Source organism: Methanococcoides vulcani, from assembly GCF_900111645.1.
GTDB classification, from domain to species: Archaea; Halobacteriota; Methanosarcinia; order Methanosarcinales; family Methanosarcinaceae; genus Methanococcoides; species Methanococcoides vulcani.
In genome coordinates this window covers 1-57671 of the sequence record NZ_FOHQ01000004.1, presented here as the reverse complement: position 1 = coordinate 57671, position 57671 = coordinate 1, and the positions used below count along the sequence as shown (strand labels likewise).

At 43.0% G+C, this 57671-nt stretch carries 61 protein-coding genes, 1 tRNA gene and 1 rRNA gene (1 of these 63 running past the window's edge); 23 read left to right on the top strand and 40 right to left on the bottom strand.

All coding sequences use genetic code 11. From position 1 onward, the window contains the following. From BMX02_RS07040 to BMX02_RS07025, 4 genes are all read left to right on the top strand, one after another. On the top strand, positions 1 to 405 hold the final stretch of the coding sequence (locus BMX02_RS07040; RefSeq protein ID WP_091689992.1) for an FAD-dependent oxidoreductase. The gene continues 1272 nt to the left of window position 1, outside the view; the window shows 405 of its 1677 coding nt (coding positions 1273–1677); its start codon lies off the left edge, out of view; its stop codon occupies positions 403 to 405. Beyond that, positions 405 to 1172, top strand: coding sequence for a succinate dehydrogenase/fumarate reductase iron-sulfur subunit (locus tag BMX02_RS07035; protein ID WP_091689991.1), 768 nt, complete (start codon positions 405 to 407; stop codon positions 1170 to 1172). Before BMX02_RS07040 ends, BMX02_RS07035 begins: the two co-directional genes overlap by 1 nt. 248 nt (positions 1173 to 1420) lie before the next feature. After that, a complete protein-coding gene (locus BMX02_RS07030) occupies positions 1421 to 3643 on the top strand; it encodes a DNA topoisomerase I (protein ID WP_091689990.1) in 2223 nt (740 codons plus the stop codon). Between the two features lie 22 nt (positions 3644 to 3665). Beyond that, positions 3666 to 4901: an MBL fold metallo-hydrolase gene (locus tag BMX02_RS07025; protein ID WP_091689989.1), complete on the top strand. Its 1236-nt coding sequence runs from the start codon at positions 3666 to 3668 to the stop codon at positions 4899 to 4901. Between the two features lie 9 nt (positions 4902 to 4910). Here BMX02_RS07025 and BMX02_RS07020 read toward each other — a convergent pair whose 3' ends face one another. From BMX02_RS07020 to mobA, 3 genes are all read right to left on the bottom strand, one after another. After that, positions 4911 to 8168 carry a nitric oxide reductase activation protein NorD gene (locus BMX02_RS07020; RefSeq protein WP_091689988.1) on the bottom strand — a complete coding sequence of 1086 codons (3258 nt, stop codon included), beginning with the start codon at positions 8166 to 8168 and terminating at the stop codon, positions 4911 to 4913. A 6-nt stretch (positions 8169 to 8174) separates the two neighbouring features. Next, a complete protein-coding gene (locus BMX02_RS07015) occupies positions 8175 to 8999 on the bottom strand; it encodes a CbbQ/NirQ/NorQ/GpvN family protein (RefSeq protein ID WP_091689987.1) in 825 nt (274 codons plus the stop codon). 583 nt (positions 9000 to 9582) lie between these two features. Next, a complete protein-coding gene (gene mobA / locus BMX02_RS07010; RefSeq protein ID WP_091689986.1) occupies positions 9583 to 10188 on the bottom strand; it encodes a molybdenum cofactor guanylyltransferase in 606 nt (201 codons plus the stop codon). Between the two features lie 89 nt (positions 10189 to 10277). Here mobA and BMX02_RS07005 point away from each other — a divergent pair, with 89 nt between their 5' ends. Further along, positions 10278 to 10823 carry a ferredoxin domain-containing protein gene (locus BMX02_RS07005; protein WP_091690143.1) on the top strand — a complete coding sequence of 182 codons (546 nt, stop codon included), beginning with the start codon at positions 10278 to 10280 and terminating at the stop codon, positions 10821 to 10823. 66 nt (positions 10824 to 10889) lie between these two features. Here BMX02_RS07005 and BMX02_RS07000 read toward each other — a convergent pair whose 3' ends face one another. The 14 genes from BMX02_RS07000 to BMX02_RS06940 form a co-directional block, all read right to left on the bottom strand. Beyond that, positions 10890 to 12875, bottom strand: a complete 1986-nt coding sequence (locus tag BMX02_RS07000) for a DUF460 domain-containing protein (protein WP_091689985.1) — start codon at positions 12873 to 12875, stop codon at positions 10890 to 10892. A 460-nt stretch (positions 12876 to 13335) separates the two neighbouring features. Next, positions 13336 to 14289 carry a choline TMA-lyase-activating enzyme gene (cutD, locus tag BMX02_RS06995; protein ID WP_091689984.1) on the bottom strand — a complete coding sequence of 318 codons (954 nt, stop codon included), beginning with the start codon at positions 14287 to 14289 and terminating at the stop codon, positions 13336 to 13338. 50 nt (positions 14290 to 14339) lie between these two features. Beyond that, complete coding sequence (gene cutC / locus BMX02_RS06990) at positions 14340 to 16769, bottom strand: choline trimethylamine-lyase (protein ID WP_210409159.1); 2430 nt, start codon at positions 16767 to 16769, stop codon at positions 14340 to 14342. 104 nt (positions 16770 to 16873) lie between these two features. Beyond that, positions 16874 to 17032 carry a hypothetical protein gene (locus tag BMX02_RS11875; RefSeq protein ID WP_167879257.1) on the bottom strand — a complete coding sequence of 53 codons (159 nt, stop codon included), beginning with the start codon at positions 17030 to 17032 and terminating at the stop codon, positions 16874 to 16876. 12 nt (positions 17033 to 17044) lie between these two features. Next, entirely contained in the window at positions 17045 to 17341 is a 297-nt protein-coding gene (locus BMX02_RS06985) for a hypothetical protein (RefSeq protein WP_091689982.1), read from the bottom strand. A 1-nt stretch (position 17342) separates the two neighbouring features. After that, positions 17343 to 18395, bottom strand: a complete 1053-nt coding sequence (locus BMX02_RS06980) for an EamA family transporter (RefSeq protein ID WP_091689981.1) — start codon at positions 18393 to 18395, stop codon at positions 17343 to 17345. Between the two features lie 623 nt (positions 18396 to 19018). After that, the gene (locus BMX02_RS06975; protein WP_091689980.1) at positions 19019 to 20479 is read right to left on the bottom strand and encodes a trimethylamine methyltransferase family protein; all 1461 of its coding nucleotides are present in this window, start codon (positions 20477 to 20479) and stop codon (positions 19019 to 19021) included. Between the two features lie 55 nt (positions 20480 to 20534). Next, complete coding sequence (locus BMX02_RS06970; RefSeq protein WP_091689979.1) at positions 20535 to 21425, bottom strand: serine/threonine-protein kinase RIO2; 891 nt, start codon at positions 21423 to 21425, stop codon at positions 20535 to 20537. A gap of 73 nt (positions 21426 to 21498) precedes the next feature. Further along, a complete protein-coding gene (locus BMX02_RS06965; protein ID WP_091689978.1) occupies positions 21499 to 21891 on the bottom strand; it encodes a DUF2111 domain-containing protein in 393 nt (130 codons plus the stop codon). An 84-nt stretch (positions 21892 to 21975) separates the two neighbouring features. Next, a complete protein-coding gene (gene trxB, locus BMX02_RS06960; RefSeq protein ID WP_091689977.1) occupies positions 21976 to 22896 on the bottom strand; it encodes a thioredoxin-disulfide reductase in 921 nt (306 codons plus the stop codon). A 13-nt stretch (positions 22897 to 22909) separates the two neighbouring features. Beyond that, entirely contained in the window at positions 22910 to 23152 is a 243-nt protein-coding gene (locus tag BMX02_RS06955) for a glutaredoxin family protein (RefSeq protein ID WP_091689976.1), read from the bottom strand. Between the two features lie 108 nt (positions 23153 to 23260). Next, positions 23261 to 24163 (bottom strand): hypothetical protein, encoded by a 903-nt coding sequence (locus tag BMX02_RS06950; protein WP_135643966.1) that lies wholly within the window; start codon positions 24161 to 24163, stop codon positions 23261 to 23263. Positions 24164 to 24406: 243 nt separating this feature from the next. Next, positions 24407 to 25189: an archaellin/type IV pilin N-terminal domain-containing protein gene (locus BMX02_RS06945; RefSeq protein ID WP_091689974.1), complete on the bottom strand. Its 783-nt coding sequence runs from the start codon at positions 25187 to 25189 to the stop codon at positions 24407 to 24409. Positions 25190 to 25229: 40 nt separating this feature from the next. Next, positions 25230 to 25991 carry an archaellin/type IV pilin N-terminal domain-containing protein gene (locus BMX02_RS06940; protein WP_244624961.1) on the bottom strand — a complete coding sequence of 254 codons (762 nt, stop codon included), beginning with the start codon at positions 25989 to 25991 and terminating at the stop codon, positions 25230 to 25232. A gap of 266 nt (positions 25992 to 26257) precedes the next feature. On the opposite strand from BMX02_RS06940, the gene BMX02_RS06935 reads away from it, so the two are divergent. The 5 genes from BMX02_RS06935 to trpA all read left to right on the top strand — a co-directional run bounded on the left by BMX02_RS06935 (position 26258) and on the right by trpA (position 30267). Further along, positions 26258 to 27046, top strand: a complete 789-nt coding sequence (locus BMX02_RS06935) for a hypothetical protein (RefSeq protein ID WP_091689972.1) — start codon at positions 26258 to 26260, stop codon at positions 27044 to 27046. Next, the gene (locus tag BMX02_RS06930; RefSeq protein WP_091689971.1) at positions 27039 to 27401 is read left to right on the top strand and encodes a hypothetical protein; all 363 of its coding nucleotides are present in this window, start codon (positions 27039 to 27041) and stop codon (positions 27399 to 27401) included. Before BMX02_RS06935 ends, BMX02_RS06930 begins: the two co-directional genes overlap by 8 nt. Positions 27402 to 27468: 67 nt before the next feature. Further along, on the top strand, positions 27469 to 28272 hold the full coding sequence (locus BMX02_RS06925) for an indole-3-glycerol-phosphate synthase (RefSeq protein WP_091689970.1): 804 nt from the start codon (positions 27469 to 27471) through the stop codon (positions 28270 to 28272). Positions 28273 to 28301: 29 nt separating this feature from the next. After that, positions 28302 to 29486: a tryptophan synthase subunit beta gene (trpB, locus tag BMX02_RS06920; protein WP_091689969.1), complete on the top strand. Its 1185-nt coding sequence runs from the start codon at positions 28302 to 28304 to the stop codon at positions 29484 to 29486. Between the two features lies 1 nt (position 29487). Continuing rightward, positions 29488 to 30267: a tryptophan synthase subunit alpha gene (gene trpA, locus BMX02_RS06915; protein WP_091689968.1), complete on the top strand. Its 780-nt coding sequence runs from the start codon at positions 29488 to 29490 to the stop codon at positions 30265 to 30267. A 164-nt stretch (positions 30268 to 30431) separates the two neighbouring features. On the opposite strand, the gene ftsY is transcribed toward trpA, so the two are convergent. From ftsY to BMX02_RS06865, 10 genes are all read right to left on the bottom strand, one after another. Continuing rightward, on the bottom strand, positions 30432 to 31553 hold the full coding sequence (ftsY, locus tag BMX02_RS06910) for a signal recognition particle-docking protein FtsY (protein ID WP_091689967.1): 1122 nt from the start codon (positions 31551 to 31553) through the stop codon (positions 30432 to 30434). Positions 31554 to 31611: 58 nt separating this feature from the next. Then, positions 31612 to 32028: a prefoldin subunit alpha gene (gene pfdA / locus BMX02_RS06905; protein ID WP_091689966.1), complete on the bottom strand. Its 417-nt coding sequence runs from the start codon at positions 32026 to 32028 to the stop codon at positions 31612 to 31614. A 5-nt stretch (positions 32029 to 32033) separates the two neighbouring features. Then, on the bottom strand, positions 32034 to 32210 hold the full coding sequence (rpl18a, locus tag BMX02_RS06900; RefSeq protein WP_091689965.1) for a 50S ribosomal protein L18Ae: 177 nt from the start codon (positions 32208 to 32210) through the stop codon (positions 32034 to 32036). Positions 32211 to 32255: 45 nt separating this feature from the next. Then, positions 32256 to 32909: a translation initiation factor IF-6 gene (locus tag BMX02_RS06895; protein WP_091689964.1), complete on the bottom strand. Its 654-nt coding sequence runs from the start codon at positions 32907 to 32909 to the stop codon at positions 32256 to 32258. A gap of 48 nt (positions 32910 to 32957) precedes the next feature. Continuing rightward, on the bottom strand, positions 32958 to 33224 hold the full coding sequence (locus tag BMX02_RS06890) for a 50S ribosomal protein L31e (protein WP_091689963.1): 267 nt from the start codon (positions 33222 to 33224) through the stop codon (positions 32958 to 32960). 10 nt (positions 33225 to 33234) lie between these two features. After that, on the bottom strand, positions 33235 to 33390 hold the full coding sequence (locus BMX02_RS06885) for a 50S ribosomal protein L39e (protein WP_081955742.1): 156 nt from the start codon (positions 33388 to 33390) through the stop codon (positions 33235 to 33237). A 157-nt stretch (positions 33391 to 33547) separates the two neighbouring features. Then, positions 33548 to 34141 (bottom strand): DUF7411 family protein, encoded by a 594-nt coding sequence (locus tag BMX02_RS06880; protein WP_091689962.1) that lies wholly within the window; start codon positions 34139 to 34141, stop codon positions 33548 to 33550. 2 nt (positions 34142 to 34143) lie between these two features. Further along, on the bottom strand, positions 34144 to 34503 hold the full coding sequence (locus BMX02_RS06875) for a DNA-binding protein (RefSeq protein WP_091689961.1): 360 nt from the start codon (positions 34501 to 34503) through the stop codon (positions 34144 to 34146). Positions 34504 to 34624: 121 nt separating this feature from the next. Next, positions 34625 to 35074 carry a 30S ribosomal protein S19e gene (locus BMX02_RS06870; protein WP_091689960.1) on the bottom strand — a complete coding sequence of 150 codons (450 nt, stop codon included), beginning with the start codon at positions 35072 to 35074 and terminating at the stop codon, positions 34625 to 34627. 203 nt (positions 35075 to 35277) lie between these two features. Next, positions 35278 to 36549 carry an adenylosuccinate synthase gene (locus tag BMX02_RS06865; protein ID WP_091689959.1) on the bottom strand — a complete coding sequence of 424 codons (1272 nt, stop codon included), beginning with the start codon at positions 36547 to 36549 and terminating at the stop codon, positions 35278 to 35280. Between the two features lie 293 nt (positions 36550 to 36842). On the opposite strand from BMX02_RS06865, the gene BMX02_RS06860 reads away from it, so the two are divergent. The 3 genes from BMX02_RS06860 to BMX02_RS06850 are packed head-to-tail and all read left to right on the top strand — an operon-like array spanning position 36843 to position 39567. After that, positions 36843 to 37511 (top strand): acyltransferase, encoded by a 669-nt coding sequence (locus BMX02_RS06860; RefSeq protein WP_091689958.1) that lies wholly within the window; start codon positions 36843 to 36845, stop codon positions 37509 to 37511. Positions 37512 to 37553: 42 nt separating this feature from the next. After that, the gene (locus BMX02_RS06855) at positions 37554 to 38630 is read left to right on the top strand and encodes a DegT/DnrJ/EryC1/StrS family aminotransferase (protein WP_091689957.1); all 1077 of its coding nucleotides are present in this window, start codon (positions 37554 to 37556) and stop codon (positions 38628 to 38630) included. A gap of 1 nt (position 38631) precedes the next feature. Then, positions 38632 to 39567: a UDP-N-acetylglucosamine 3-dehydrogenase gene (locus BMX02_RS06850; protein WP_091689956.1), complete on the top strand. Its 936-nt coding sequence runs from the start codon at positions 38632 to 38634 to the stop codon at positions 39565 to 39567. 291 nt (positions 39568 to 39858) lie between these two features. Here the strand turns inward: BMX02_RS06850 and BMX02_RS06840 are convergent, their stop codons facing one another. The 3 genes from BMX02_RS06840 to BMX02_RS06830 all read right to left on the bottom strand — a co-directional run bounded on the left by BMX02_RS06840 (position 39859) and on the right by BMX02_RS06830 (position 42732). Next, positions 39859 to 41094, bottom strand: a complete 1236-nt coding sequence (locus tag BMX02_RS06840) for a PGF-pre-PGF domain-containing protein (RefSeq protein WP_091689955.1) — start codon at positions 41092 to 41094, stop codon at positions 39859 to 39861. Between the two features lie 300 nt (positions 41095 to 41394). After that, positions 41395 to 42090, bottom strand: a complete 696-nt coding sequence (locus tag BMX02_RS06835; protein WP_091689954.1) for a tetratricopeptide repeat protein — start codon at positions 42088 to 42090, stop codon at positions 41395 to 41397. Between the two features lie 9 nt (positions 42091 to 42099). Continuing rightward, on the bottom strand, positions 42100 to 42732 hold the full coding sequence (locus BMX02_RS06830; RefSeq protein WP_091689953.1) for a hypothetical protein: 633 nt from the start codon (positions 42730 to 42732) through the stop codon (positions 42100 to 42102). 2 nt (positions 42733 to 42734) lie between these two features. Between BMX02_RS06830 and BMX02_RS11870 the strand changes: the two genes are divergently transcribed. Then, positions 42735 to 42905: a hypothetical protein gene (locus BMX02_RS11870; RefSeq protein WP_167879267.1), complete on the top strand. Its 171-nt coding sequence runs from the start codon at positions 42735 to 42737 to the stop codon at positions 42903 to 42905. Here BMX02_RS11870 and BMX02_RS06825 read toward each other — a convergent pair. Further along, positions 42892 to 43302: a threonyl-tRNA synthetase editing domain-containing protein gene (locus tag BMX02_RS06825; protein ID WP_091689952.1), complete on the bottom strand. Its 411-nt coding sequence runs from the start codon at positions 43300 to 43302 to the stop codon at positions 42892 to 42894. The genes BMX02_RS11870 and BMX02_RS06825 overlap by 14 nt on opposite strands. A 238-nt stretch (positions 43303 to 43540) precedes the next feature. On the opposite strand from BMX02_RS06825, the gene BMX02_RS06820 reads away from it, so the two are divergent. Next, entirely contained in the window at positions 43541 to 43777 is a 237-nt protein-coding gene (locus BMX02_RS06820; protein WP_091689951.1) for a sulfurtransferase TusA family protein, read from the top strand. Between the two features lie 22 nt (positions 43778 to 43799). Here BMX02_RS06820 and moeB read toward each other — a convergent pair whose 3' ends face one another. Next, complete coding sequence (gene moeB, locus BMX02_RS06815) at positions 43800 to 44618, bottom strand: molybdopterin-synthase adenylyltransferase MoeB (protein ID WP_091689950.1); 819 nt, start codon at positions 44616 to 44618, stop codon at positions 43800 to 43802. Between the two features lie 304 nt (positions 44619 to 44922). Between moeB and thrC the strand changes: the two genes are divergently transcribed. From thrC to BMX02_RS06800, 3 genes are all read left to right on the top strand, one after another. Next, the gene (gene thrC / locus BMX02_RS06810; RefSeq protein WP_091689949.1) at positions 44923 to 46170 is read left to right on the top strand and encodes a threonine synthase; all 1248 of its coding nucleotides are present in this window, start codon (positions 44923 to 44925) and stop codon (positions 46168 to 46170) included. A 21-nt stretch (positions 46171 to 46191) separates the two neighbouring features. After that, on the top strand, positions 46192 to 46467 hold the full coding sequence (locus BMX02_RS06805) for a ubiquitin-like small modifier protein 1 (RefSeq protein WP_091689948.1): 276 nt from the start codon (positions 46192 to 46194) through the stop codon (positions 46465 to 46467). 80 nt (positions 46468 to 46547) lie between these two features. Further along, a complete protein-coding gene (locus tag BMX02_RS06800) occupies positions 46548 to 47456 on the top strand; it encodes an ABC transporter substrate-binding protein (RefSeq protein ID WP_091689947.1) in 909 nt (302 codons plus the stop codon). A gap of 226 nt (positions 47457 to 47682) precedes the next feature. On the opposite strand, the gene cysN is transcribed toward BMX02_RS06800, so the two are convergent. The 4 genes from cysN to BMX02_RS06780 all read right to left on the bottom strand — a co-directional run bounded on the left by cysN (position 47683) and on the right by BMX02_RS06780 (position 51891). Continuing rightward, positions 47683 to 49227 (bottom strand): sulfate adenylyltransferase subunit CysN, encoded by a 1545-nt coding sequence (cysN, locus tag BMX02_RS06795; RefSeq protein ID WP_210409160.1) that lies wholly within the window; start codon positions 49225 to 49227, stop codon positions 47683 to 47685. Beyond that, positions 49224 to 50132 (bottom strand): sulfate adenylyltransferase subunit CysD, encoded by a 909-nt coding sequence (cysD, locus tag BMX02_RS06790; RefSeq protein WP_091689945.1) that lies wholly within the window; start codon positions 50130 to 50132, stop codon positions 49224 to 49226. Before cysD ends, cysN begins: the two co-directional genes overlap by 4 nt. A 42-nt stretch (positions 50133 to 50174) precedes the next feature. Continuing rightward, a complete protein-coding gene (locus BMX02_RS06785) occupies positions 50175 to 50918 on the bottom strand; it encodes a phosphoadenylyl-sulfate reductase (protein WP_091689944.1) in 744 nt (247 codons plus the stop codon). A gap of 112 nt (positions 50919 to 51030) precedes the next feature. Further along, complete coding sequence (locus tag BMX02_RS06780) at positions 51031 to 51891, bottom strand: 4Fe-4S binding protein (RefSeq protein ID WP_091689943.1); 861 nt, start codon at positions 51889 to 51891, stop codon at positions 51031 to 51033. Between the two features lie 220 nt (positions 51892 to 52111). On the opposite strand from BMX02_RS06780, the gene BMX02_RS06775 reads away from it, so the two are divergent. Further along, on the top strand, positions 52112 to 53071 hold the full coding sequence (locus BMX02_RS06775; protein WP_091689942.1) for an inorganic phosphate transporter: 960 nt from the start codon (positions 52112 to 52114) through the stop codon (positions 53069 to 53071). A 56-nt stretch (positions 53072 to 53127) separates the two neighbouring features. On the opposite strand, the gene BMX02_RS06770 is transcribed toward BMX02_RS06775, so the two are convergent. Then, entirely contained in the window at positions 53128 to 53355 is a 228-nt protein-coding gene (locus tag BMX02_RS06770) for a hypothetical protein (RefSeq protein WP_091689941.1), read from the bottom strand. 35 nt (positions 53356 to 53390) lie between these two features. On the opposite strand from BMX02_RS06770, the gene BMX02_RS11865 reads away from it, so the two are divergent. From BMX02_RS11865 to BMX02_RS06755, 3 genes are read left to right on the top strand one after another with little or no spacing between them, the layout of a single operon-like run. Further along, the gene (locus BMX02_RS11865) at positions 53391 to 53702 is read left to right on the top strand and encodes a glutaredoxin family protein (RefSeq protein ID WP_218138495.1); all 312 of its coding nucleotides are present in this window, start codon (positions 53391 to 53393) and stop codon (positions 53700 to 53702) included. 47 nt (positions 53703 to 53749) lie between these two features. Further along, the gene (gene pscS / locus BMX02_RS06760) at positions 53750 to 54943 is read left to right on the top strand and encodes an O-phospho-L-seryl-tRNA:Cys-tRNA synthase (protein WP_091689939.1); all 1194 of its coding nucleotides are present in this window, start codon (positions 53750 to 53752) and stop codon (positions 54941 to 54943) included. Continuing rightward, positions 54940 to 55947 (top strand): DUF169 domain-containing protein, encoded by a 1008-nt coding sequence (locus BMX02_RS06755; RefSeq protein ID WP_091689938.1) that lies wholly within the window; start codon positions 54940 to 54942, stop codon positions 55945 to 55947. The genes pscS and BMX02_RS06755 overlap by 4 nt, the downstream gene beginning before the upstream one ends. A gap of 98 nt (positions 55948 to 56045) precedes the next feature. Here BMX02_RS06755 and BMX02_RS06750 read toward each other — a convergent pair whose 3' ends face one another. Continuing rightward, positions 56046 to 56279, bottom strand: coding sequence for a sulfurtransferase TusA family protein (locus tag BMX02_RS06750; protein WP_091690142.1), 234 nt, complete (start codon positions 56277 to 56279; stop codon positions 56046 to 56048). A gap of 381 nt (positions 56280 to 56660) precedes the next feature. Between BMX02_RS06750 and BMX02_RS06745 the strand changes: the two genes are divergently transcribed. Further along, positions 56661 to 56957, top strand: a complete 297-nt coding sequence (locus BMX02_RS06745) for a winged helix-turn-helix domain-containing protein (protein WP_177165257.1) — start codon at positions 56661 to 56663, stop codon at positions 56955 to 56957. A 495-nt stretch (positions 56958 to 57452) separates the two neighbouring features. On the opposite strand, the gene rrf is transcribed toward BMX02_RS06745, so the two are convergent. Then, positions 57453 to 57574, bottom strand: a 5S ribosomal RNA gene (gene rrf / locus BMX02_RS06740). A 24-nt stretch (positions 57575 to 57598) separates the two neighbouring features. Beyond that, positions 57599 to 57670 (bottom strand) — tRNA-Cys (locus BMX02_RS06735). Position 57671: the final 1 nt, after the last annotated feature.

Here is a 57671-nt window from a genome sequence, read left to right as displayed (position 1 = left end):
GATGGTGAAAGCTATTCCAGCATCAGCGAGGAACTTAAAAGGACCATGCAGGAGAATGTGGGAGTATTCAGAGAGAAAAAGGAACTTGAAAAGGCAGTCGAAGATGTCAAAAAGCTGGAAGCGCGAGCAAGGTCACTGAAGGTCAGAACAGAAGCCAGGGAGTTCAATCTGGAACTGCTCAATGCGATCGAACTTAAGGGTATGCTGGACCTGGCACATGTGATCGCATTAGGGGCATTGGTACGTGAGGAAAGCAGGGGAGCACATTACAGGACTGATTTCCTTGAAAGGGACGACAAGAACTGGTTAAAGCACACACTTGCCTATCTTACACCGGAAGGACCCCGGCTGGAATACAAGGATGTTAACATAACGATCTTCCAGCCACAGAGGAGGACGTACTGATGATAAAGCTAAAGATCAGGAGACAGGATGGTGAAAATGTCTGGTACGATCTCTTTGAGGTTGAGGACAGACCGGGAATGAATTTGCTGGAAGCATTGTTCTATGTCCAGGAAAAGCTTGATGGAAGCCTGACATTCCGATACTCGTGCAGAGGTGCTGTCTGTGGAAGTTGCGGAATGCTTATCAACAGGGTGCCAAGGCTCGCCTGCAAGACCCAGGTGTCTGACCTGAGGAAGGAACCTACGAATGAGGGGAACCCGGAGGTCCTGATAACCAACAAGAAGACAGAAACAGATAATGATGAAATATTGATAGAACCATTACCGAACCTGGATGTCATACGTGATCTTGTGGTAGATATGGATCCATTCTATTCCCTGCTGGAAAGTGTAAGACCCTGGCTTGAGATGAAGAATGATATTCCTGAAAAGGAAAACATTATGGATCAGGAAACGCAGGTCAAGCTTGAACAATATACTAACTGCATCCTATGTGCGATATGCCACGGATCATGTCCTGTTGCAGAAAGGGACAGGAAATACTACGGGCCGGCAGCTCTCGCAAAAGCATGGCGTTTTGACCTTGACCCAAGGGAAAATGAAGAAAATAGAAAAGAAAGGCTTGAGATCGTGGACTCCGAATCCGGTGTCTGGGGATGCGACACTGTGTACAAGTGTGTTGCAGTCTGTCCTAAAAAGGTGGCACCGACGTTGGGGATCAATGAGCTTCGCAACAGGATAGATACAAATAAGAAAAAAGAAGAGTAAAATAGGTATTACTTTTCTTTGAACATTATTGTATAATATGGATCGAAACGGACAGAATAGGATATAATACAGTATATTATATTATTTCAACAGGAACAGATGATCGGGAACGAGTATGCGAGAATATTAGTGTGATACAAAAGTTTTTATCATATAAAGATTTTTCAACATCTGGCATACCCATTATAGTTTCACTGGTAACGGCAAGACGTTCCATATATTTATAAATCATAATACCGGAGTTTTCGATGCATCTTATCATAGCAGAAAAACACATTGCGGCCAAAAGGATAGCAAGTATCCTTGCCCCGAAGAAGCCAAAGCAGGTACGTGTCAGCGGAATGGATACCTACGAGTTCAAGGACGAGGACAGGACCGTTGTTATGGGGCTTAGTGGACATATAGTCCAGCTGGACTTCCCTAAAGCATATAACAACTGGCAGAAAGTAGAGTCAAGAGAGCTCATCGATGCGGAGGTCATTACTACACCTACACATGTGAAGATCGTGAGTGCCCTTAAAAAACTGGGAAAGGAAGCAACCCACGTCACCATTGCTACTGACTACGACAGGGAAGGAGAGCTTATTGGTGTCGAAGCACTGGAGATCATCAAGAAAGTGAACCCGGAAGTGGACTTTGACCGTGTGTTCTACAGCGCGATCACAAAGAAGGAGATCGATGATGCTTTTGCAAATCCTGCAGCCATTGACTTCGATCTTGCTGATGCAGGTCATTCCAGACAGGTCATCGACCTCGTGTGGGGTGCATCGCTCACAAGATACCTTTCCATTTCAGCAGGCAGGTTAGGTAAGCTTTTCCTATCTGTAGGACGGGTACAGTCACCGACCCTTGCATTGATAGTCGACAAGGAGAAAGAAAGACAGGCTTTCGTCTCAAAACCATACTGGGAAATATTTGCCACCCTCAAGGGTAAGAGTGGTGAACTCTTCGATGTTCAGCACAAGACCCCGAAGTTCTGGGACAAGACCGAAGCTGAAAAGATAATGGACATCATAGGTGACAATGCAACGGTTTCCTCAGTTGTCAAATCAAAGAAGAAGGACAAGCCACCTACTCCATTCAATACCACCGAATTCATAGGCGCTGCAAGTTCCATCGGTTATAGTGCTGCCAATGCCATGAGGATCGCAGAATCACTCTATACAAGCGGTTTCATTTCATACCCGAGGACTGATAACACGGTCTATCCGGCATCTATCGACCTGAGAGAACAGATCGAGGTATTCAAGAAAGGCACTTTCAAGGAATATGCTGAAAAACTGCTCGCGAAGGAAAAACTTGTTCCGACCCGTGGTAAGAAAGAGACCACAGATCATCCTCCTATCTATCCTGCATCACTTGCAAAGAAGAGCGAGCTCAATGACCAGGAATGGAAGCTTTACGAACTGGTGGTCAGGAGATTCTTTGCGACCTTTGCTGAAGAGGCCGAGTGGGAGACCCTGAAGGTAAAGTTCGACATTGAAAGCGAAGAATTCAAAGCAAACGGAGCCAGACTGCTTCACGCGGGATGGAGATGGTACTACCCATACAATGCACCACAGGACAGGCTGCTTCCTGCCCTTGAAGAAGGTGATGTGCTCAGTATAAAGAGCAAGGAGATGACATCCAAGGAGACCCAGCCACCCGGAAGGTATGGACAGGGAAGACTTATCAAGCTCATGGAAGAGCTTGGGCTTGGCACAAAAGCAACACGCCATGAGATCATCAGCAAGCTCTATTCACGGGCATACGTCCACGGAAATCCGCTCCAGCCTACAAAAACATCCTTTGCGGTAGTAGAGGCCCTTGAGGAATATGCCCCTACGATCACAAGGCATGACATGACAAGCAAGCTGGAAGAGAATATGGACCGTATTGCAGAAGGCAAGGTCAATGAAGAGGATGTCCTGAGCGAATCAAGGAAGATGCTTGATGATGTATTTGCCGAACTTGAAGTCAATAAGGAGAAAATATCAGAATCATTACGTGCCGGTCTTCGCGAAGACAAGGTCATCGGCATCTGTAAAGAATGTGGCTCAAAGCTTATAGTCAGACGCTCAAAACGAGGTTCGAGGTTCATCGGCTGTGACGGTTATCCTGACTGTAATTTCTCTCTCCCACTTCCAAAGAGCGGACAGGTCATTGTTACCGATAAGATATGCGAGGAACACGGCATCTACCATATTAAGATAATAAATGCCGGAAAACGACCATGGGACCTTGGCTGCCCGCAATGTAATTTCATCGAATGGAAGAAGACACAGGAAGAAGAGAAAAAGAAGCTTCCTGAAGTTCCAAGACCTGAGAAGATACTGGATGTACCCGGTATCGGAAAGGTTACAGCCGAAAAGCTCAAGGATGCAGGCGTTTCAACTGTAGATGAGCTTGGTGAAGTAAACGCAATAGAACTTTCAAAAAGCACCAGCATACCTGTCGGGAAGATCATGAAGTGGCAGGAAGCTGTTGCATAAATAAACAAAAGAAGGGATACAAATGAAACTGGGATTCAAAGGCGGTTGTAAGGAAGTTGGACGTTCTGCACTCTTGGTCAACGATGAGATACTGGTCGACTATGGGATCAAACCGGGAGAGACACCACTCTATCCTGTGGGCGAAGTCCATCCTAAAGCAGTCTTTGTTTCACACGGTCATCTGGACCACTGTGGCGCTGTTGCAAACCTCATGGACATGAAACCTGATGTATTCATGACCCCACCAACAGCAGATCTTGCACATGTACTCGCAAGGGATACACTTGCAATAGCAGAAAGAGAAGGGAGGTCCGTGCCTTATACCAGCTGGGAACTCCAGCAGATGACAATGAATACCAACAAGGTGGACACCGGTATAGAATTCCATGCTCACGGTTACACCGCACAGTTCTATAATGCAGGTCACATACCCGGCTCTGCAGCAGTATATCTTGAAAAGGATGGAAAAAGCATTGTCTATACAGGCGATATCAACACCCTTGACACAAGACTTGTACCTGTGGCAGATGAACTTCCAAAAGCAGATGCCCTCATAACAGAAAGCACATATTTTAACGAAGACCACCCTTCCAGAAAGGAAACGGAAAGGGAATTCATCGATTCATTAAAGGATACGCTGGACATGGGAGGCAACGTCCTGATCCCTGCTTTCGCCATCGGAAGAACACAGGAAATACTCATGGTCCTCAGTGACCATGGTATCCCCTGCTATGTGGATGGAATGGGAGTCGGGATCTACAAACTTCTAATGAACCATCCTGATTACCTGAAGAACCCGGCACACCTGAAACATGCATTTGATAATGCAACATTTGTCAAAGGCAGAAAAAGGTCAAAAGTTCCACTTCATGGCTCCGTGATCGTGACAACTGCAGGCATGCTTAACGGTGGCCCTGTGCTTTATTACATCAACCAGCTCTACAAAGACGCAAAATCCAAGATCATGCTTACAGGCTACCAGGTAGAAGGCACCAATGGAAGGATGATGCTCGACACCGGGATCATTGATAACGATGGAATCATCCAGCAGGTCCGCATGAAGGTCGAAAAGTATGATTTCTCATCCCACTGTGGTGACCGTGAGTTAAAACAGCTTGTGAAAAAGTTCTGTGACAAAGGCGGAGAGAAGGTCTTCACCATGCATGGAGAGAACGCTGAAGATTTCGCTACATGGGTAAATGAAGAAATCGGTGCAGAAGGATATGCTCCTGCCAACGGCGAAGACGTTATGATCTGAGTTTACATATCAGGTAGTTATCCTGTTGTAAAGCATCGGAAGCCTTTCCGGCAGTGAAGCCGCATTATCGATTATAGTGTACCCCACATCCGAGAAGATGGTATCCAGATACTCCCCTGCTTCACTGTCAACGGTAATACAGAAGAAGTGCATCCCAAGGGCATTGCCTTCCTGTATTGCAACCCTTGTGTCCTCAATGGCCATCTGCCCTTCGTATTTGCCTTCAGCAAAACCAAGATCGTAAGGGTCACCATCTGAAAGCAGGACAAGAAGCTTTACCCTAGCATCGATGTCCTTAAGCTTTGAAATAGAATGACGGATCGCAGCACCTAGCCTTGTGTTCATTGCAGGTTCCAAGGCGCTTATCTTGCATTCCGCATCCTCTGAGAAGTGCTCGTTGAAATCCTTTATCGTATAGAATTCAACATCGGACCTGGTATTACCGGAAAAGGCTGCAATTGCATACTTATCTCCTATGCTCTCAAGGGCCTGGGTCATGATGATAAGGGAATCTTTTTCCACATCAAGTATCCGACGACCATTTTCCAGTTTCTTCCTTGTTGATGCACTCATGTCCAGAAGGAAAAGAGTGGAAACATCCCTCTCACGCTTATCCCTTCTGATGTACAACCTATCAGTCGGATTGATACCGCACTTCCGGTCAGTAAAAGCCTCGATCAAAGCATCAAGATCAAAATCATCCCCATCCAGTTGCCTGCGTAATTTGCGGAATGATTCCGGTTTCATCATCTTGAAGATACGATTGATCAGAGTGATCTCACGTGCATAATGCTCTCTGGCCTCAAGGTAGAATTCATTGTCACTTCCTGAAGGGGATACTTCATAGACAGTGCACCAGTCGTTCTTATAATCCTGCATCCGGGAATCCCATTCATCATAACTATAGCTGCCAAGCACTTCCCAGTTCTTCGAATTTGCATATTCCGGCCCTTTGCCCGGTCTGCCCTCTATGAACTCTTCGTCATCCGGAAGGACTGTCTGCGGGATAAAAGATTCCATTACCTGCTCCGAAAACTCTTCACTACGAGATTGAGTGAGAGAGGACGCACCAACACCCATTCCACGATAATCAAAATTCCTTATAGGTTCATATTCCAGTAATTCCAGAGGACCAAAACGATCAGTAAGCATTTCATAGATATCGATAGTCACTTCAAGTGAATCAAGGGTGGATGAATCAGGTTTGAAAACGTTATTTACAAGTATTTCATGAGAAAAATCCACAATTTCCTTAAGATCTGCCTCAATTCCAAACGATGGTTCGATACCAACAGAGTAAAGCAAAAGAGATTCCGTGAACTTTCCAATACCGAACGTATCTGGAGCTCTGTTCTGTGACATCTGCATCCTTACTTTTTCAAACTCCCGGCGCAATCCCCTGTAAAGGGATGTTGTCATGTACTCCACCCTTGCATCTTCTATAATTCCCATTATGTCAGCAGCAATGAATGGAGCCGAAAGCTTTCCGATAACGGATGCAACTGCATTGGACTTACCAGCAGGATCAACTCCCACATCCCCAGGAAGATCCAAAATATCCATGCCGATCTTTTCGACCAGTGGCAAAAAAGCCTCTAACTCAAAGACCGAAGTTCCAAACTGGATGTGTCCCACTTCATGCATTACAGCCAACTTATAGATCGTGAAGTTCTCCTCGAAATCACCATAACCTTTTACCGTGGGCTCCAGATAGATCGTCCTGCCGGAAACTATCGGATTAGGATACTTGCTGAATTCACCTGACAGGAAGTTCTTTGAACGTATTGTGAAATTTATTCCCGATATGCCCACTGAGTAATACTTAAGGATCCTTGACACACGTTTAAGTGCCACACCACTCATCAGTTTTTCAGCAAATTCAGTTGCACTTTTTGACATAAGCGAGAAATAGGACCTGCCTCCACCACGATCTCTTTCAAAAATGGAAAGACCTTTTTTGGCCCACTCATCGAGCTCTGTAACATCAAGGTCCTTTAACAATGCAGGGGAATTCCTGAAAAAACTGAATGCCATTTCTCTGTCAATTCCAAAGACATCAAGACCTGTATGCACCCATCTTTCGATCTCCCTGGGATGTATATTGAGCAGTACATCTGACAGGATAGAGAAATAGATACCTGCAAGCATTCCGTTATTTTCTGCCAGAAGCTTTGCATTGTTGAATAATGTCGGATAGTATTTCCGATCGGTGTTCTTCAATACAGAAAGAGAACTATGGAAATAATCCGAGCCATAAAATGTCGAACTCTGTGAAATGCCCTTCCCGATAGAGACCCACTCATCAAACTCCTCTTCATCCAGATGATTTCGCATCTCAGGTGCGTTCTCAAAAAAGCTCTCAACACACCTCCAGCAGATGTTAGTTAATTGCACACCAATATCGATGAGATGTCTTGTCCCTTCCCTGTCAGACCTGTGAAGACCATTTCCCAATCCCCTGAAAACAGCCTCATAGAAAGTTCTCGCAGCTTCTGGTTCGTCATATGAAAAGAGTTCTTTGCCCATTTCCACATATTCCGCAAGATCTTCAATGTCGATCCTGCCAATGAACTTTGGAGTTATCTTCAGGAATAAGGTGGCAACCTCACGGTTCTCAAAAGCAAGTTCTCCTCCGAGATATGTCCATTTATCGAACTCGCTTTTACTGAGTGCAGCTAATGCAAGAGGTGCACTGGTAAAGAATGTGAGGAACAGCTGAAGATCAATATTCCTGAATTCCTTTGATGAAAGCAAAAGCAATTTTCTCTGGTGTTTTGGAAGAGCAGGAAGAACATTCACAGTCCTCTCAATAAGCTCGATAGCAACTCTCCATTTTCTCCCAGCGAGATCCTGTACTATCGGATACCAGATCTCTAAAATATCCGGATCCATCAAAGGCACAAGCTTTTCGATATTTCTCAGAAATGCCTTCCCGACACTGGGATTCAAAGAATTAAGTTCTGTGACCAACTCGACCCATCCGCTGAAAGTGGCAGAACCAAGGTCAAGAAGTACAGGAAATGTGTTCGAAAAATAAACATTTCCAAGGCCCTTATCCTTGTTAAGTGAAGATCTCCAGATAGAGAACCATTCCACAAATCGGGATGGGTGTTTTCTGAAAAGTACAAGCAGTTCCAGAGGCAATTTCCCAAATTCAACAGATATTTCCGAAATTTCCACATCTGACAGGTCCTCGAGCATACCTGTTGAATCCAGGATATCAAGTACATCCTTAAGATGAACGACCTCCCCTTCATCCTGAGACAATTAGCTTCACTCCATGATAGCTGATATGATCTCATCTATGCTTTTCTGGAGGTCGGCATCATCGGTGATCGGCTTAACCATGGCGACACTGCATGCTTCCCTTGGTCCTATCCCGGACCTGATCAGCATACCAGCATATATGAGAAGACGGGTGCTTACCCCTTCCTCAAGACCATGCTGCTTGAAATTACGTATTCGGTGTCCGATATCCACAAGGGTTCGGGCAGTTTCCTCATCCACACCACTTTCATGGGCAACGATATCGGTTTCAAGTTCAACCGGCGGGTAATCAAAATCAATGGAAACAAATCTCTGCCTTGTGCTCTGTTTCAGGTCCTTCAGCACGCTCTGGTATCCCGGATTGTAGGAGATGGTCAGCATGAACTCAGGTGGTGCCTGAAGTACAATGCCCATTTTCTCGATTGGCATTATACGCCTGTCATCTGTCAGCGGATGGATCACGACCCTTGTATCCATCCTTGCTTCCACGAACTCATCAAGATAACAGATAGCACCGCTCTTCAAAGCAGCTGTTAAGGGTCCATCGTTCCATTCGGTCCCTTCACCTTTGATTAGGAACCTGCCAATCAGATCGTTAGCCGTCAGGTCCTCATGGCAGGAGATCGTAATAAGAGGGCGTGCCAGATGGTAGGCCATATATTCGATAAAACGTGTTTTCCCGCAACCGGTTGGCCCTTTGAGGCTGACAGGCAGTTTATTCTCATAAGCAGCCCTGAATATCTCGACCTCATTTCCAACAGGAACATAGTAGGGTTCCTCTTTGATGACACATTCTTCAACACGCTGCTGGGAACAGATAATATCGGTCATTGGGATCACTCTCAAACTTTTTGATATAATTTTAGTGTTCAAAGTTGATAATGTTTTGCAAATGAAAGAGGTGAATCGAAAACAAAATGAGATAAAGTAAATTTGGAGTGATAATATTGAAACTTAAATAAAAATAGTATCAATCAAAAAATGGTTAAAAGCAAAAAGAAGAAATTAAAAAGGGACATTCCTTTTGCTGAATAAGTTCTGCCTAATATCAGATACACCGAATGGATCGATCAACAAATCGATGGAGCAAACATTGGAAACCCAATTATTTCATCGGTATCCTGATAAATGCCTGTCCTGAACTTGAATAGAACCCATTACATTCTTCTTCGTACATAATCTGCCCAGACTCTTCTTCCTGTTGTCCTGATTCTGTATCTCTCAAATCGTTCCCCTCTTGTATCAGGCTTAATTGCCTGCAATTATGGGATGTAATAACATCCTCATAATAATTATGAGAGTGACTTATATAAATAGATTTTGTATGAACTATGGGAAAAACAGTATCTAAAAGAAACATCAACAATAAATTAATTGTGCCGATTTTAGAAATACGAAATAGAAATACAGAATGTCAACAAATGTCCAGTTTATCCATATCATTAAACGTGTTGATGTTGATAAATGTCTTTAAGTCAGGATCGATATCGCGGATCTTCTCCATTTCAACACCCACAACATCATCCAGCTCAAAAACAGGTGCAAGTATGAACCTCTTCCCTGAGCTTATTGAACTCTCGATCAAAGGCAACATCGGTGCAACACGATAGACCCCGCATAGTGGCTCCATGGAACCATCCGGACGCAGTGGTACCGCTGCATCATGCCCTTCTGCACAGTGAAACATGAACTCAACAACTTTCGGATCAATAAAAGGCATGTCACATGCGGTAACAAAGATATACCCACCCTTTGCTGCTTTGAAACCCTCAAGGATTCCTGCCAGGGGCCCTATGTCAGAATAGCAGTCAAGGACCATCTTTTTGCCGCAGGAATATGCCTCGAACTCTTTTTCCTGCCCTTCATCCCTGACAGATACCAGTACTTCATCAACTATATCGTCGAGTATATTGATCGTTCTTTCCAGTACGGACTTCCCTTCACAGTTCATCAGGGCCTTTTCCACATTTCCAAGACGCCTTCCACGCCCGCCTGCAAGGATCAATGCTGATATTGTCATCTTAAATTGTAATTGAGAACGATAATACAAAAAGATGCGTATAGCTTTACACAGAAATTATTAAGTCTGAAAATAACATAAATATGTTCATGAAACTTAATCCTGAATCCGAAACTATTGAGATGCTTGCAAAGACAATACTTGTTGCAGCAAGGACAGCGCCTAAAGCAAAAGGAAAGGACGATATTGTAACAGCATTACTGGAAACGGAAGATGTCGAGGTCCTTGCCTCTGCCATGGAAGAAATGGCAGACAGGAAAGGAGAAGGATTTGCATTCTTCAAGCGTGATGCGCAGAATGTACGCAATGCAGATGCAGTATTACTTATCGGTTTCAAGACAGAAAGTGTCGTTGGTCTCAACTGTGGAGCCTGTGGTTTTGAAAGCTGCAAGGATATGCTCCAGCATTCAAAGGTAAATGTTGATTTTACAGGTCCGCACTGTTCTTTCAAGTACATCGACATGGGTATTGCACTGGGAAGCGCTGCTGCAAGGGGAAAGGATCTCTGTGTTGACAACAGGGTAATGTACTCAGTGGGTGCCGGAGCATTGTCAGCCGGGCTTCTGGATGCTGACATCGCATGTGGAATGCCTCTCAGCATTAAGGGCAAGAACATGTTCTTTGACAGGAAGTAAGAATTCCAGGACCAAATAAAAAGATGAAAACTTCAAGGTAAAGCAACAGGATGAGATCGCAGCCGGTCAGGTAAGACCCCTGCGCCTCTCACTTCGATATTCATCCACAAGATGCTTCAATTTCTTTTCTTTTTCTTCCTGACGCTTTCTCTCAGCTTCCTTCTCCCACCCATCCAGAGCTTCCTGAAGAAGGGCAGGGTCTACCACTGCAAAATCGTCAACTCTCTGTATCCTGACATTTTTGAGCAAAGGTAGATTTGCCCTGAAGAAAACATCTTCTGCAGCATAGGTCACATCCGAGGAAGTGATCACAGCACGAACACCCAGTTCAACTACCATTGAAGCTGTCACTGTACTGCCACCGCTTGCATCCTGAAGGAAGATAACATCCCCTTTCTTGATGCCAAGATGGTCCTTTGTTTCTAAAATAGCCTCACGGGTAAAGGACAGAAGAATCTTTACAGGGATCCCCTCACCCTTGATCTCCATCTTTCTTATCTGCTTCAATTTCTTGATGTTGGAATGGGCCTTTTTTAATGACTTTTTAGACCTGCGCAGGTCTTTCTTCAGAACTGAGATCTTATGTTCACGTATCTCGATCTCCTTGTCCTTACGAATCTGAAGATGATTAGCTTCCCTCATCTTCTCCAGTTTAAGTTCAAGTTTTGAGATACGCTTATCCTTTGACTTCAACTCCTTCTTAAGTTCCTGGAGATAATCCCGGAGATTGCTGATCTGAGTATCTTTTAACTTAAGTTTCTCTGAAATTTTCCTGTCCCTTTCTTCAGTACCTTCATCAGGAGTTTCCAAAACCTTCACAGGTTTCTTCTCGGGAACCGGCACCCCGGTAACTTTCTCGATAGCTTCACCTATGGAAGCACCCTGGATCACATACAGTTTTATCTTATCCATGTTCAGATGGGGAGGTGCTTTCTTCTCAACACGCGAGAACATGTTCTTGTAATTCCGGTGAGCATAAAGAGCAGCGGCAAGAGAGTCACGTTCATGGTCATTGGAATAGCCATATGGTCTTCCAAGGGCGATCTTCTCCTCAGAGGAAATTTCCGTAGAAGGCGTACTTATCACAGCATTGAAACTGCGCCGGATCCGCTCCACAGAACCCGGAGTTGGTGTGACATCCGTACCGATGACCGCAGGCTTCCCATATTCAGCAATAAGTTTGACAACTTCATCATGGGAAATGCCACGAACACTTTTCAAGAGCAGAAGATCAGCATCGAACGAGAGTATAGCTATTCCTACCGTGGTGCCGGGGTCGATACCCACAATAGTAGGGCGCCTTTTGACCCTGGTCAAGGGAGTATACTGGATCTTATCTCGCACCACGTTGCTTACACGGATCTGGGCATCCGCAGTGGAACCGGAACCAACAGGCACCTGATTCCTCTTTGCATATACTGTGAACTCGGCACGCACATAACCTCCGAATCCACTGGATATCCTGCTTGTATACGTATATCCGTGTTCCTTTGATGCTTTCTTCAATATCGCCTCGACCTCACGACTCCTTTCCCTCACAGCCCCATGGACCTTACGGCGATACCTGTTCTGGCTCCAGCCTCCACGTCCGAGCGACCGGGCACGACTCACCTTGATCTTCGTGATGTCTTCAAAAAGGGATACTTCAGAGCCAACTCCCATACTTGCAAGACGCGCACATGCCTCTGCCTCCTCGTTTGGATCGAACTGGTTGAAGGATAGTCCATTTTCCTTTGCAAGATGTAAAAGGGATTTCTTGTGCAGACCGCCTGTAACCTGTACAAGCCGGACACCTTCAGGAAGTTTCTCAAGAAAACGCACAAGCTCCTTCTTGCTAGGAGCCAGTTCAAAAATGTTGTCCACTGCGATATATTCAGGATGCTCTTCGCGAACCATCTTCAATATACGCGGAAGGCGCACCATTTTATGATGAGTTACCTCTCCCTCTTTCAACACAGCAACTGCATACCTTGGCAACTCCCGGGCCCTGGAAGAGCCTTTTGCGATGTCTATGCCGAATATTACCCCGGTTTGATAATCTGGATTTTGCATAATATACCATCATTGCATAAAGTTTGATCAGATATCCCCATGTAATATATGTTAAAGAGAAATATATACCCAGTTGGTGTAATTTTAAGGATAAATAAATCTGAACAAATGACCAGTAAATTATGAAAATTAAAAGCTTGAATAAAAAGTAGAAAGGAATATTCTGGAAGAGGTCCAGAATTTCCATAATCGTTTTCTTCTTTGAGGATGTAATCTTTTTTGATTTTGCACCCTTAGAATTGGGACACAAATGTCCTTGCCTGCCACAATGCTACCACTGCAACTATCAGAATAGCAAGTAACCAGGCGTATTCAGATATTGATTTGCAGGAGCTATAGTCAATTATAATGGCAATCCATTAAGATCCACAAGAATACTTAATTTAATCCTTTTATTTTCTTGTATCCATCGTATCCAATATAATACTTTTTAGTTTGCTTTTCGCTTATGAAAAGTATTTTAATGGTTGACTATTCTCACATTGAAATCGTGCGCTTTGAACCAACTTTCAATTTCTTTCATCTCTTCTACATTTAAGCTCGCATCCTCTTTACAAAGGTACTCTTTATCAAGCTGCTGATACTTATGTACACCCATCTTGTGGTACGGAAGCAAATCTATGCCTTTAAAATTCTCGCATTCACGGAAAGGTTTCAAAAAATCAATGACCTTTTCTATGTCTTCTTTGCTGCTGTTTACACCTTTAAGCAAAGGCATTCTGGTAAGCACATTATATCCGCGCCTAATAAGTTCCTGCAGATTGCTTAAAATAAGCTCATTGCGAACTCCCATAAATTCCAGGTGCTTCTCCGGCGAAATATGTTTTATGTCGAAAAGGAATAAATCCACAAATTCTGCCACTTTAAACAGGTCCTCTTGCTTTGCATAACCGGATGTTTCGATTGCAGTGTTTATCCCTTCCTGCTTACATTTCATTAGCAAATTTGCGGCCGCTTCTGGCTGCAACAGAGGTTCGCCGCCACCAATGGTAATTCCTCCACCCGAAGTATCATAAAAAGCTCTGTCTTTTTCGACGATCTCTAAAAGCTCAGAAATACTTTTTTCTTCCCCTGCTATAAATAAAGCAGATGCGGGGCAAACACCCTCGCATTTGTGACAACCGATACATTGGATGTCGCGCCGCACCTTATGCTTATTATTACTTTCCAGGATCATGTGCATATCCACAGGGCAGACCTCTACACATGCACCGCAATCGGTACACACGTTGCTTTTTACCATCACGTCATATCCTGGCTTTAACCCTTCGGGGTTTGAGCACCATTCACAACGCAGTGGGCATCCTTTGAAAAATATGATGGTCCTCACTCCGGGTCCATCATATATGTTGAACCTTTGCACGTTGAAAATGGAAGCTTTTTGTTCAATTGCTCCTGCATCTTTATTGCTCATCCTCATCACCTACTTAACTGTTTTTTATTTTGCCATTTCACGCATTTCTTTTAAGTGTGTTTTAGCATTGTTCTGCTGATGATCTCATCCTGCACATCTTTGCACAATTCAACAAAGAATGCGCTGTACCCTGCCACACGAACTATCAGGTCACGGTACTGTTCAGGATGTTTCTGTGCTTCAAGCAATGTTTCATTATCCAGGTAGTTGAACTGCATTTGGCCGTTACCAAATAACGATGCAGTTCTCAGCAATGTAATTACGCCATTTTCCCCTTCAGGTGTGTCGAGCAAGCCAGACATAAACTTAAAGTTGTGAACCATACCTATGTTCATATCGTCACAAGCCATCTTTGAAACCGACTTAATGATAGCAGTAGGTCCCAGGAAGTCTGCTCCTTGAGTAGGGCTGATACCATCCGACAACGGCATCCAAGCTTTCCTTCCGTTTGCGGAAGCTCCCGTAAGTTGTCCAAACGGCGTGTTATTTGAAATTGACAGCGTACCGTGGCTCAACGTCGAATACAGGGTCTTGTGTTTCCTGTGTTCCATTTCCGTAAAGTTAGTCACATCGGCAGCGATCAAATCCGCATAATCATCATCGTTTCCATATTTAGGTGCATTCAGACAATCCGTTCTGATTTGCTCATAGCCTTCGAAATCGGCTTTTAAAGCCTCATTAAATTCCTGCAAGGTGTATTTCTTATCATCAAACACTAATTTCTTTATTGCAGCCATGGAATCTACATATGTGGCCAGGCCTGTCCAAACAACCCCCGGTCCGAAATTGTACATTGCCCCACCGGATGAAACGTCCTTACCGTCTTCCATACAACCTTCGTACATGATGGACATGAGCGGCTTTGGTGCAAGCTCCCTGTGAACTCTTTGGGAAATAACCGTGGCGACATTTGACAATTTTGTAATGTATTTGATCTGCTCTTTTACAGCATTTTCAAATTCTTCGTAGGTTTTAAAGTTGTTTATGTCACCCAGATCAGGGCAAACTTGTTTATCGTACCAAAGCGGAACACCTCTGTTTAAAATAAGCTCGATGCAAATAGGCCACTGAGTATATGCAGTGGAAGTCCACTGATAAAGTCTTCCCGACTTCTGCGGCTCTACGCAGCCCATCAAGCAATAGTCACGAGCATCTTCTATGGATACGCCCTTTTCCAGCATCATTTTTATATGTGTATCATCAAAGTGGCAAGCAGGGAAACCCATACCGGAACGAACAACTTCAACTATTTTCTTCATATATTTCTGTGGAGAATTATTGTGTATCCGGCAAGCCAATGAAGGCTGGTAAACTTTAACATGCCTGACCGCATCCATCAATAAATAAGTCAAGTCGTTAGTGGCATCTCTGCCTTCTCTTGTAACACCGCCTACGGCCATGTTTACAAACGGTTGGTAGCCTGCAAAGAATTTTGAGGCATCTTCGCTTGTTATCCACATCATTTCGGACATTTTTATCAACATGCTGCCTGCCAGCTCGAATGCTTCAAATTCAGTCATTCTGCCCTCTTCTATGTCCGCCTTGTAGAAGGGATACATATACTGGTCAACACGTCCGATAGACATGCCTGTCTGGTTTTCTTCCACCACAAGCAAGGATTCGATGGTCCACACCGCCTGAATAGCTTCCCAGAAGGTGCTTGGCTTATTGGCTGGAACTTTTGCATTGACTTCGGATATCTTCATTAGCTCTGCTTTACGCTTAGGGTCTGTTTCCTTTGCGGCCAGCTCTGCTGCATATTCCGACAGCCGTTTTGCATAAGCCATAATACCTTCGGTGGTATCTATGATTGCTTCATAGAAATAGATCTTATCAATGTCTTCCGGATTATCATAATCCAGTGTTTCCAAATGCTCTCTTGCTTCGCGCTGAATATCTTTCATGCCCTTTTTCATCAGGATTACGTCGTAACCAGGACATGAGTCTCCTCCACCATTTACGGCATGATATGAGCAATCCGAAACAAAGGATTCACCGGAAAGTTCCCAAACGCCGGCTTCCCGATACTGATCTTCGCAGTATTCGTCGACCGATTTACCCTTCCAATAAGGGAACAGTTCTTCGCGCATGATCTTCTTGTCTTCTTCGGAAATATAGAACGGGTCCTGCGGACGAGTGCCTATGGTATCGATTTCTTCTTCCATCCATCTCCAGGCAATATCAGGGGAAAAAGCACCTGCTCTCGGTGCGCCACACGGAGAACCTGCAATCAACTCGTTATCCTGTATTACAAGTGGCGCCGTTTCACAGCAATATTTGAAGCACTTTGCGCGTAACAATATTTTCGGCATTCCAGGGTTTTCCTTGGCTATCTTTGTTATCGCTCTTGCACGATATGTTGTGATAGTCGGGACCTGCTTCAGGAAGTTTTCTTTCAGCTTCTTAAGACGCTCTGTTATTCCATCCGGAACTCCCGTTACGTTTGTCTCGTTTGAGACTTTTGTACTGTTTGCGCTCATTTTCATATCTTCCACCTCTCATTACTTTCAAATTTCGATTATACTTACATATCAGTAAAATATTTGAAAAATAAAATGCCCGAAAATCGGGCAATAAAATACTTTTAGAATTGGGACACAAATGTCCTTGCCTGCCACAATGCGACCAAAGCAATAACGATGATCGCGATCATCCAGGTATATTCTGCTGCTGGTACAGGGGCCATGGTCATATCAAAGCCTTCGCCATAGTAACCTACCATATAGTCGTTCATTACTCCCATATTCAAACCTCCTTATACGTACTCCAGACATGCATCGGATGCACGAACCTTTCCGAAATCAGTGATCACATATTTGTGCAAGAGGAAGCCTTTCTTGTATACACCATCCTCATCGACCTTTGACTCTACAGATTTGAGCATACCACCTGAAGCAAGCTCGAGGATATCGAAGTTGAGCGAATCCCTTCCGAAGTTGCTGTTCATGTTGTATTCTTTCTGCATCTGTGTGACGATCTCGTTGTTCCAGTGCTCCTTCTCATCAGAGAATAGCTCAAGCAACCTGAATTTTATTGGGCGTTCTCCAGCCATTTTACTCACCTCTCAGTGATTCCATTTCACCTGTTTCTTCAGAGATCATTACAAAGCTACCGAGGACACAAAGTGCGCCACCGACGAGTATAGTCCATGCTGGAACCTGTGCAAGGAACAGGTAAAGGAACATCACTACAAAAATAGCGTAGAGGTTTGCCACACCCTGTCCACGTGCTACACCGACGAGAGGGAAGGACTTGTACCAAGCCACATAACAGTATCCAAAACTGATACCTGCAAATGAAAGCACTAGGATAGACAGTGGGTTCAGTGCTGCAATTGCATATTCGACTATTGGGTAACCTGCCAGTGCAACAATAGGTATGATAATGAGCCACCAGATGATGTTCTCACCAAGGAACCTGATAGTAATACCTACATCAGGCTCTGCGATGTCAAGACCTTTTCCGGCAATTGCACCTTCAATACCCCAACCGAGAGCACACATCAGACCACCGACATATCCAAGCCATGCTACGCTTCCGGTACCTAATTCTGCCATGATACCTCCGCCGAAAATGGTGACACCACCAATAATAATAACAAAAATACCGATAGCGGCTCTTTTACTTATTTTCTCACCGTACCAGAAATAGGCGAGAATTGAACCGGCAACAGGGTACAAAAGAGCTGATACAGCACCGAATGCCGGACCAATAAATCCTATTGCCATAAATGCACCTAATATTGCAACTGGCCCACCGAACATGGAAGCTGCAAAAAACCACTTGCTGCAGGGATGTAATTCTTTAAGGGTTCTCTTTATTTCACCAAACTTTCCAAGTACCCCGTTCCATACTAACAGGGCAATGATAACAGTCAATGCATTGAATGCAGTTATCAATACAGCACACATCATTGTTGCCGTTGTTGCATTTGAATAGTCAGGGAGGGCAAGGTCATACCACATTGCATCGAATGGAGGTATGGCCCAGATAATTGTACCCGGAACATACCATAAAGCCCACAAAACTGCAGTGAAAAGTGCCCACATATAACCTTTGTTGACTCTTTTCTTAATTTCTAATTTTCTTAATTCCTGAATGTCCATAATAATTTCTCCTTTTATGACTCCATCAAGTTTTTGTTCATTTCATCTGCCTTTACTCCTTAAGGCATAGGAAATATGTTCCCATCTATTATATAAGGATTTCGTAGAAAAGCTTTTATATTATTTTTTTTGACAAATTGTTTTATATACTAGAAGATACAATGGCTTGATTGGGGAAGCTCCTCCAACTGAGCGCAATGGTTTGTAGATAAACTATGAAATCACAAATTGTGCTGACCGTCCTTGGCATGGTTTGGGCGATCATCATATGTTTCCTGCAACCCTTCCCTGTCTGATTTAGAAAAGTAAAAAGGCTTTGTAGAAATCCTATAGGACTTGAGATCCATATCGTCCTTCCAAAATTAACACTGCATATCATTACTTTTGGACTCCGATATTGGCTTGATCTCTACAAAGCCTAAGCTCTTGTAACCACTAGTGTATGCTCCTGTAACCTTTCATCCAAACATGGGGAAAACCCCTGCCCCCCCATAAGTCACCCCTTCCAGGTGTAACAATGTCTGCCTTCAGGTTTTATAAGTGCCTATAAAAAAAGTATTGTTTTTTTCTATATATAAGCTTTCGTAAAAAAAATATATATATGAGTATATGTTAGGACAAATTTATTTTTGCCTCAATAGTTTATTCTGGAAAACTTCTATGTCTTTGATTATATCCTTTTCAACCGGACTTACTTCATTTTTAAGTATAGTTTCAACATGTTCTCTTGCTCTTTTCACCACGTCTCCACCTCCTTTTTTCTCCCATTCTGAATATGTATCTTTTTCACTAATATTTGGGGTAAAATATTCGTTATGCATCCAGTTTCTTGTGTGTGCATGCTTGAGATAATTACCGCCGGGTCCAATGTCTCCTATTACACTAACTGCAAGTCTTTGATCGTCTATCTGAACTCCGTTTAACATTCTATCAATCATTCCTACAATCTCGTTATCTATGACTAGCTGTTCAAGAGAGATTAGGGCTCCATTTTCAATATTTCCTGCCCCAGACACATAATTCATGCCACTTAATGCCGTTAGGACCCATTGCATCGTTTTTTCGTAACCTACCTGCTGATCAGGAATGTGAGAATCTGACATGGGATAGAAACCGCTTGTTGGGACGTTATAATAAGCGCCTAACTGGGAAACGCAAGCTCCGAGTATTCCCATTTCAATTGCACCTCCGGTGTAAACGCCTGTATGCATATTCATAATTGTGCTGGTATGGCCATATAAAACTGGAGCTCCCTTTTTTACCAAATTTGCGAGCACAACCCCTCCCAAAAATTCCGCATTGGTCTGCACAAGCATTCCAGCAAGGGTTACAGGAGCGGTAGCACCACCTTGTGCTCCAGGCATAATTGAAACAGGTAGGCCTGCATCAACACTTCGGAACAATGCCTCTATTTGGTCCTCCGTATAAGTCAGAGGGGAGAGCGGGTCAATTATAAACATCATAAATGGTCTTTTTTCCAGTTTTGATTCACTCCCGGCAATTATTTTGCATAACTCAAGAATGTTTTTCATGTCTTTGTCAGCATTCGCCCCTCCAGTTAAGTAGAAGTCGACAGACTTATGAGTATTTTTTAGAGTTTCACCCAATATTACTGGAGTCATTGCCTCATGAGGGACATCGGAGACGCCGGCTAAAGGGGGAATGATGGAATGAATGTTTTCAAGATTTTCTGCTACCAAAGTTCCTTCTGCAACATCATTTAGTAGCCCATCTCTGGCTAAGTCGGTTTTTCTATCGATTATTCCATGCCCAGAACACGTGGATACGTAAGTTCTCCTTTTTCCAATTTTAATATCATATTTTGAATCAGTTCCATACAGCTTTACTGAAGGAGGGGTGTATTTCAAGCATTCTTCTACAAGATAACTTGGGAACCTGACAATAGAAGTTCTTCTATTCACATCACACCCAAATTCATCCAATTTGTCTAAAGCTTTTTTCGATTCAATCTTCAGACCAGTCTCATCTAACACTTCTAAAGAAGAGTAATGGATCTCTTCACAATCCTCATCGGAGAGATATTTTAATTTACCATTCATGTTGCCTTTGAGACCATTTAGCATAAACAATCACCCATGATAATTATTTCAAACTAACATACAGTTCTGATGTTAACCTTTATACATCTTCTTTGATCTGGGAGATCACTTCACCCATATCCTTCCCAAGATCGTACTTCCGCCTGAAGTGTGCCAACACATTGGACACATCCCTCTCAAGCAACTCATCCGCATGCGGATGGTCCACTGTAACATACTGAGGCCAGTCTATGAACTCCACGCCTTCATCACTTACGAAGATATTGTACTCACTAAGATCGGAATGTATTATTCCAAGGGAATAAACGACTTTTATCTGTGAAAGGATCTCATCGAGAACCCATTCCGGTTCCAGAAGTCTGGTCTTTACAAGGATGCTTCCCTTTGCAGGAGCCATGACAATTGCATGCCTGTTGTGATCAAGCGGTTTAGGTATTGAAACCTTGTCATATAATGTCTGCATGATATCATACTCCCTTTTGGCAGCAAGCCTGGCTGCATATATCCAGGAGAAGTGTTCACGGTCAACAAGGTGATCACGCACTCTTTTTACGCGTTTGAAGCTTGTCCTTCCTTCCCTGTGGAACTTGATGATAACAGGTATAGGGTCTGCAATTGCAAGCTCGGGTTCCCTGATAGCTTCATGGACCACTGATTCCTTGCCGACACCGATCTCATCACCTATGGCACTGACACTACCCCTTTTGACAAATGTGTTCAATGCAAGTGCATCATAGCCGTCAAAATAGATCTGATAGCCCTCATAGGGAGTTTTCGTACCCACTACCATGTTGGATCTAAAAAGCCTGAGAAGCCTGAACTCGAGTTTATCGAAAGAAAGTTTGGTATATTTACGGATCTCTTCGAGGGGGACCCATTCAAAATTTTTCATACCGATCTCGATACCGGTTAGAATTCGGAGGTCTTTGCTATCCAGCTTCCTGAAGACCTTGAGTACATCGTCTATCATCGGCAGTAATTGTCCTGAATATTAAAGAGCTTTTTGTTGCCAGATCAAAAATGAGAAGAAAAACCCTATGCCATCATGACATACGCTTTTTCGCCTCTTCAACCTCATCGATGATATCAGGATATTCACGGAAGACAGAAAGGATATCAAGAGCTGCTACCAGGTCCACGAGACCAAGAGCACCTAAAACTTCACCTTCATTTGACCTGATCGGGACCACGACCACAGCTTTACCCTTATAGACACCTTCCATAGGAACTTTCCTGATGATCGTATTCTTTTCCAGTACCTCTTCAAGAACAGGACCAGTATAATCATCATCGATTATCTGACCTTTCTCCATTCGGATCCCATGGAAGCTTTTGCTTCGGATAGTAGTAGGGATTCCCAGAAGCGAATGAACCGCTTCCGCAATTGGTTTAAGGTCTTCTGAAGTTGAATCCTGGCAAATCTTCAAACACATCATTTATTACATCCCACCTGAAATTGAAATATTTAATTATTTGGTTTTTAATGTATTCCTAAAGGGTAACACAACAGAAATATCTGTTTATTCCCCGTTGTGTTTCATATTGGACACATATTCGTAGGCTCCAAACGCCGCAATAGAACCATCACTGACAGCAGTGATCACCTGACGCAGGATAGCTGTCCTGCAGTCCCCAACTGCAAATATGCCATCCACTGATGTAGCCATTCTCTCATCGGTCACAATAAACCCGGAATCATCCTTTTCAACATCAACAAATTCAGTATTAGGCTCAATACCAACGTAAATGAAGATGCCATCAATAGGAATCCTCCATACCTCATTTGTAGCGGTGTTTCGAAGTACGACCTCCCTTACAACAGAATCACCAATGATCTCCTCAAGAACCGTATTCCATGAGAATTCAATATTAGGCTTCTCAAAGGACCTGTCCTGAAGAATCTGTGATGCCCGAAGCTTATCCCTGCGATGCACCACACAGGCAGAAGCTGCAATATTTGAAAGGATCAATACATCAGTGATTGCAGATTCCCCTCCGCCCACAACGATCACATTGCGACCCTTGAAGAAAGGACCATCACACGTAGCACAATATGAAACCCCTTTCCCACGGAACTCCTCCTCTCCGGGAACACCGAGATGTCGGGGATTCGCACCTGTAGCTATTATGACACTGAGAGTTTCCAGGTCTCCGGAGTCAGTACTGACGATCTTACGATCACCCTCTGATCGGATTCCAAGGATCTCCCTGCTCTCCACTACCACACCGGCTGCTTTTGCATGTTCGGAGAACTTATCCATCAGGTCCATACCACTTATAGAAGGAAAACCCGGATAGTTCTCTACTTCACCAGTGGTCGATATCTGACCACTGACAAATCCTTTCTCAAGAACGAGTGTGTTCAACCCGTAACGAACCGCATATATTCCGGCAGACAGACCTCCCGGACCGCCACCTACAATAATTACATCATATACCATTTGAACTACCCCATCAGGATATTTTCAAAAGCGCTTCTTCCTTCCCAGGGACGCCTATAAAAGCGATCTCACCATCGATTATAGTTGTTGGAACAGACATGATCGAATACTTTTCCGAGAGTGCTTCGCCCTCCGGAGTATCAATATCTATCCCCTCATAATCAAAGTCATGTTCAGATCTGAGATCGTTCCATAACTTTTTAGCAGCAGGACAAACATGACACCACGAAGCATGAACAAGAGTTACTTTTACCATAAACAACCTCCCCTAGTTTGTTAACAACAGAATATAATATGTAACTCATCTTTTAAAAATACACACTAAAAAGTGAAAAATGAAAAGGTTTACAAACGATTTCCATCTTTACTGAACATTAAGCCATATCGGATCAAGCTGCCCGGAATATCGGGCACCAGCGTATTCGAAAACAACCATTGGTTCTTCTATGGCCACCCAACCAGGAATAGACGGTGTGACATTCCATGTCTTCTTGACGGTCTCACCCGGACCAATGCTGCCAAATGCTAATGCAGGCTTCTTCACTTTAACAGTTCCCGGGAAATTGGCAATGATCGTTAAGTTATCATATGGCTGCTGTGAGAAGTTCTTGACCCACACATCAACTGCTGCCTTCGAGCCTGCTGAATATTGTGGAGCTGGTGCGAACTTAATGAATTGTGCAAGAGCTTCTTTTTCCACCGGGACAGCAGTAGATATGTCCAGCACAGGAGTAACGGCACCTCCCTTTGACTTGTCCTTTTTGTTCAGGTAAACTCCCAGAACCAATACAGCAATCGTCACTCCTGAAATTAGAGGAATATTATTAATAATAGGATCAAGAGGTGTAGCGGGAACTTCGACATTTTCAAGCGTTTCAGAAGCAGATATTGGCCCATCAAGATTTACTTTTGTAATGGTCCAGAGAGCGCCCACTTTCTGGACCCTGAAGTATATCAGTTTCTGTTCCGTGCCAGCAGCTTTATTCTTTTCAAAACGCGTAACCTCACATACTGCAGTAGTATAACCAACATCCCCATCCACTGTAGTATCCTTCAGTTCGAACTGCTCTATAGAACCTACTAAAATGTCCCTGTTCTTGAACTTGATCTCCAGTGTAGCAGGAACAAGGAAATCCTTCCCTTCATAATAGGAGAATGCAGTGTCAAGATCACCTTCATTGAATGAGGTAAGGAATGAAGTGACAGTTTCGTTTACCGCTTCATCAGAACCTGAACCCAGACATCCGCTGCCGGCAACAAGTAACATAACCGCACACATCAATGCACAGGATAACGTTTTTTTTAAGAATACCACCATATGAAAATAACTCCTTGTATAAGTTATTCAGTTTTTGAGATTATACAAGTATGCACAATCTTCATTTCGTAATTTTATCTTACTAACTTGAAAGTAATATAATAGAACAAGTATAAATTAATAGCCACGATAAAATGTAAATTTTAAATTAAATATCTTAAAAAGAAAAAGAATAAGGTGAATTAATTCACCTTATGGCCAGAGGCCGATGTTTGTGTCTACACCGAAGGATGGTGCAGTGAATTCTGCAGTGGTTGGTGAACCTGCCTCAGGTGTCATCAGTATGCTGAGTGTTGCTCTTGGTTCTATTGTAAGACCGGTGTCATCAAGGTCAGCTACAGTCCAGCCACCAACATCTGTGTTGGTTGTTGCATCATCGTCCACAGTGGATATGTAGATTGTTACAAGATCTCCCTGGGTCATAATTGGGCTTTCCTGTGAGAATGACTCGTCTTCATCCCTGATCTTCTCAACAGTGAAGAAGTACTTACCATTGACACCAGCATCAGTTGTGGTGTTTGTCATTAACTCAATTGTGTTATTCATAGAACTGTTATCTGCATCGAAGCCAGACATCTGAACACCATATGTTTTAACATTGCCAGCATACACCAGATCGTTCGTGGTCAAACCATCAGTCACAGTAATGACAACCTGGTTAAGGTCTATATCAGAGCTACCAATGTTGAGTGCTACTTTGAGCTTAAGAAGGTCAATTGTCTCAGAGAGGACTGCAGGATCAGCACCATCGTTGGACCTTACACCTTCAATGCTTTTGAGCATCATGTTGGATGATACTTCCTGAGCAGCTTGTTTACCAGTTGACTGTGCTCTTTCCTGAAGAACACCGGATGTCTGGATCAATACCGCGGCAGCTACAGCAGCTACCAATACCATTGCGATGAAGATAATAAGGGTGCCTATACCTACCTGTGCACGCTCATCTTTTTTCATCAGATATCTGTTTGCTTTCATATATTCATCTCCTCATAGGTTAAATTAGATCATTGGAATTTTATCTTATCATGTATTTTTCGTTCACGTTCAGAGTCGGGATCGTAAACTGTGAGATAGTCTGGGATCCTTTTTCCGGAGTTATCTGAATATCCACCGTTGTCCTTGAATTAAGGGTCAAACCGGAATCTTTCAGACTTATTCCGGCGCCTGTAGCGTTGAAATCTCCGAGGTATGTGTAATTTACTGCATCAGAACTGGCAGTTCCGATGTAGATGATAGCAATATCTCCTGAGTTCAGCACAGGTGTCGAAGCAGCTAAGGAATTGTCCTCATCCCTCATTCTTTCGACTGTGAAGAAGGATGCAATGTTTGGTCCTGCAACTTCGTGAGTGTTATTCAGCAGTTCTGTAAGGTCACCGGTTTTTACATCGCCGGTAAAACCATTCATTTCACTACCGTATAACATAGTATTACTTCCATAGACCAGATCATTGGTGACCTGACCATCTGAAATCGTAATAATGAGAGTGCTAAGATCAACTTCAGTAGTGCCAACATTCAAACCCATTTTCATCTTGAGCAGGTCAATGGAATCGGACATATTCGACCCAGTGTCCTTTGCCCGAATACCTTCAATACCTATAATTTTCAGGTTGGAAGATATTTCCTCAGTTGCCTGGGCACCAGTAGCCTGTGCCTTTTGCTGAAGGACACCGGAGGTCTGGATGAGTACACCGGCAGCCACAGAAGCCACCAGGATCATGGCGAGGAAGATAATAAGGGTTCCAATACCAACCTGTCCGCAGGAATCTTTTTTCATAAACATAAACTTTCCAGATTTCATATTGGCTCTCCAAATTACGAGTTATGGGTTGGCATCAAATACTCAATAACGTATTTGTCCGGGCTTTATCCCTAACAAACAATGCTATATAGTACTTAAAGGCATTATTATCATAATGAGTATGAGATATGTGGTATAAATAACCTCCGGTTGGAAATTTCAAACAAAAACCATACCCATATTAAACAGTATGAATATATTCATGTTAAAAAGTCATTATTCGTTTAAAAAAGAGGAATAGGATGAGTGCAGGACTGCTCCTAAATACTACGATCTGCTTTGCTATTGCAATTATCTGTTTAACATTCGCAGCAGTGATCACAAGAAATAAGTCGTTATGGAACGATAGAACAAAACCCTCGCTCAGAGCATTGATATCGCTATGGTCACTTGTGGCGATAACATATTTATTCACAGCATTTCGCATGATAGCTGCTTACGCAAATAATACAGAACTTGATATGTCTGTGTACTATGTAGCAGCAATACCCTTCGCATTTATTTCCGTACCATTGGCATATATTTTAATGTATATTCTTACAGGTAATAAACAGACAAGCAGATTTATCGGATTAATTTTCTCCATTTTTGGATTAGCATATCTGATGCTGCTATTCAGCCAGGGAGTAATGGAACCACGAGTTTCATACTGGTCATCCCTCATCACTGTAAATAGTGACATTGCCATCAATATATACCTTACAGGATTGTTCATACTGCCAACCGCCATGATCTTGGGAATCATGACATTAATATTCCTCAGGAAGGTTTCGAAGAAGCAACTTTACCATACAACACTATTACTGGTCTCAATATCCTTTGTTATAGATTTCATGCTTGTAGATATGATCACGAACATCGATGTAATGCAACTTGCTGCAAGGATATTCGTCCTGATCGGATCGATCTTAGCATACCTCTCCTATTTCCCCCCACTTACACTGCAGGAAAGACTTGGGATCGAAGAAAAGCATTACGAACCCTACGATGAAATGGACGAGTTTGATCCTGAGGTAGATGTAAATGCCTGACAAGATCAATTTGGATTTTGAGAAAAAGGTTGCTGAGTTTTATCAGTCACTTGGCATCAACCAGGGACCAGGAGACATTCAATATCGTATTATCCTGCTGGTACTGAAGAAGAATGAGGGGGAAATCACAGAATTTGCGGAGATCAGAAAATATACTGACAAGGTTGCCGATCGCGGAAGCATTGGGAGCAAGATGAAAACTGTTTTCCAGTTTGAAGGCCTTGCTGAAAAAGTACAGCGTGGTGGGTACGTCATTACAGACAAAGGACTTATAGCTGCAAACTTTATAAAGGAAACTTCGGTGTTCTACAAAAGGACAAAGAAGATGCAGACAATGCTTGAACGTCTTCCATAATCCGCAAAACGTATATACCATTAAACTTATGTACATCATTGAGCATTGTTGTACATAAGTGGTTATTATGCATTCCGCAATACATGAAATTATCAATTCAACTGAAAATAGGGTCAAAGAACTCTATAAGATCAAGAATAATGAAACCCCACTGGAAAGTTTCACCCCCAATACGCAAAAGATAATCGACTCGATATTATCGAAAAAACAGAAAGGAAAAGCTCCGATCATTTCCGAGGTAAAGCCAGCATCCCCTTCTATGAAAATAAGAGAAATAGATCCGACAGAAGCAAAAAGAATAGCCACAGAAATGGAAAAGGCCGGTGCTGTTGCGATCTCCGTTCTAACTGAACCTGAATTTTTTGATGGATCCATCGACAACCTGATGGAAGTTAGGAAAAATATATCATTGCCCGTTCTCAGGAAGGATTTTATAATTGATAAGATCCAGTTCGATGAGGTTAAAAGTGATCTGATCCTGCTTATCGCAGGACTTCTAAATGAGAAACTTGAAGAATTCATCCAGCATGCCCGTTCAAAGGGATTTGAACCTCTGGTAGAGGTGCACAATAAGGAAGAACTGCTAAATGCGCTTGATACCTCAGCAAGGATCATTGGAATTAACAACAGGAACCTTACAACAATGCAAGTGGACATTGCAACGACAGAAGAACTTATACCGATCATAAAGGAACACGATCGCATAAGCGATACTGAACATCTCATCATAAGTGAGAGCGGAGTCCATAATGCAGATGATGTGAGAAGGATGATTTCAGCTGGTGCCGATGCGATACTCATTGGAACATCCATAGTGAAAAATGACGATATTTACAACAAGACGAAAGAGCTTGTTGATGCTCTTGACTAAGATACAATTGATAATTAGGAGGAAATTATATGAGTGGACCAAAGTATGGCAAGTATGGAGGACAATTCGTCCCAGAGATACTTATGCCTGCACTTGAGGAACTTGAGGAAGGATATGAAAGATACAAGAACGATCCCGAATTCCTGAAGGAACTGGATTATTACCTCAAGGACTTTGCCGGGCGTGAGACTCCGTTATATCATGCAAAGAACATGAGCAAGAGGTACGGTGTTAAGATCTACCTGAAAAGAGAGGATCTCGTACATGGTGGTGCGCACAAGCTGAACAATACCATCGGTCAGGCATTGCTTGCAAAATACATGGGAAAAACAAGACTTGTAGCTGAGACCGGTGCAGGCCAGCATGGAACTGCAACGGCCATGGCAGGCACGAACATGGGATTCCAGACCCACGTTTACATGGGAGCAAAAGATACCGTGAGGCAGCGAATGAATGTTTATCGCATGGAACTTATGGGAGCTGAGGTACATCCTGTGGAATCCGGTTCAAAGACGCTCAAAGATGCAATTAATGAAGCTTTACGGGACTGGGTCTCAAATGTAGAGGACACACACTACCTGATAGGCTCTGTCGTGGGACCCCACCCATACCCAATGATGGTCAGGGATTTCCAGAGTGTGATAGGAAAGGAGGTCAAACAGCAGATAATGGAGAAGGAAGGTCGTTACCCCGATTCCATTGTAGCCTGCACAGGGGGCGGCAGTAATGCCATGGGAATCTTCCATTCATTTATTGAAGAGAAGGATGTGAAGCTCGTCGCTGTAGAAGCCGGAGGTAGCGGCATGAAATATACAAAAGGAGCCGCACTGCACTCTGCTTCACTGTCCGTGGGAGAGGAAGGAGTTCTTCAGGGGGCTTGTACACGCATCCTGCAGGACAAGCATGGACAGATCCTGGAATCCAGTTCTGTTTCTGCCGGATTGGACTATTCCGGAGTTGGACCGGAGCTGGCACATCTTTCAGATATCGGCAGACTTACGCCACGTGTGGCAAATGATGATATGGCACTCAAGGCATTCCACGAACTAAGCCTTATGGAAGGCATCATCCCGGCACTGGAATCCTCACACGCGGTTGCTCATGTCATGGAAGCAGCAGAATCAGGAGAGCTTGGTGAGCTTGTGGTGATCAACCTTTCAGGAAGGGGAGACAAAGACCTTGAAGCCGTTCGAAAGATCGACAGGGGTGAGTGAAATGAAATTATCTACTAAATTCAATGAGCTTAGTTCCAGGAATGAAGCTGCGTTACTGGCATATGTTTGCGCAGGTGATCCAAATATTGAGGCAACACCAGCGATCGTTGATGCACTTATAAAAGGCGGTGCGGATATTATCGAGCTGGGATTACCTTTTTCAGACCCTGTTGCAGACGGACCTACAATACAGGAAGCATCCGAAAGGGCACTGGAAGCTGGAATGGACCCTGACAGGTATTTTGAGCTTGTTGCATCCCTTGATGTTGATGTCCCTCTTGTCTGCATGACATACTATAATCTGATATTCCAGCGGGGTCTTGACAAATTTGTGACCGATTGTGTAAATTCCGGCATTAGCGGACTTATAGTACCAGACCTGCCTGCAGAGGAAAGTGAAGATCTTGCAAGATCATGTTCTACTAACGGCGTAGACCTGATCTTCCTGATAGCACCTGTTACCACAGATGAGAGAATAAAGATGTTACTGGAAAAAAGTTCCGGCTTTGTCTACATTGTATCAAGACTTGGTGTTACAGGAGCACGTTCCGATGTCACAGATGCTACTGCACAAATACTTTCCAGAGTGAAGACTGACATACCAAAAGCAGTCGGATTTGGGATCTCGAACGGAGAACAGGCTTCAAAAGTGGTTGCAGCAGGAGCCGATGGCGTCATTGTGGGATCTGCTTTCGTGGACATTATCGCATCCGGAGACAATGTTAACGAACGACTTGAAGAACTTGCACATGATATTAAAAGCGGGTGTAAGGTCGATTGATGAATATAAAATGATGTGAAAATAATATAAATTAATATAGACTAAATTAATTAATACAAAATAAAATAGATCCAAATGATGAAATAAAGAAGGTCCTTGATATCTTCAAAGACCTTTTTTGTTCATTTAATGTTGTTCTTTTAAATTTGCTCATTAAATTTTGTTCATTCGAACAACTGGTCCACAAACCATTGCGGATCAAATTTTATCAGATCATCATATCCCTGACCCATTCCAAGGAACAGGATAGGTTTTCCGGTGATATATGCGATGGAGATCGCTGCGCCACCTTTTGAATCTGCATCTGTTTTTGTCAGTATGGACCCATCGATAGGGACAGCAGCATTGAACTGCTCTGCACGCTCTACAGCATCATTGCCTGCAACGGCTTCATCAACAAAGATGATAAGGTCAGGAGTGCTTACACGGCAGACCTTTTCAAGCTGTGCCATGAGATTCACATTGGTGTGCATCCTGCCCGCGGTATCAGAAAGAATTACATCCACATTGTTGGCCTTTGCATGCTGTACCGCATCATAGACAACAGCTGCAGGGTCGCCGCCTTCCTGATGTTTTATCAGTTTTACACCGATTCGTTCTGCATGGATAGCGATCTGGTCAATGGCTCCTGCCCTGAAAGTGTCCCCTGCTGCAATGACAACAGAATATTTCATGTCTTTCAGACGTTTTGCCATCTTGGAGATAGTGGTGGTCTTGCCGGTTCCGTTGACCCCAATGAAAACTATATGAACAGGCTTTTCAGCCTTCTCGATATATTCATCCAGGTCGAAAACATTGGCAGACATCACATTGTAGATCGCAGTCCTTAGCGCCTGTTCCACAAGTTCACCTGTATTACTTCCGATCTTTTTACGGCTGCCCACGAGTTCTGCCTTGACGGCTTCGACAATGGCTTCAGCAACTGTAATAGCAATATCACTTTCAAGCAATGCCATTTCCAGTTCCCAGAGGGAATCGCTGATATCATCCTCATCCAGTATGACCTCTCGTTCGAAAACAAGGGCCTTTGCCTTTTGGGCAAAACCTATCTTCTGCTTGAATGATAGTTTTGCTTCAGGCTGGGCTGCAGGAGTAGTTGAAGCTTCAGGAGTGGAAGTTATTTCCTCCGGAATGACGGACTCTTCGATCGGTTCGGCAACCAACTCTTCAGCTGGCACTTCAACAGACTCTACCACCGGCTCTTCAAGATCAACTGCTTTCTCATCGATCGTCTTTCCGATCGATTGTTTGAAATTACTGAGTTTATCCTTGAGTTTATTGAACACGCAAACTCATCCTTAAAATAATAAAAATAAAAAGAGTATCAGAACTTCATGAACAGGATCACTGCGGACTTCTGTTACCAGCCATTGATTCTATGGACTGGATACGCTGTCCGACCTGAGCAATTGATCCATTCAAGCGTTCAACTACTTTACTTAGCTCTTCTTTGCGCTGATTAAGGAGTTCCTTTGCTTCAGCAGGGGATTTCTCCACGCTTATACCTGCACCAACACTTACAACGACCTTCTCGACGTTAGCGACATTTGCATGTACGAAAGTCCCGCCTCCAAGAGGAAGCATCGTGTTGATACTGCCGGAAACAGCCTCAAGTTCCTCGAGAGTTCCTATTGCACGTGTGCAATCCTCGATGGACATCTGAACCATTCCCATCTGCTGTTGCAGAGATTCTGCCTGATTCTGGAGCTCGCGATGCTGAACTGCGAGATTTCTCACATCCTGCTCACTTACTTCTGACATGTGCCTCACGCCTCTACGACACTATCGATCTTGATCAATGATCTGTTAATACCATGTTTACTGCCGAAAGTGGAATACGTCTTATCACGAGCGTTCTTCTCGTTCTGGCTCTCAACGGTCTTAGTGAAATTTTCCCAAGAATGACCTGCTTTGAATGTGCCTTTGACAACATAATTCTGCATACGGAATCACCTGTTTTATAATTTTTATTTTAGACAATAATATGATCAAGCAAAGAACAGAGCATCCTCTATCCTACCTAGCTCATGTCCTGTTGTATTGGAACCTGCCACATACCCTTTCGAGTTGGCCAGTAATCCGGAACCTACGGCCTGTGAACCATAATTTGTAGTTCCCACATCCACAGAAAGTCCGAACACTTCCTCAATATGAGCAAGTTCCTCCTGCGTCACCATTGGGTGAACCAGAAGTCCCTTGTTAGTGGCTACGCCAGACATTCCAACCGTACCGAGGCCTGCAATTGTGCCTCTGTGAACATCCACACCAAGAACCCTTGATATAACTTCCATGGATCTGTCACTGATATCCGGATGCACCAGTGCAGCCGTATCATTTGCCAATATCACGTTTCCAGTTGCAGTAAGCCTGTCTGGAAGCACTTCCACAGGGACATCAACTTCTTTCAGATCGTTGACACTGGCATCCCTGGATAGTAAAAAACCATTAGAGTTGCCCCTGGAAAGGGAACCTATAACAGTACTGCCATTTACCAGTGTAGAGATAACCCTGACATCAAGCAGTTCTGCAACCAGATCAATGACCTTCTTAGTTGTACCAATAGGAACAACTGCCACATCCTCAGTGCATGTGGCAAAAACCCCTAAAACGGGATTGTCGTAAATGTTCACTGTTTTGATCATTATTGTCCTTATACTTTTGTTGAATATTATCCATCATCGAAAGAAGGATCAGGCAAGTTCTGCCTGAACTTCCCCATCTTCGAACTTAGCTGCACGAATGCGTATTGAAGATGGTGGTTTCTGAGAACCTTTCTCCCAAACCTTGTGGTTGATGGAAGCATCGATCTTGATCTGTGAAGGTTCTGCCTTCATGTGTCTTATCAGATACTTCCTGATAAGTAAAACTGCCCTGTTGGAACGTTTCCACCTTGGTGCAAGCTTTGCTTGACGAAGTGGAATGGTGTAGATCTGTTCCTTTACCGCGTCTTCTACCATTGTCATCACCTTACTTTACATCTAAACTATTTCTTCTCCAGTGTCTTCTCTTAGGGTGGCTAACAACGTGTCTGTTAGTCTTTATGATAACCCAGGTTGGAACGCGCTGATTCTGGTTGTGCGCCTTTGCCAACCTTATTTTCTGTCCTTTTGTATTGTGGCTCACTTATCTCACCTGTGAATTGATTAATTGTAACGCCAATCTAAAAGATTTGCGTCTATAAATCGATTATCCTATAAAATATTAATCTACGTACGATAGATTCCTGCCTTCACATAACAAATTGCTTATCAAATTGCTCATCCAAAACATCATCAGACCATCAGACACGCCTGATAACCCTTGATTGAACATGCTCCGGAAATATTTCAAGTACTTTTTCATCACCATATTGCTGCCTTATCAGTTCACGAAGCTCAGTTTCATAGTCTGCTTTTGCAATACTGTCACTTTGACCTTCTTCGATCACCAGATACCGGCCCACCAGCAAATTAACGGCACTTCTACCATAGCCATGGAGAGGGCATATGTAACTTACACCGAACCGGTCCTCTATGCTTCGAACTTCTGCATCGGTTAGTTTTGGAACACGATCGTCGCGCCTGACACCATCCGCGATCAAAGAGACATCATCTTCCTTTGCAAGTGTCTCGATCACGGTCTTGTGTATGTGATTGATAGCGTTCCTTGGATAACCATCATCTATTATGATATCCAAAGCGGATTCCAATATGCCTCTGTCAAGTTCCAGTACCCTGTGGGAATAACCCAGCTCATCTGCAGCAACCTTTGCAACTTCTCCAACCGGAAGGATCGAGAAACTGCAGGTCACAAGTTCGACATCAAAGAAGGGGTCAAGCAATATTGCCGACAATGAACTATCTTTTCCTCCACTGAACAATACCTGAGCTTTCATGTTCACATGCGTGTGATAGTTGGTTCACGTTTTTTGGGCTGCATCTGTGAAAGAAGTACTTTTAGCTTATCATCATCGATCATTGACTGCAGACGACCACTTTGAGCGAGCATCACAAGCTGGGATTCAAGCTGTTCAGCCAGTTCCTTGCGTGATAATTTCAGGCGAGTTAGCCTCTCGCGCGCCTCAGGGGTCATGATCTGACGAAGGACCGCCTGGACCTGGGCATCCCTTTCAGCCTGTGCCTGTTGCTGCTGGTATGCGGCTTGTGCATCATTTTCCATTTGAGGAGCAGCCTGCTGTTGCTGCTGCTGCATTTCAGCAAGCCTCTTTCTCCGGATAGCATCAATATCGTCCACCATTACTTCATCACGTCCTTTCCGATTTTATTATAAATGGCCCTGATAGAACCATTATATAGCAATTGTATAGCAATTGTTATGTATCTGAGCAGGATGGGAGATCAACTCCCTTAACACCCATTCAGTACTTTGCAAGTTCTGGAATTGTTTCGACAAGCTCGTTCTTGACCTCTACTGCCATATTGTCAAGCAGTGACTGGCCAGCAGGAGCGATTACCCTTCCGCTCTTCAACTTGCGGACAAAGCCTGCATTTTCGAGCTGCTGAGCTACTTCCCTTGCGACAGAACCGCTTCCTTTTGCTTTCTTGGATGGGTTTGCGCCTCTCCTCTTCTTACCGCCATAGACAGACCTTAATCTCTCCACACCGATAGGACCTTCCATGTAAATGGTCCTCATGATAGCTGCACAGCGGGTGTACCACCATTCATTATCAATAGGTGGCAATTCTTTGTGAACACCTGTCTTAACGTGAGCTGCCCATACGGGAGCATTGATCTGATCGTTCTCTTTTAGTTTCTCTGCCACCTTTGCAATAATATTTGCAGCAGGAACATCATATGCTGTAGTCATCTTATCCTCCTTGGAATGAAATGTATCGATTGGATTTTTATTTGTAGTTGATTTATTCAGTAAACTTGTTACCAGCAAGTATAATTATCTATCATAATGTGTGCATGGAAATAGGGTTGTAATTTATTGATTAGTATATACGTGTTTCGGCAGTTTGCGCATATACTCCTGTACTCATGCATGGTATTATAGATAATGGAGCATTATTTCCCGAAAGTCTGCTCCCTGCCGGGTCCTACGGACACGTATTCAATGGGTACGCCCATCAATTCTTCAAGGCGCTCGACATAGTTGCGGGCAGGTTCGGGAACATCTGCATAGCTTTTGACGTCTGTGAGATCATCAGACCAGCCCGGCATCTCCTCATAAACAGGTTTGCACCTGTCAAGATCGGAAGTATCAATAGGCGGATAATCCAGCCTTTCCCCATCAAGCTCATAGGCAACACATATTTTATTGATTTCAAGGCCCGTCAGCACATCCAGTTTTGTCAATGCGACACTTGTGTAGCCGTTCAGGAAAATTGCCTTCTTCAAAAGCGGGAGATCGAACCAGCCACATCTGCGGGACCTTCCGGTAGTAGTACCGAACTCATGACCCACATCATGCAAATGTTTGCCAGCCTCATCATCAAGCTCTGTTGGAAGCGGACCTTCTCCGACCCTTGTGATATAAGCTTTAACAATACCCAGAACCTCATCCACTTTAGTAGGACCAACACCAAGATTTGCACATGCTGAACCTGCAATAGTGCTTGAAGAGGTCACAAACTTCTGCGTACCGTGGATAACATCAAGATGAGTGCCCTGTGCACCCTCAGCCATCACGTTCTTGCCATCTTCAATACCTTTGTTCACTTCATAGGACACATCGGTAACATAAGGAGCTAACCTCTGACCAAGTTTCACATACTTATCAATAAGTTCCTTATCGGTGACAATTGAAGGATCCCCGCCAAGTTCCCTGATAGCTGCCTCTTTGGAAGGAGCCATCTCTGAAAGTCTGCTCAGGAGCTTCTCGGAATCGACCAGGTCTCCCATGCGGATCTCATCCCTCGCGATCTTGTCCATATAAGCAAAAGCAATACCCCTCTTAGTAGTGCCGATCTTCTCCTTACGGGAAGATTCACGAAGACCGTCCTGCTCAATATGATATGGCATAATGATACTGGTCTTAGCATCTATACCAAGCTTATCGGAATGGACATCAACGCCACCCTTTCCAAGCATATCGATCTCCTCTGCCAGAACCTCAGGGTTCAGGACAGTACCCGGACCTATCAGCACCCTTGAATCAAGTAAAAACCCGGAAGGTATCAAATGTAGCTTATAGACATCTTCGCCAACTGTTACCGTATGGCCAGCGTTGTCGCCACCCTGGAACCTGACGACAAGATCGTAGTCTTTTGAAAGCAGATCAACGATCTTTCCTTTTCCTTCATCACCAAACTGTGATCCTGTCAGAATAGTAAACATAGAGGGGGAAATTGCAGTTTATACATATAAAGCATTTGGCAACATTAGAGATTTTGAGATAATAAATTTACTTTGCTGCTGAAATAATAATTGACACAGAGGATGGAAACGATATAAAATCACTCATTGCAACTGAATACAAGTGTAAGTTAAAGGCAAATTGTCTATCAGATGAAAAACTGCCACCAACAAATAAACTATCAATTTCAAAGAATAATTCCAAAATGCTATATGTTACAAACCATAAACATTATCAATATATTACTGACATATAAGATTCAGGGGAGTTCATATTGAATAATATAAATTTAAAAATACATTCTTCTGCCAAGATATATGGATCAAGCACTATAGGAGATAATTCAGTAGTACTTGAAAACGTTATACTTGGATATCCGGAACATAAGATCCTCTCCCGAATAGTAGAGGGTGATGCCACCATCGAAGATTCTGATTTTCAGGGATGTGAAATTGGCCCCAACTCATTCATAAGACCGAATACAACGATCTTCAATAATGTCAGGACAGGTAGCAACTTCAAGACAGGACACAACTGTATGATACGTGAGAACACCACTATTGGAAATAATGTCCTGATAGGAACAAACGTAATCATCGATGGAGATGTAACTATTGGCAATAATGTCAGCATCCAGGGGAACGTCTATATTCCAACCCATGTGATGATAGAGGATAATGTTTTCATCGGACCTTGCGCAGTACTTGCAAATGATAAATACCCAATTCGTAAAGAATACAACCCTGAAGGCCCTATAATTCGAAAAGGAGCATCCATCGGTGCAAATGCAACCATACTCCCCGGAGTTGAGATTGGAGAAGGTGCATTTATAGCAGGTGGGGCGCTGGTGACAAGGGAAGTCCCCCCATGGAAACTTGCGATAGGTTGCCCTGCAAAGATAGAAGAACTTCCAGAAGAACTGAGATCACTAAACAGGATCTAATCTGAACTTATCAGGAAAATTCCAAAAATAGAAGAGGATACTATGATTCCAATAGCAAAACCCAATCTTGGAGATGAAGAAATAGATGCAGTATCTGAGGTGCTGGCTTCAGGGATCATCGCAGAAGGAAAACGTGTTGCAGAGTTTGAAAGTGCTTTTGCAGAATATATCGGAACAGAGCATGCGATCGCGGTGAACTCCGGAACAGCTGCCCTTCATGCCGCACTGCTGGCACATGGGATAGGTAAAGGCGATGAGGTCATCACAACGTCCTTTAGCTTCATAGCAACTGCTAACAGTATCATGTATACCGGTGCAAGGCCGGTATTCGTGGATATTGAGCCTGAAACGTTCAATATTGATACAAGTTTGATAGAGGATAGTATAACCAAAGATACAAAGGCACTGATGCCGGTACACCTCTACGGCCATCCAGCAGAGATGAAGCAGATAAATGAAATTGCAGAAGATCACAATCTGGCCATTATTGAAGATGCATGCCAGGCTCATGGCGCAACTTACCATGGTAAGAAAGTGGGTTCCTTCGGAACAGGAGCATTCAGCTTCTACCCTACAAAGAACATGACTACCGGTGAAGGCGGAATAATAACCACCGATGACAGCGAAGTTGCCAGAAAAGCAAGAATGATACGTGCACATGGTTCACAGGAACGTTACCTGCACGAGATGTTAGGGTATAATTTCAGAATGACTGATATTGCAGCTGCAATTGGTCTTGTTCAGCTCAAAAAGATCGATGGGTTCAATCTTAAACGCCAGAAGAATGCACAGCTCCTTTCAGAAGGACTAAAAGATGTAAGTGGAGTGACCATTCCAACTGTCAGGAAAGGATGTGAACATATGTTCCACCAATATACCATAAGGACGGAAGCACGCGATGATCTTATCACAAAACTGAATGAGAATGGCATCGGGACCGGTGTCTATTACCCGATACCAATACATATGCAGCCAACATATATTGAAGCAGGATACACTTACGATCTGCCAGTATGTGAAAAAGCAGCAAAGGAAGTTATCTCACTTCCGGTACACCCGGGAGTTTTAGAAAAAGATGTTGAAAAGATAATAAAAAATGTAATAGAGGGGGTTATGTAAAATGTTACGTGTAGGAGTTATCGGTGTTGGTGCTATGGGGCAGCACCATGTAAGAATCTACAACGAAATGGAAGGAGTAGAACTTGTAGGAATATCCGATGTTGACAAATACAGGGTCGAAGAACTGGCAGAAAAATATGGCATAAAAGCTTACACTAATCACAAAGAGCTCTTAAAAGAGAATCTTGATGCAGTAAGTATTGTCGTTCCAACCACACTCCACAAAGAGGTCACATTGGATGCCATAAATTCAGATACGGATGTACTTGTAGAAAAGCCCATTGCAGATACACTTGAAAATGCCGACATAATGATAGAAGCCGCCGAAAAGGCAGGAGTTATCCTTATGGTAGGACAGATCGAGAGATTCAATCCTGCAACAACAAAAATGAAAGAGATAATCGATAGCGGGCTCCTTGGAAAAATAGTCTCGATCACCACTAAAAGGGTTGGTCCCTACAACCCGAGAATAAGGGATGTAGGTATTATCCTCGACCTCGGAGTACATGATATCGATGCCATAGCATACATGTACGGTTGCAATGTCACAGAAGTCTACGCTATTGCAGGTAGAGACATCCATCCAAAGGAAGATCATGCCTCCATAATGCTCAGATTTGGTGATGAACAGGCAGGTGTTGTTAACATTAACTGGCTGACCCCACACAAAGTGAGGAAAATGGAAGTTATTGGCGTAGAGGGAGTTGGTTATCTGGACTACGTTGACCAGACGGTTACGATCCATGATGCTAAATGGGTCAGAAATGCAAAGGTTGAGAAGGCTGAACCACTGCAAAAAGAACTCGAACATTTCATCAACTGTGTGAGGGAAGGAGATACACCACTCGAATCAGGCATTGACGGAAAACATGCACTAAAAGTCGCACTTTCAGCAATAGAATCCTATAATAGTGACAGTATAATCAGAACTGACTGAATTATCCTTAGCTTAATGTGAATTTTCAGGATCTTTATTTTTTTTACTAAACAACAAACTTACGTTTACTGGAAAGTTAAGAAATTCCCGGTAGCTAAATTTGGAGGAGATCGAGGAGATAGTATACCTGAAGTTCCAAATCCATACACATTAAAATGGATACTTCCTTACTATTATAACCTAACAGAGAAGCAGGCAACATATGCAATGTACCTCCTAATAGGCTTCTTCTGCTTTATTGCACTCCTTATTCCAGGAAGAGTATAAATGTATAAAAGGTGTTGACAGAGATCACCGATCTCTGCCGCGCTTTACAATCAGGACCATAAACACAATAAAAAGTACTAAGATCATATTCTGATCCAGAGTTTGATCTTCATTATCATCAGATGTTGAATCCTCTAGAGAAACATCATCTGATATTACACTCGAATCTGGAACTGCAGTTATTGCAAATGGCGAAAAACCCGGAGTTGAAGATTCAAAATAAACATAACCATCTTTTTCACCCATGGATATGGTTTGAAGAGCCTCCCATTTACCATCAGAATGTCTGTTTAGCCTGATAGCAGAAGCATTAACATCGTTTGCCTCCATCCATGAACTTTCAACCCTGAAGCCAATTGCCATAGCTTCAATATTTGCAGGAGTTGCAAAACCGTATTTCCCAACCCATATGTTCATATTCCTGTAAACAAGCCCCTCGGGATCATCTTGAACAAGAGCAGACCTATCCTTCAAAACTTCAATCGTTGTGGTTATAGAACCTGAATTTTTTAGTGGGGTAAAGTTTACGTTCACAATCGGATTCTCGCGAGAATTGAAATGATAGGACATATTCATTCCTTTAATAACATTCCTTTCAGTAACATCTTTGAATTCAATATTCCCAAATTGCTCGCCTGAATCGCCGGCACCTCCGCCCCCACTACTTCCTGAACCAGCACTATCAGTACTCCCTCCGGATGAAGACGTATCCGATATGCTCACTACAGCATTTTCAATCGATATTGGAATTGCTGTTCCGCTGGAGTTACTTACCACAACATTGGCAATCTGCAAGTTGGATTGACCAGAACCTGTTGTTTTAAAAACGATAGTTGCAAGTATGCCGGGACTTGTGACCTCATCTTTTCCAAAAAGAACACTATATGCATATATGATGGTCCCAGCTGTATTGTCAACAGTACCTTCACTGAAAAAAGTAGTAGCAGTGTTGCTAAACAGGTCTCCTTCTGATACACTTTTCACATCAAGAACAGAACCATCAAAGTATAGATCGAACTGTGCCCCGGATATAGGCATGTCTGGCTCGATGTAGACATCAACAACAATTTCCGAACCCAATTCCACAGATTGGTTATCAGGAGAGAGACTCACAACCGTCTCTGCAGAGACCGGACTTATAAGAGCAAATGCTGATAGTAACAACAGAAAGACCATAAAGAGACGTCCGGGTAAATTTGAATCCGGAGTTTTTAGAAGACTATTCGTAAAACTATCTGGAATTAAATGTTTATTGATCATATTGAGCACCACTTATAAGGAAAAGTTAGTCCCCTCTAACATATCTATCTTTTGAATGGAACCACTAGAAGAGAACTTTGAGTTTGAGTGGGGGAATATGTTGGTGGTACAATAGTTTATGTAGTTGTGTTCAGGAATGGTCTCAATGTTCTCTTCTAAGGACAAATTATAGTATAACTGCCTAATAGATAAACCTTTCCATAAATGGACGGGTTTTTTAGAAAAAATGCAATCGCCCCAATAAATAAAATATGAATGCTAGAAAATATAATAATAGGTTTAGTAAAAAAATAAAACAAATCAGTGTTTTGCTGGGAAAAACTGCTTGCATATCGAATCCGGCAGTACTTTCCTGCCAACCTTCCCTTTCTTCCTGCATGTGCCTGCTGAGAAATAACGACATGCATTACAGCAGTAGACCCGCTGTTCCAGTTTGTCCCGGATAACCTTTTCGTGAAGATCTGTCTCACCCAATCCACGATGATACTTGTAATCATTCCAGTCAGCATAATATATCTGACTCGTAAGCGTCGAAACTGCCGGAGGATCCCATTCATCATAGACTGCTCCGACCTCCAGAGTATTCGAAGTTATCTTTGGAGCAGATTCCTTTGAGCCACTACTTAAAAGATCAATGATCTCTTCTTTTAATTCAAGGAAGATCTCATCATCAGGCTTTATTGCCAGGGCCCTGTTTATGTATGTTTTTGCGCCTTCAAGGTTACCAAGGCTTTCCAGGCAAAGTGAGATATTATAGTATACAGGATATGGTCTTGCCACAACACCTATGCTCAGGATCTTCTCATAAATATCTATAGCTCCTCTGAATTTGCGTTGCTGCTGTAAAAGAAGAGCCATATTGTTCAATGCGTGGACATTTTTAGGCTGCAGCTGTAAAGCCATCTTGAAATAATGTTCTTTCCTTTCAACATCCTTTTCAGATCTGCCGGAGGCAATATACCTCTCAACGATCTTACTTACGTCATCTTTTGCCATAGAATATCCTCAGAACTCTCTTTTTCTCTGCACATACCATCCCACAAGAGGTGGAACCCAGCATAGATTTGCCACAATGGTCTCAAGGGCAGTAAAGGTTTGGGTCGTTGGGCTGAAGCCATATATGCGTAAAAGTAAAAGACCGAAAGGCACGGTTACAATTATTGCCAGACTTGCAACCATTACCGGATGATGTACATACTTATTGACAGCTCCAACCCAGGTACCTTCTTTTCTCTTCAGGAAAAGCATCCCGGAAATGTTTGCTCCTATCTGGTCACTAAGTGCATAGAAGTAAGGGATATAGAAACCCTCAACACCATATACATTAACACCTGCAAGACGACTGGCAATATCGATTATCCAGGGAACTGCTAGACCAAATAGCTTCCCCCAGCCATAGGCTTCTGCCATTGTACTCGCGCCACCAAGAAAGCGCTGGCGAATCGAATAGATACCTTCCAGTATGCTTTCGCCTTCTCCTGAAAGGGTCCTGACCAGCCATTGACCCACAGGACTTCTCTGGTAACCCTGCATATCAAGGAAAATACCTGCAATAAGACCCAGGGCATATCCAGGAATAGTATATCTTATCAACTCTTCAAATCCTTCACTTTCAGGAAGTTCGCCCTCATCGCCCATACATGTTTGAGAATGGTTTTTTTGTTAATTATAGGTATGTTTTAGAAGACTTTGGCACTCAGAATAACATACTGTTTACTAAAAATGAGGTGAATGAGGAAAAAGAGGATGATGAAAAGGAAGAAGAAAAAAAGAAAATAATACAGATGGGAAGTATCTTCAGATCTCTTTGAACACTTTTGCCAGTGACTCACCACGAACGTGGATCGAAAATTCTGAAAAGTATCCAAAGGCAGTAGTGTAAACATCAATTCCTTTATTATCCAGCTTTTCTTTGATAGCTAAAATTACCTCTACTGCGAATTCAGGGGAGGATTTACTTGAAGAAAGATGAGCGAATGAATGCAGGACTATTCTTTTTTTATTTACTTTATTGAGATACCATTTCAGATTTGCTACTGCACTTTTTACTACTTTGTTCTTTCTTAATTCATCCTCTGCTTCAACGTGGATGAAAACAACTGCTGTGTCCTCTATTTTTTCTTCTCTTTCAATATCATCTACGTGGTCAAGGGTCTTGCTGAAGGTTTCAAACCAAAAATATTCCGTATCGAACATTAGCATTTTCATGGATCCTTGTCCTCCGTTAATGATATGGTAGAATAATATGGCAGGCTTTTTCTAAACGTTACATAATTGTTAGAGCATTGAAGTATGTTAGTAAAATATTCCCATATACATAACAGCGCTGTTTGCGGTAAGAAGTGCCGATGAAAAGAAAAGGAGAATATAGAAATATAGTGATAACAAATATTGCCTCATTGAATATATACAATATTAAACAGATAATAATTATGGTTGATTCAAAATGGATAAAATAATAGCAGACTTTGAACTTGATGTAAGAGGACAGTGCTGCCCGTATCCACTTATCAGAACAAAAGAAATAATGGATGAGCTGGAAACAAATGAGGTGCTGCTGGTAGTAGCAAATGAAGCCATGACACCTCAAAACATCGCCACGTGGGCAAAAAAGACAGGGAATGTACTGCTTGCTGTTGAAGAAAAGGGAGGCGTTTTCAACATATACTTACGTAAAGCCTGATACAGTCATTCCCCTTATCATTTTATCCAATACTACAGACCCCGCCTCCATCCTGGTAGTTCTCATCCTCAATTGATGTTATGGACGGAGCTTCACCACATACCGGGCATGAAGGATTCTTACGTATCTTGATCTCATCGAACGACATGTTGAAAGCATCATAGAATATAAGCCGGCCTACCAACATCTCACCTAATCCCAGCAGGTATTTGATAACCTCGGTTGCCTGAATGACACCGATGATGCCTGGAAGTACTCCGAACACCCCGGCTTCCTGACAACTTGGAACCATTCCTGCAGGTGGAGCATGCTCAAAGAGACATCTGTAACAGGGACCTTCATCGGGAAGAATGGTCGTTACCTGTCCTTCGAAACGGAAAATACTGCCATGTGAAAGAGGTTTTTTGGAAAGCACACAGGCATCGTTTACGAGATAACGGGTCGCAAAATTGTCGGAACCGTCCACTACGATATCGTAATCGTTTATGATATCAAGGATATTATCAGGATCGATCCTTTCCCGATAAGTGATGACGTTCACATCGGGATTTAAATTTTCAACATATTGCTTTGCAGATTCGACTTTTGGAATATCGACATTCCCGCCATGTATGACCTGTCTTTGAAGATTACTAAGGTCAACAACATCATCATCAACGATCCCGATAGTTCCAACCCCGGCAGCAGCCAGATATTGGATGATCGGAGATCCAAGCCCTCCTGCGCCTATACAGAGCACTTTTGAAGCTAGTAACTTGTGTTGTCCTTTCCCGCCAACTTCCTGCAGTATAATGTGTCTTGAATACCGCCGGATCTGTTCTTCAGTAAATTCGCCTATCATTTTTACCTCCCTGAAAACAATAAATCGCACTGAATTGTAATAGATCACAGTAGATCATAGTCTTGTAACGATGATCCATGACAGATTACAATTCGTGTCAGCATTTTCAAAAAAGTGCAATGTCCTGATAAATAGGTATAGAAAGCGGCAATTTTACGCAGTCATACTCCGGATAGCTCAAAAGCCAATTCATAAGGCACCAGATCAGAATATAGGCAATTATTGCCCCATAACTAACAGTAATAATATGACGTGTTATTATGTCGATTAGTTAATACCCATGAATTGTTAGGAGATTAATAAAATGAGTAAAGTAATTGGTTTAAAATGTAGAGAATGTGGTGCTGAATATCCAAGTGGAATCCAGAATACATGCTATGAATGTTTCGGACCGCTTGAAGTGCACTACGATTGGGATGAAATACAGAATACGGTAAGTAAGGAGAAGATCGCCCGAGGACCGCCGTCTATATGGAGATATGCCGACCTGCTTCCTGTTGATGGTACGAATTATGTTGACCTTGGTTCAGGTTATAATAAGTTGCATCATGCAAAGAACCTTGGGAAGGAACTGGGGCTTAAAGAATTATACATTCTTGATGATTCTGTCAATCCTACAAATTCGTTCAAGGACAGGGTAACATCAGTCGCGGTCAGCAAAGCTCTCGAACTCGGTGCTACAGCAATTGGCTGTGCCTCCACCGGAAATCTCGCATCCGCTGTAGGAGCACATGCCGCAAAAGCAGGAATTCCGGCATACGTTTTCATACCTTCCTCGATCGAACTTGGAAAGATAACACAGATGCTCACATACGATCCAAACGTCATCGCGGTTGACGGTACCTATGATGATGCAAATCGCCTTGCAAGTGAAGTTGCAGACCAGAATCCCGACTGGGCATTTGTTAACATAAACATAAGGCCATATTATACGGAAGGTTCCAGGACACTTGCCTTTGAAACTGCTGAACAGCTCGGATGGAATGCTCCGGATCACATCGTTGCACCACTTGGAAGCGGAGCACTGCTTTGTGCCCTTACCAGAGGTTACAGTGAACTTGAAAAGATAGGTTTAATCGACTCCGGCAGTAACATCAGGATATCGGGTTCACAGCCAACCGGTTGTTCTCCTATATCGACCGCTGTCCAGAACGACACGGAAGTCATCCCGATAAGGGAACTTGATACAATCGCCCACAGCCTTGCTATCGGAAATCCTGCTGATGGATACTATGCAAAGCAGGCGATCCAGAATTCAGGTGGTTATGCTGCATCTGTGACGAACGAGGAGATACTTGAGGCCATATCCCTACTTGCAAGAACTGAAGGCATTTTCACAGAACCTGCCGGCGGGACAACGGTTGCAGGTCTTAAGATCCTTGTCGAAAGCGGCCATATTCACCCCGATGAAAGAACAGTTGTATATGTAACCGGTAATGGTCTAAAGGCACAGGAAACTATTGCGGAGGCACTTGAAAGGCCTGAGTCGATCAATCCGTCGTATTCCGAATTCACGAAGAAGTTCAGCAATATAACAGAAAACAATAATTAATACATCAAGAGGTGAAGTTAAATGGTATCTATAAGATTTTCATCAGCATTGAACAACATAACAAGAACAAGGTCAACAAGCATCGATCTGGGCGATACTACAATAAAGACCCTTTTTGATAGACTTACTAGTGAATATGGCGAGGAGTTTGAAAGGCGCCTGTTTCAGGACGGACAGGTGCGAAGGTTCGTCAATGTTTATGTCAACGGGGAAGATATAAGGCATCTTTCAGGTCTTGAAACCGAAATAACCGATGCTGACGAAATTTCAATATTACCGGCAGTAAGCGGAGGCTGATACTAAAAAATAGGGAAGAGCAGGTTTTGGAACTAAGATACATAATAAAAGACCTGTAATTCCTTAAAATTGGTGAATCTATGATGGAATTGAGGATAGGACACCTTTCGACCATGTATCATACCTCATTCATACTGATGGGGACGAACTGGCTTGAAAAAGCAGGCATAAAGCCTGAGTGGAAACTTTTTGGAGGAGGACCTGCAATTATCCGTGCATTCGAGAACCACGAGCTCGATATCGGATATATTGGGCTTCCTCCTGCAATGATAGGGATTGATCACGGTTTGCGGATCAAGTGTATTGCAGGCGGTCATGTTGAAGGGACGGTGATGATCGCTACTCCTGAATTTATGACACTCGAAGAATGCAAAAATGACCGGACACTTTTTTTAAAACAATTCAAAGGATATTCAATAGCCTGTCCTCCGGGTGGTTCTATCCATGACGTAATTATCAGGAACTATATCAAAGAAGAAGGTCTTGAGACTGATATTTATGTCCTCAACTATGATTGGGCTGACATGATCCCCGAAGCCATAGCAGACGGGGAGATCAAAGTCGCAGTTGGAACTCCATCCCTGGCTATCGTGGCAAAGGGATATTGTGATACGAAAATAGTGATCCCGCCTGAAAAACTGTGGCCTGATAATCCAAGTTATGGAATAGTTACAACCAGTGAAATGATCGAAAACTCACCGGATACTCTTTTGAAGTTCATAGAATTTCATGAAAATGCCTGTGAATTCATCCGTCAAAATACCGAAGAAGCATCAAGGCTTGTTGCCGGGACGATTGGGATCATTGATGCGGATTTTGTGAACGATATGTATAAAGTATCACCAAAATACTCAGCAGGCATATCAGAAAAATATATCAGCTCCACCATGAGATTTGTAGATGTACTGAACGAACTCGGATATATCTCAAAGAAACTCGGGGAAAAAGATATCTTCAACCTTCGTTTTGTTGAAGAATTAAGACTTTAATCTGTATTTTTTCATTCATTTTTACTTTTTACTTTTTTTTACTTCTTTAGCTTTAATTATTAAGTTGCTCTTTTCGAATTTAAGCTCTAATAAAAAAGAAGTTAAAGAAAAAGCTACCTCTGTAATAACCTCTTCAGCAGTGTAGCAACAGGAAATGTGCCCATAATAGAGAGGCAATAACTCCGCACCCATCTATCAAATGCAGAGGTATCCCATCTCAATAAATTCAACTGCTCAAATGATCAGAGCACAAAACCACAGACACACCTGATTTCGTAACAATCTTGCACAAATCCTCAATTGTGTCGGAATATTGCTCACTGTCAACCGGGATTCCCTTGCAAAGGGTTTCCTGTAGCAGATCATCATCCACGTAGATACAATGCGTACCCTGCATGGAAAGGCGGTCATAATTGGCCTGTGCCTCTTCTTTTTTGTCTCCCGGATAACGAATAACCTTCGCCTTTACAGCTTTGCATGCTTTGTCAGGAGATACCTGATTGTATTTCGAGATCATGCCGGCAGCAGCCGTCTGATTGGTGTGGGGATCAATTACAATAAATGAACCTGTGATCTTGTTCTCAGAATAAATATCGGCAAATATCGGGGTTTTTAATTCAACCTTAACTTTTCCGATTTCATTTAAGCTCAAAAACTCCGAAGGTTTCATGCTGATGTCTTCAGGATCAAACTCATGAAGTACTTCTGCAAAATTTCCTTTCACCGTGCTGGTAGTATGCTTGATTAAATAATCTTTCCCGATTTCCATGGGAGCGCTATCCATCCATACTACATTCGCCTCCAGACTTCCGGCAATTACAGGAAGATTATCAACCTTCGCGATCATATCACCGCGGCTTATGTCAATGTCATCCTCAAGGCAAAGGGTTACTGCCATAGGAGCAAAGGCATAATCGAGGTCCCCGTCATACGTGACGATCCTTGAAATTTCACTCGTTTTTCCCGAAGGAAGAACTCTTACCTTCTCTCCTTTGTGGATAACACCTGAAGAGATTGTACCACAATAACCCCTGAAATCATCGCCTCCCCAGTTAACATACTGGACAGGGAACCGGAAATCAGTCAGGTTGCGACCACCGGATATATTTACATTCTCCAGGTAATCAAGCAGTGTCGATCCCTGGAACCAGGGCATATTGACGCTTCGTTCGATGACATTGTCACCTTTGAGGGCACTTATGGGTATATAATAAATTGATTCATCTGATAACTTATCAGAAAAAGCATTATACTCGCTTACAATATTTTCAAACACTTCTTCTGAATAGTCAACAAGATCCATTTTATTGACTGCAACTACAAAGTTCCGGATACCAAGAAGAGATGAGATAAATGAGTGCCGTTTTGTCTGTGTCACAACTCCGTTCCTGGCATCAATAAGAATCAGGGCAAGCGATGCATTTGATGCACCTGTAGCCATATTTCTTGTATATTGCTCATGCCCGGGGGTATCGGTAATAATAAAGCGCCTTTTTGGAGTCGAAAAAAACCTGTATGCAACATCAATTGTAATTCCCTGCTCCCTTTCTGATTTAAGGCCATCAGTTACCAGGGAATAATCAATATCCTGGTTCCTATGGGTTTTCGAGAATGTCTTAATTAAATCCAGTTGATCCTCGAATATTGATTTTGAATCGTATAATAATCTCCCAATAAGGGTTGATTTACCATCATCCACACTTCCTGCAGTGGCAAACCTCAATAGATCAATATTCTGATTTTGTTCAACCAAAGAGTCAGAACCCTTCAAAAGTATCCCTCCTTCTTCTTTTGCTCCATGGAGCTATCCTGATCGTGATCGATTATTCTTGTAATACGCTCGGAATGGCGGGCAACCATCATCTCCTCGATGATTTTCGGTAAAGTATCTGCCTCTGACCGTACTGCACCCGTACAGTAATGGCACCCCAGTGTCCTGAAGCGGCACATAACTTCCTTGACTTCTTCCTCGTGTTCATCCGTATAAACCGGAATTAGCTGGTTATGTTTCTCAATAACCGGTCTTTTCTTTGCGAAGTAAAGAGGAACGATCTCAATATTTTCATGGTAGATATATGTCCAGATATCAAGTTCGGTCCAGTTTGAAAGAGGGAATACCCTTATGGATTCCCCGGGATCTATCTTTGAATTAAAGAGGTTCCACAGCTCAGGTTTCTGGTCCTTCGGATTCCACTGGCCATGCTTGTCGCGGAATGAATAAATTCTTTCCTTTGCCCTTGATTTCTCTTCGTCTCTCCGGGCGCCTCCAAACGCTGCATCATAGCCGCCTTCCTTTAATGCGTCAAGGAGTGCTTTTGTTTTAAGCTCGGCACAACATTTGACAGTTCCCACTGAAAGGGGATTTATCCCTTTCTTAAGTGCTTCCTCGTTTCTGTGAACCTTTAGGTCAAGATTGTGCTTCTTTGTATAGTAATCCCTGAAGGCGTACATTTCAGGAAACTTGTATCCGGTATCAACATGCAATAAAGGGAAAGGTACTTTTTTCGGGTAAAAGGCCTTGATTGCAAGATGGGCCATCACCGACGAGTCCTTGCCTACCGAATACAACATCACTGGATTGTCAAATTCTGCAGCGACTTCCCTGATAATGCCTATGCTTTCCGCTTCAAGTGTCTTTAAATTTGAAAGCCGATAAGATTCTTCCGTAATGGCCATATTTGATCCTCCACTAATTTTTTTTCATAAATATTTTGACTGTCAAACTTGGGATTTAACATTTCCTGAATGAAGTCCACATTCTTTCTTGGTTGCTTCTTCCCACCACCAGCGTCCTTCACGTTCATGCTGACCTGGGAGAACCGGCTTGGTACATGGTTCACAGCCAATACTGACATATCCCTTCTCATGGAGTTCATTGTACGGGACATCGTTTTCCCTTATGTAATCCCATACCTGCTTAGAGGTCCAGTTTGCCAGAGGATTAAACTTCACAAGTGTACCATCACCGAACGCTGAATCAACTTCGATCACAGGGATAGATGCACGTGTGTTAGGGCTCTGGTCCTTACGCTGACCTGTAATCCATGCCGTTCTCTTGCTAAGGGAACGCCTTAATGGATCAACTTTCCTGGCACCACAACATTCTTCGTGTCCATCCTTATAGAATGAGAACATACCTTTATTGAGAACCAATTCTTCGGTCTTTTCCCTGTTTGCAAAGAAGATCTCCAGTGGGATGTTGTATTTGTCCCGGACCACATCGATAAATTTGTATGTTTCAGGATGCAGACGGCCGGTATCAAGGCAGAAAACACTTACATCTGCTTTGATCTTGGATGCCATATCGATAAGGATGACATCCTCAGCACCACTGAATGCAATAGAGATACCATTGTCAAACCTCTTCAAAGCATATTCAAGAATTTCCTGGGGCGAACTGTCTTTGTAGCCTTCAGCTAACTGTTCTATTTCTTTTATTAATTCCGGATTTGGTTCTGGCATAGTTCCATTTCCCGATCATTTTGATCAAATATTTGTTGAAATTATAATTATCAAAGCTCAAACGAAATAAGGTCCAGATAACAGCTATACACTGTTAATCCGGAACCTCGATTCATTCCAGCACAAAGGCCTTGAACTCTTCAAAGCCTACACGTTGGATAGTATCGCCAAAGCGCTCTCCTGAAGTTGCTTCCCTTTTGAAGAACTCCACTGATCTCTCAATAATTCTGAACAGAGTATCCTCGTCTACAAGCTCGGTCAGTCTGACACCAAGCCTTGGATGCTTCCCAACCTTGCCACCAACGTAGATCGTATACCCTTCTCTTGATTTGATCCATGCGTCCGTTGGACACATCAGGAGACACTGACCACACAGGTTGCATTTGTCCCTATCATAATACAGAGCTCCAGCCTCGACCTTGATCGCATCCACGGGACACACTGTTTGACAGAGACCACAATAGGTACATTCTTCCTCTACCCATTTTGGCTCAAGCCCCCCCATTACACCAAGATCGTTCTCCTGTGGTTTCATACATGATGACGGACAGCCCGTAACTGCAAATTTGAACTTGCCGGGAAGTTCCATGGCAAAGTACTTCTCATCGATTCTTTTTGCAATATCCTCTGCATCGATCAGCCCACGCGGACAGATGAGATTCCCCTGACATGCAACTACGCCACGAACTCTCGGACCACAGGTACCCTGATGAACATCTCTTTTCTCAAGTTCGTCAAGAAGATCCTCTGAATCCTCAAGCGGAACGTATGATATTTCAAGTCCCTGTCGTGCAGTTATGTGGACCTCACCCTTGCCATACTTCTCAGAAGCGTCGGCAAGTGCCCGAAGCTGATCAGAGGTTAGCTGACCACCAACAACACGAAGCCGCATTGAGAAAATATCCTCTTTTTGCCTCTGGCGAAGAAAACCGCCTTGTTTGAGTCTGTCATAGTTGATCGTCTTTGTACCCATGTATTATCACCCTAACTTCCGCAGATTGAAATATATAGGTATATAAAAAGGCAAAAGTTGCACTCTTTTTAGTGGTAATTTTAGCCACATTCCCCACTGCTATATAACAAGTTACCTTTCATTTGCTATATATTTACTCCAAATTAAACTTGTAAATAAAGCTAAGTAAGTCGAGATATATAAAATTAAACGGGACTATCTAAAAGGGGGTTATTAATAGATGATCATAGCACTGGCTGCGATTGCGTCTGCGGTCTTCATGGGGATCAACATTGGCGGGAACAATGCAGCAGCAGCTATGGGAGCAGCATATGGTGCAAGGGCCCGTACTAAAAAACAGGCAGTAATATTAATAGCCATTTTTTCCCTGCTTGGCGCTGTACTGAGCGGTGAGGATGTGATCAGGACGCTCGGGGAGGGAATAATTCCAGGTAATACAATAACCCTTACCGCAGCGATCATTGCAACAAGTGCAGCTGCTATCAGTCTTTTCATCGGGAACATACTAAAGGTTCCGATATCAGCAAGCCAGTCAGCAGTAGGAGCCATTGTAGGAATTGGTGTATTCTACGGGATACTCGATATTCAACTGCTTTCACAGATAGTCGGATGGTGGATAGCTACCCCGGTGCTTGCATTCGTTCTTGCTTATCTTTCCGGGAAGTACCTTCACCCCAGACTTGTCGTGTGGCTTGTAGAACATGAATCTGAAGCACAGATAAGAAGCACTATTGCAAAGCTTCTGACAGTAACCGGTTGTTATGTCGCCTATTCAGCAGGTGCAAATAATGCTGCCAATGCCGTTGGTCCTCTTGTAGGAGCAGGATTTATAGACCAGACAACGGGAGCCGTTATCGGAGGTCTTACACTTGGCATTGGAGCGATAGTGATAGGAGGTCGTATCCTCCAGACGGTCGGAACGGAAATAGCAGAGATCTGTACGATCCGTGCGATCTTCATTGAAGCGATCGCTGCGATCATTGTGCACGGTGCTTCCCTTCAGGGCATACCTGTGGCACTCGGCCAGGTAGTACCGGCAGCCATTATCGGCATTGGATGTGCTAATAAAGGCATGGATACGATGAAGAGTAAAACAGTAAAACGCATTGTAGTTATGTGGGTCACGTCACCACTGATAGCAGGTCTGATAGCATATACTGCTATCAGGCTTGTTTCCTGAACAAAAAAATAGATAATTATATTCCGGATCGATGTGTCGCAATATAAGCGACAGGTTCATCTGGGATTTTCTTTTTTAAGTAATTCTTCAGCCCTGTTCATAATTTCTTCATTATCGTCATAGATCTTCTGGATATTATCTTTTGCACGATTGAGGCGTTTTTTCAATAGTACAAGCTCCCTGTCTGAAAGATCGTACTCAGGGACATTATCGATCCATAGCTGCTGTACTTCGATAAGAGCATCGATCGCCGACTTTGTCCTGTTAATTGTTGTGGCATCCATAGAATATCTTATATATGCAAGATATTAATAAGGTAATGGGGGAGGCAATAATTGTCATGATGCCATTTGTTATTTATATGGCGGCCAATAAGCAATCGATGACATTAATAGAACTATATTATTCCGATATTTGCATGAACTGTCATTATGTAAGGAACCAGATAATAGACGTTCTTCCTAAAGGTGTTATGTTCAAGGAAATTAACGTAACAAGCCTTGAAGGTACTGAGAGAGCAAAGCAACTCGGGATAGAAGAAGTGCCTACTATCACTATTAATGGAGAGGTCGTGCTTATCGGACGAGTGGAAAAGGACGAGATACGAGAGGAACTTGAAGAGTTCCTTTGACTAAGAAGAATTGTATTAGACCAACCGAATTCAGGGGGAATTCCTAACTGAATCTTGATATTTATAAAAATTTGAACAGGGGTGTTGAAAGCACATACATTAACCTGAACCCTATCCAGCGTGGAGGAGTGCTTACCGCTGAAGCCAGAAAAGCAGCGCTTGAATTTGCGGATGGTTATTCAGTTTGTGACTTCTGTTTCGAATCAAGGGTAGATCTTGTCCAGAACCCACCCGTAAGAAACCTTACAGCAGATATTGCCGAATTCCTGAATATGGATGACGTGAGGTATACAGCCGGCTGCCGGCATGCAAAATGGGCGGTTATGCATATGGTTACCGAACCCGGTGAGACCATTGTACTGGATTCACTGGCACATTATACATCATATCTTGCAGCAGAGGCAAACCAGTTGAAAGTCGTTGAAGTACCACATAGTGGCTACCCTGAATTTACGATAGATCCTGACGGATACGCGGAAAAGTTCGAGGAAGTTGAACGCAATACCGGCTCACTTCCGGCACTGGCACTGCTGACACATGTTGATTATCGTTATGGTAATGTGGCAGATGCTGCATCCGTGGGTAAGATCTGTAAAGAATACGACGTTCCGTTCCTGCTGAACACAGCGTACTCCTCGGGAGTAATGCCTGTTGACGGGAAAAAACTTGGTGTGGACTTCCTGTGTGCTTCCGGGCACAAAAGCTGGGCGGCATCCGCCCCAATGGGAATACTCGCAACCACCTTCGAGTGGAACCAGCAGGTATTCGATAAGTCAACCATCAGAGGTGACTGGAGCGGACGCGGTTTCACTAAAAAGGAGGTTGCTCTGTTTGGATGTTCACCTGTCTTCGGAGTTCCGGTAATGTCACTGATGGCATCATTCCCGAGCGTTGTGGAACGTGTGAAGCACTGGGATGAGCAGGTAGAGAATGCAAGATACCTTGCCACACAGCTCGAGCGTATCGAAGGATTTCACCAGATGGGTGTCAAGCCGACAGAACATACACTTGTGGCATTTGAATCCCTGCCGCTCTTTGAGGCTGCTGCCAAGACCAAGAAACGAGGTTATTTTCTGTACCACGAACTGAAAAAACGAAAGATAATCGGAATACAGCCTGGTATGAGCAAGAGTTTCAAATTAAATACATTCGGACTCAGCAGAAAGCAGGTAGAGTATGTCGCCAACGCTTTCATTGAGATTGCAAGGAAATATGAGATACCGGTGGAGGATGAAGCATGAAATACACGGAACTAACAAAGCAGTTCAGGCAATTCTTCGAGTTGCCACTTACACCGGTTGCTGTGAAATTCAACAGCGATGATGATCCTAATATCCCGCATCCTATGCGTTATTGTGAGATAGTCAGAAAAGCTGCAGCGTTTGGTACGTCCTATACCTGTTCGGCTGACGATATGTCCTGTGCAAGCGCAGAACTTGCACTCGGGTTCACCGAACCTGCTTACGGGGATGTGTATCCAAGGGTGAAACCCGCGGATACCAGAACAATGACCGTTACACCACTTGACAAATGTGAATTCGAACCTGATGTGGTGGTGGTTGTCGGAACCGCCAGCAAGCTCATGCGTGTGGCAGCAACGTTGTCTAAAGTGAAAGGAGATATGGTAAATGCCAAATTCAAAGGGGAATTCGCGGTCTGTGGAGAATGTACTACCATTCCAATAATGGAAAACAAGGTGAACCTCTCACTTTTGTGTGCCGGAGCACGTATGTTCAGCGATTACAGGAACGATGAAATAGTATTCGGATTCCCTATGGAGGCCTTTGTTGAGCTCACAGAATCATTGAAGGAAGAGAGTATCACAAAAGCGCTTTGTGGCTGTCTTATGGACGACCTGCCGGCACGGTTGGTGGATGCTATCCTCGCACTCGGTTTCACGAAAGGTACGGATCATTTCATCGGACGTTTCGGGAATGAGATAGTGAGGCTATACATTCCAAAGGACGAAAGCGGAAAGAGCTCATCAGTAACCCTGCATGTCCCTGTTAAATTTAAAGATACGGATGCAGCAAAGGTTTCAGAAGATGTGGCATCCTGCCTGTTCGAAGACCCGATGAACTATCGTCTCAGGGATAACTGGGTTGATGTAATACTACTGATCGACCTCCACGAACCCATCAGACGTGCAGCCATGAAACCTGAAAAGTTCAACGCACTTGTCAACAATGGAATAGAGGTAATGCTGGATCGTGTTGCTAAATTCAAGCGCAAGACGATACAGTGAATCTTTAGTAAAAGTGATTACCCTATAATCTATAGGGGATCTACTTTTGTCTATTTTTAAATGAAAAAGATGATGAAAAAAGAGACTTGACCGAGAGATCAGGCTTTTTTAATATGGACTTTCCAGATGTTATTTTCTTCTTTGTCGATACCAAGAATGGTATGACCTTCATTCTTCACACTTTTAGGAACATTTGATATCGCAGATGCATAATCAAAGATAACTGTGAGATGTTCACCACTTTCCAGCTCCTCTAATTGCAATTTTGTTTTTACGAAAGTAAAGGGACAAATCTCCCCCCTGAGATCTAATTCGATCGAATCTTCAGTCATATTTTCACCTTTGGTCTTTAATATTGGAATGAAAATAGCTCTACCTGTAAAGATATAAGAGCTAAGATACAGGCAAATAAAGACGTATTCTTCATCAATCCAATGTAAGACTAGCAACACAAAACATTCTGCATATTTTATCCAATTGATGTGTTTTGCCGATATATTTATATAGTAGAGAATTGTATTCACAATTGTGACTTCACGATAGTGAAGTTGTAACGTGCCATATCAAACTATGGATACGACTAAGATTTAACCTATACAAAGGAGTAATGAAAATGAGGGATCGCTTTTGTTGACAATCACGAGAAAAACGTACAGATAAAGAAAAGCATCGAAGAGCCAAAGGACAAACACCTGAGAAAGACAATTGAAGGGTTGCCACCTTCTGCAAAACTTGTCTACAAGGTACTTGAATACGGTGGTCTTCTTACACAGAAAGAAATCGCCGAACAAAGTTATCTTCCTCCCCGTACCATCCGATATGCATTGGGCAGACTGAAGGATGAGGATTTCCTGCAGGAAAGATTCTACTTCAAAGACGCAAGACAAAGCTTGTATGGTCTGAAAGATATGACCAACCACCAGGTAACAGGAGAAACAGCTTCACAGGCTGAATTTGATTTTGCCAATGTATATACTGTCCCTAAGGAGTACGAAGTATTGGCAACATAAATTTAATTCTGTGAAAAACGGATCAACTCAACAACCTGAAAACCGAGTATCTTAAAAATATGATTGGTAAAAAGGTGTTACAACCAATGGCGGACTCATTGTGAGAACAATGGGTTCATCAGTTATTTTAAGCTATTTTCTATTTCATTTCCCAAAAATATCGTTTGTAAGTCGATAATGGAAATCAATTCTCAGAAGAATACATCTTCAGCTTAAATACTTTGAAAAGTATTGAAATTACAGTCAGACTATTAACGATGAATTGGAATATTGTATTTGTATTCAGATCTTTCAATTATTTCTATTCTCCACTGGTTCAATAATCAGTAAGAAGATGTAGCGCAGGTTGCAGAGATCAGTTCGACGAAACAGAAGTTAATCAGATTGGTATAACAATTCGAATCTGTAAAAGTGATCATGAATAGAAACATATCAGAACAGCAAAGTCAAAGCTAGTGAGTTAAGATCAGTTAAAGAAAAAGGGTAATAGAGTGAGCACAGCAGCGACGCAGATTTCCCGAGGACTCTCGTACCTCAGTACAGTAAGCAACGTGGGCAGGCTTATCTTCTGTGTTCGGAATGGGAACAGGAGTTGCCCTGCCGCTATGGCCGCCGTACTCTAACTCATATTAATGGATGAAAGCCAAGGTCCGGATTCGAACCGGAATGGAATCGCTCTGCAGGCGATTGCGTAGCCGCTCCGCCACCTTGGCA

Bases quoted from the DNA above. Each gene is read 5' to 3' on its own strand.
- BMX02_RS07015 (WP_091689987.1), bottom strand. From the start codon at position 8,999: ATGACCGATATTATCTGTTCCCAGCAGCGTGTTGAAGAATGTGTCATC.
- BMX02_RS06800 (WP_091689947.1), top strand. From the start codon at position 46,548: ATGATGGAATTGAGGATAGGACACCTTTCGACCATGTATCATACCTCA.
- BMX02_RS06830 (WP_091689953.1), bottom strand. From the start codon at position 42,732: ATGGGCGATGAGGGCGAACTTCCTGAAAGTGAAGGATTTGAAGAGTTG.
- BMX02_RS06850 (WP_091689956.1), top strand. From the start codon at position 38,632: ATGTTACGTGTAGGAGTTATCGGTGTTGGTGCTATGGGGCAGCACCAT.
- BMX02_RS06785 (WP_091689944.1), bottom strand. From the start codon at position 50,918: ATGCCAGAACCAAATCCGGAATTAATAAAAGAAATAGAACAGTTAGCT.
- BMX02_RS06955 (WP_091689976.1), bottom strand. From the start codon at position 23,152: ATGGTAAAAGTAACTCTTGTTCATGCTTCGTGGTGTCATGTTTGTCCT.
- BMX02_RS06895 (WP_091689964.1), bottom strand. From the start codon at position 32,909: ATGATCAAAACAGTGAACATTTACGACAATCCCGTTTTAGGGGTTTTT.
- BMX02_RS06755 (WP_091689938.1), top strand. From the start codon at position 54,940: ATGAAATACACGGAACTAACAAAGCAGTTCAGGCAATTCTTCGAGTTG.
- BMX02_RS06775 (WP_091689942.1), top strand. From the start codon at position 52,112: ATGATCATAGCACTGGCTGCGATTGCGTCTGCGGTCTTCATGGGGATC.
- BMX02_RS07005 (WP_091690143.1), top strand. From the start codon at position 10,278: ATGAAACTTAATCCTGAATCCGAAACTATTGAGATGCTTGCAAAGACA.
- BMX02_RS07035 (WP_091689991.1), top strand. From the start codon at position 405: ATGATAAAGCTAAAGATCAGGAGACAGGATGGTGAAAATGTCTGGTAC.
- BMX02_RS07000 (WP_091689985.1), bottom strand. From the start codon at position 12,875: ATGCAAAATCCAGATTATCAAACCGGGGTAATATTCGGCATAGACATC.
- cutC (WP_210409159.1), bottom strand. From the start codon at position 16,769: ATGAGCGCAAACAGTACAAAAGTCTCAAACGAGACAAACGTAACGGGA.
- BMX02_RS06890 (WP_091689963.1), bottom strand. From the start codon at position 33,224: ATGGTAGAAGACGCGGTAAAGGAACAGATCTACACCATTCCACTTCGT.
- BMX02_RS06780 (WP_091689943.1), bottom strand. From the start codon at position 51,891: ATGGGTACAAAGACGATCAACTATGACAGACTCAAACAAGGCGGTTTT.
- BMX02_RS06770 (WP_091689941.1), bottom strand. From the start codon at position 53,355: ATGGATGCCACAACAATTAACAGGACAAAGTCGGCGATCGATGCTCTT.
- BMX02_RS06930 (WP_091689971.1), top strand. From the start codon at position 27,039: ATGCCTGACAAGATCAATTTGGATTTTGAGAAAAAGGTTGCTGAGTTT.
- BMX02_RS06935 (WP_091689972.1), top strand. From the start codon at position 26,258: ATGAGTGCAGGACTGCTCCTAAATACTACGATCTGCTTTGCTATTGCA.
- trxB (WP_091689977.1), bottom strand. From the start codon at position 22,896: ATGGTATATGATGTAATTATTGTAGGTGGCGGTCCGGGAGGTCTGTCT.
- BMX02_RS06820 (WP_091689951.1), top strand. From the start codon at position 43,541: ATGGATAAAATAATAGCAGACTTTGAACTTGATGTAAGAGGACAGTGC.
- BMX02_RS06970 (WP_091689979.1), bottom strand. From the start codon at position 21,425: ATGATAGACGATGTACTCAAGGTCTTCAGGAAGCTGGATAGCAAAGAC.
- BMX02_RS06880 (WP_091689962.1), bottom strand. From the start codon at position 34,141: ATGAAAGCTCAGGTATTGTTCAGTGGAGGAAAAGATAGTTCATTGTCG.
- rpl18a (WP_091689965.1), bottom strand. From the start codon at position 32,210: ATGCAGAATTATGTTGTCAAAGGCACATTCAAAGCAGGTCATTCTTGG.
- moeB (WP_091689950.1), bottom strand. From the start codon at position 44,618: ATGATAGGCGAATTTACTGAAGAACAGATCCGGCGGTATTCAAGACAC.
- thrC (WP_091689949.1), top strand. From the start codon at position 44,923: ATGAGTAAAGTAATTGGTTTAAAATGTAGAGAATGTGGTGCTGAATAT.
- cysD (WP_091689945.1), bottom strand. From the start codon at position 50,132: ATGGCCATTACGGAAGAATCTTATCGGCTTTCAAATTTAAAGACACTT.
- BMX02_RS07030 (WP_091689990.1), top strand. From the start codon at position 1,421: ATGCATCTTATCATAGCAGAAAAACACATTGCGGCCAAAAGGATAGCA.
- BMX02_RS06855 (WP_091689957.1), top strand. From the start codon at position 37,554: ATGATTCCAATAGCAAAACCCAATCTTGGAGATGAAGAAATAGATGCA.
- BMX02_RS11865 (WP_218138495.1), top strand. From the start codon at position 53,391: ATGGGGGAGGCAATAATTGTCATGATGCCATTTGTTATTTATATGGCG.
- pfdA (WP_091689966.1), bottom strand. From the start codon at position 32,028: ATGTCAGAAGTAAGTGAGCAGGATGTGAGAAATCTCGCAGTTCAGCAT.
- BMX02_RS06870 (WP_091689960.1), bottom strand. From the start codon at position 35,074: ATGACTACAGCATATGATGTTCCTGCTGCAAATATTATTGCAAAGGTG.
- BMX02_RS06965 (WP_091689978.1), bottom strand. From the start codon at position 21,891: ATGATGTGTTTGAAGATTTGCCAGGATTCAACTTCAGAAGACCTTAAA.
- BMX02_RS06950 (WP_135643966.1), bottom strand. From the start codon at position 24,163: ATGTTACTTGTTGCCGGCAGCGGATGTCTGGGTTCAGGTTCTGATGAA.
- BMX02_RS06865 (WP_091689959.1), bottom strand. From the start codon at position 36,549: ATGTTTACTATTCTGACAGGATCACAGTTTGGTGATGAAGGAAAAGGA.
- BMX02_RS06975 (WP_091689980.1), bottom strand. From the start codon at position 20,479: ATGCTAAATGGTCTCAAAGGCAACATGAATGGTAAATTAAAATATCTC.
- mobA (WP_091689986.1), bottom strand. From the start codon at position 10,188: ATGACAATATCAGCATTGATCCTTGCAGGCGGGCGTGGAAGGCGTCTT.
- BMX02_RS11870 (WP_167879267.1), top strand. From the start codon at position 42,735: ATGTTTGAGAATGGTTTTTTTGTTAATTATAGGTATGTTTTAGAAGAC.
- BMX02_RS06925 (WP_091689970.1), top strand. From the start codon at position 27,469: ATGCATTCCGCAATACATGAAATTATCAATTCAACTGAAAATAGGGTC.
- BMX02_RS06750 (WP_091690142.1), bottom strand. From the start codon at position 56,279: ATGACTGAAGATTCGATCGAATTAGATCTCAGGGGGGAGATTTGTCCC.
- BMX02_RS06875 (WP_091689961.1), bottom strand. From the start codon at position 34,503: ATGGTGGACGATATTGATGCTATCCGGAGAAAGAGGCTTGCTGAAATG.
- BMX02_RS06980 (WP_091689981.1), bottom strand. From the start codon at position 18,395: ATGGACATTCAGGAATTAAGAAAATTAGAAATTAAGAAAAGAGTCAAC.
- trpB (WP_091689969.1), top strand. From the start codon at position 28,302: ATGAGTGGACCAAAGTATGGCAAGTATGGAGGACAATTCGTCCCAGAG.
- BMX02_RS06985 (WP_091689982.1), bottom strand. From the start codon at position 17,341: ATGGCTGGAGAACGCCCAATAAAATTCAGGTTGCTTGAGCTATTCTCT.
- BMX02_RS06940 (WP_244624961.1), bottom strand. From the start codon at position 25,991: ATGAAAAAAGATTCCTGCGGACAGGTTGGTATTGGAACCCTTATTATC.
- BMX02_RS07025 (WP_091689989.1), top strand. From the start codon at position 3,666: ATGAAACTGGGATTCAAAGGCGGTTGTAAGGAAGTTGGACGTTCTGCA.
- BMX02_RS06840 (WP_091689955.1), bottom strand. From the start codon at position 41,094: ATGATCAATAAACATTTAATTCCAGATAGTTTTACGAATAGTCTTCTA.
- BMX02_RS06825 (WP_091689952.1), bottom strand. From the start codon at position 43,302: ATGAAAATGCTAATGTTCGATACGGAATATTTTTGGTTTGAAACCTTC.
- BMX02_RS06805 (WP_091689948.1), top strand. From the start codon at position 46,192: ATGGTATCTATAAGATTTTCATCAGCATTGAACAACATAACAAGAACA.
- BMX02_RS11875 (WP_167879257.1), bottom strand. From the start codon at position 17,032: ATGGGAGTAATGAACGACTATATGGTAGGTTACTATGGCGAAGGCTTT.
- BMX02_RS06945 (WP_091689974.1), bottom strand. From the start codon at position 25,189: ATGAAAGCAAACAGATATCTGATGAAAAAAGATGAGCGTGCACAGGTA.
- cutD (WP_091689984.1), bottom strand. From the start codon at position 14,289: ATGAGCAATAAAGATGCAGGAGCAATTGAACAAAAAGCTTCCATTTTC.
- trpA (WP_091689968.1), top strand. From the start codon at position 29,488: ATGAAATTATCTACTAAATTCAATGAGCTTAGTTCCAGGAATGAAGCT.
- BMX02_RS06835 (WP_091689954.1), bottom strand. From the start codon at position 42,090: ATGGCAAAAGATGACGTAAGTAAGATCGTTGAGAGGTATATTGCCTCC.